This window comes from Streptosporangium sp. NPDC000239 (assembly GCF_040300765.1).
Classification (GTDB): Bacteria; Actinomycetota; Actinomycetes; order Streptosporangiales; family Streptosporangiaceae; genus Streptosporangium.
The window spans coordinates 224,434-265,285 of the sequence record NZ_JBEPEI010000011.1 but is presented as its reverse complement, the minus strand read 5'-3'; the positions used below and the strand labels follow the sequence as shown (position 1 = coordinate 265,285).

Sequence of the window (40,852 nt, the reverse complement as noted above, 5' to 3'; positions counted from 1 at the left end):
TGCCAGGACGCGCCCGCCAAGGTCGCGCCGATCGCCTCGACCAGGCCAGGATGGGCGTCGGAGACGACCAGCTGCACCCCGCCCAGGCCGCGGGCCACCAAGCCCCGCAGGAACGTCAGCCAGCCGGCGCCGTTCTCGGCCGAGGTGACCTCCAGCCCGAGGATCTCCCGGTTGCCGCCTGCGTTCACGGCCGTGGCGACCAGGACGCGCACGTTTTCGAACTTGATCTTCGCTACTCGAAGGATCACGCGATGGCCGTCACCATTTCCCGGCGCCATGCCTGTGCCAGGTCAAACTCGTACACCACCTCCGTGGACGCAACCCCGACAGAATCCAGGTTCTGTCCGATGTGGCCAGCTCAGAACTGATGGCCGTGAGCTGGAGAAACGTCTCCGCCCTCAGCTCTACCGCCAAAATCTGTACCGATCCCCCGGCGGCCGGTCAGAGGTGTCCGGGGTGAAGAACTGCGGGGGGTGGCTCCTGGGTGGTATGGCCGGCCCCAAGTATTTCCATAACGTAGTCAATTAACTACGATAGGTAGCGACTGGTTGCCGTCGATCCCCACGACACCCCGGGCAGAGCGCCCGCTCATCAGCTGCGGAAACGTCCTTCGCCCAGAAAAGGAGCCCCCATGCGCCGCTTGCGGCCCCTGCCCGTCCTGGCCCTGGCCACCGCCTTGGCCACCCTGACCGGCGTGCCCGGCTTTCCGACACCTGCCCAGGCCGCTTCCTCCTTCGCCGAGGCGGCACCCGCTGCCGACTCCGCGGCCCGGGCGGTCGGCGAGGGCCCGGGTTGCGGCGGCCACCAGGCCGACTGGCGCTCGGCCACCCTTGCCGCGGGCTTCTCCGGCTCGGTGCGGGCCACCTTCTGGAACGGCCGCAGCGGCCCTTATGGCCAGCGCCGGATCGCCCTGGTGCCCGGCGGCGTGATCCCGAGCCTGCCCAACGGCGGCCTGGCGGTCATCAGCGGCAGCATCCAGGACGTTTTCGCCGGGCAGCCGGATGCCTTCAACGGCACCGCCGCCGTCGTCGGGCGCGGCTACACCTGGACGATCACTCCCCGCAGCGACTATCCCCGCCGCCCGGGAGGCACCGCCAGCCTGCTCAACCCCCAGTGCGCCGCCGGCAGCACCAAGGTCACCACCGCCACCTACCACTACCAGTCCAGCCCAGCCACCGGCTCGGTCTTCGTCCGCACCCTCGACGGAACCGTGACCCGAACTGGGTGAGGGCCTGCGCTACCGGACGTGTCCCCAGCCGCCTACGAGCGCCCGCAGCAGGAGCTGGACACGCTGCCCGCCGACCGCGCGCTACCCCGTTCGTCGCCGCGCTCGCCGAACTGGCCGAGCTCCAGGCCACTCGGCAAGCGGCCGGCCTCGACCGGGAAGCATCTGATCAGAGCCTGGATCGGGTGGGGTCGGCGCCCGTGCGGAGCTTGCTGAACGCCCGACACCCCTGCGGCCCCTGGGAAGGTAGCCCTTCGGAACGGGCGGCGCCATGAGGTGACGGTAACCGCCCGGCAGGTGCCTGCATCAGTGAAGCGAAGCGCGGGTCACCACATGAGCGAAGATCACTTCCTGGCCAACAGCTTCGGAGAAGAATGTGTTGAATGCGCAGCATCACCGATCTTGAAGCCATCATCGGGCCATCCCGTGTTCCGCCTCCACCCGTGAACTGGACCCTCATCGAAGAAGGCACCGGCCTGGTGTTCCCGGACGACTACAAGGACTGGGCTTCGAGATACTCCACCCTGGAGTTCGACGAGTTCCTCCTCGTGGGCCATCCCGGAACCAGCGAAACCCCGCAGGAGTATGTTCAAAGCTGGGCGGACGTGCTGGAAAACATGCGCCGGTGGGGGGAACGCTTCGACCAGATCGAACTGGTCGACGACCGCGATGTTCCCCGTCCGGCGCCGCCGTTCCCCGTTTACCCCGCCCCCCAGGGGCTGTTTCCCTGGGGTAACACCTCCAACGGAGACTACTGCTGCTGGCTCACCGACCCGGACCCGGGAAAGTGGACCGTCGTCATAACGACACTTCACCGGTGGTGGCACTATCCCGGAACCTTCACCGACGTGCTGGTCGGTCTGCTGAACGGGCACGTCCGGTGCCCCATGTTCGGGCCGGAAGGACTCGTAGGGGCGACCGTGGAGGAGGCTGGGTGGATTCGCGAATCTTGAGTGAGAGAGCCCGCCAGTAGTCAGACCCCGTACCCCTCAGGGCAGACACGGCCGCCGAGATCAGGCGATTTCTCCTGAAACCGCAGGCTGCGGGCGTAGGTGCTTCCCGTAACGATCAGACGGCATCAGGCCGGGGCCAGGCTGCGACGGCTGGAATGAAAGCAATGCCGTTACTTCCACGTCGCCGCTTCCGTCCTTCCCTTCGCCGAACCGTCACGGTGGCGCCTCCGCCGTTGCATACGCCCCGGTCGGCTCTGTGGTGGATCGTCTGCGTGACCGTGCTGGTGGCCGTCGTGGTCGCCGTCACGTTGTGGTGGCTTCTGGCCGACCCGGCCGCCTCCGTTCCCGCCCCGAGCCCTGGCGTCGGAGGTGGGGTGGGAAGCGTGCGGGGGGAGATGCTGCGCACCGCGCTGGCCGCCGGGGCCGCGGTCGGGGCGGCGGTCACGCTGATGCTGGCCTTCCGCCGTCAGCACCCCAGGAGGTCACCGCCGCGCACACCACCCACGACGCGACCGAGCGCCGGGTGACCGACCTGTACACGAAGGCGGTCGAGCAGCTCGGTCACGAGGCCGCCGCGGTACGGCTGGGCGGCCTGTACGCGCTGGAGCGCCTGGCCCAAGACAACCCCGGGCACCGGCAGACCATCGTCAACGTCATCTGCGCGTATCTGAGGATGCCGTGGGCGTCGCCCGGCGGTGTCCGGCAGGACCTGGCGCCCGCCGTCCCGCGCGCCGCCATCGCCGGAGCCTCCGCCCCCGCCACCGGACGCGACCCGCACGAGGAACTTCAGGTTCGCCTCACTGCCCAGCGCATCCTGGAAGACCACCTCCACGATGACCGCGCACCGGGTGAGCGCATCGCCGAACCGGCCGGCCCCCGGTTCTGGGAAGGCATGTGCGTCGACCTGACCGGCGCCATCCTCACCAACCTGAACTTCACCCGCTGCCACTCCGCAGGGGCGATCTTTGTCGGGGCGACCTTCACCGGGGGCGCCAGGTTCTATAGGGCGTCCTTCAGCGGGAACGCATGGTTCGACGAGGCGACCTTCACCGGCGGTGCCCGATTGTTCGGCGCGACAGCTGTTCCTCTAGAGGGTCATAGGTGGCCGGATGGATGGCGTTTGGAGGTGAGGTCCGGCGGCGAGGGCCGTCTGGTCGAAGACAGCGCGGCTGATGATCCGGGGCCGGTCGACGACGCCTCAGAGGAGAAGGCACGATCGAGCAACGCCTGACTGCGGCTGGTGGATCAGGCAGGGGTGTTCCCTCCGTCTGCAGGTGTGGCCTGCTCGTCGGCGCCGAACAGCGTCAGCTGCTCGGCAAGCGGCTCGGCACTGGTGAGTTTCAGGCACCGGCGACAGGTGACCGGCCCGCAGTCTGGGTGGGCGGCGCCCAGGCCCCAGCCGCTGACACCGACCGTGCACGCCGGGCCAGCCACCCGGATCGTTCCGGTGACGGCGTGGTAGGCGCCGCGTTCGCGTTCGGCCGTTACAGGTGGAGAGGGCCGAGGTCGGTGATGACGTCGAGGAACGCGCGGATGACGTCGGATTCGGCGTCGGCGCGCCACACCGGTGCCCAGCGCGAGTCGGGCACGCCCGTGATGGGGATGTAGGCGATGTCGGGGCGGGTGTGGTAGCGCACGGCGTGCGCGTGGACCGGAGCGACGATCTCGCCGTTGGCGACGATGGCGACCAGCTCCATCCAGTCGGCGACCGTCGGTCCGACACGGATGGGATGCCCGCTCGGGGTTCTGAACGGGACCACCGCGGCGCGCCAGTAGTCGGGGACGTCGGCGGCCAGGGTGGTCTCGGCGGCCAGATCCTCGTACGTGACGGACTCGCGTTGCGCCAGCCGGTGCCGGATCCCGACGGCGAGCACGAACGGCTCGGTGAACATGAGTGGGCCGACGGCCAGGTCGGGTTCGCGGACCGGCAGCCACAGCACCGCGAGGTCGAGGTCGCCACGGCGCAGACCGGCGAACGGCCTGCCGAACGGGATCGAGCGGAGCTGGATCGGATGCTCGGGGTGGCGGGAGGTGAACTCGTCGAAGACCGGGCGCAGGTCGTCGAGCGGGCCTCCGCCGACGATCCCGAGCCGGAGCGGGGTGTCGGCCGCCGCCGTCCCGGTGCTGGCCGTAAGGCGGGCGTTGTCCAGGCCCTTGCGCAGAGCCTGGTAGGCCGGCTGCAGGTCGTCGCGCAGGCGGCGGCCGAGCGCGGTCAGCGCCACGTGGTGCGATGAGCGGTCGAACAGCAGCGCCCCGATCTGCCGCTCCTGCTTCTTGACCGACTGGCTGACCCGGGCCGGCGTCAGCCGCAGCCGCTGGGCCGTACGACCGAAATGCAGCTCTTCGGCGAGGGTCAGGAAGATCTCGATGTCGCGCAGTTCCACGGACGTATCTTCCCCGATGGCGGTAAGCATCGCTTAACGCCGGTTGCCGAGTTGAGCGTTGCCGCTGCTGAGCGGGCCGATGATGCTGGCTCTCGCGAAAAGAAGGCGCGCGAGAGGAAAGGCGTGACGATGAGCGACGTCGGTAACGGATTCACCACAGCGGGGATGGCCAGACTGCGCGGCCTGCTGAACCGGTATGTCGAGTCCGGGCAGATTCCCGGCTTGGTGGCCTTGGTGAGCCGGGGTGAGGAGGTCCACGTCGAGGCGGCCGGGACGATGCGGCACGACGGCGGCCCGGCGATGCGCCGGGACACGATCTTCCGGATGGCCTCGACCACGAAGCCGGTGACGATGGCCGCGGCGATGGTGCTGCTGGACGAGTGCCGTATCCGGCTGGATGATCCGGTGCAGGAATGGCTGCCGGAACTGGCCGATCGGCAGGTGCTCGTCCGCCCGGACGGCCCCCTCGACGACACCGTCCCGGCCCATCGCCCGATCACGGTGCGGGACGTGCTGAGCTCGACCTTCGGGCTCGGGATCGACCTGCCGCTGATGGCCGCGCCGATCGGCGCGAAGATTATGGAGGTCGCCTACTACAGTCCGGCGGCCGGGTCCGCGGTCGACCCCGACGCATGGCTCCGGCTCCTCGGCGGGATTCCGCTGTCCTACCAGCCGGGACAGCGCTGGCAGTACGAACTCAGCCACGACGTGCTGAGCATGCTCGTCGCCCGGGTGACGGGTCAGACGCTGGGCGATTTCCTGGACGAGCGGGTCTTCGAGCCGCTGGGCATGCGCGACACCGGATTCTGGGTCGGCGAAGCCGCGATCGACCGGCTGCCGCCCTGCTACATGCCCGACCCGGGCACCGGGGAGTTCCACGTGTGGGACGAAGCCGCCGGCGGCAGTTTCAGCAAGCCGCCGATGTTCCATCGTGGCGGTGGAGGGCTGGTGTCCACCGTGGACGACTACCACACCTACTTCCGGATGCTGCTGGCCGGCGGAGTCCATCACGGCCGACGGATCCTGTCGCGTCCCGCGGTGGAGCTGATGACCACCAACCGGCTGGGGGCCGAGGTGCAGGCCCTACGCCATCAGATGGCTGTCAGCAACGTGCACCTGTCGTACGGGCAGGGGCAGCACGGTGGCTGGGGGTTCGGCATGGCCGTCAGGACGCACCGCGGCGATTACTCGCCGATCGGGCAGTTCGGGTGGGATGGCGGCACCGGGACGTCGGTCTACGCCGACCCGCGCCACGGGGTCACCGGCATCCTGCTGACGCAGGTCGGACTGTCCGTGCCCGCTCCCGCGCGGCTCATCCATGACTTCTGGACCACCGTCTACCAGGCCGTCGACGCATAGCCGCGATGCCCGCTTGCGGGCTTCTTCTTGTTGATCATCCCCGTTACGGTTGTGGTGATGTCGACGAGGTTCATTCGCCTCCCGTGACGACGATCCCGCGCAGACCGGGTCCTGCCGCATCCATGCCCGGCTCGCAGGCGTCGGGATGGGGCAGGTGCTCCTGGGCCGCTCCCCACACGATTCACAAGTCCGCCGCGAAGGTATGAGGGGCCCTTCGCTCGCTGGTACGCAGGGCCCCGCGTCGGGCGCCGTGCCTCGGAAGGTGGGAAACCTCATCGAGGGTGGGATCGGGCCACGGCACCCGGTCCAGAAGCCGGAGACCCGTCGGCGCCGGCCGAGGACTGTGCGGACGTAGCCCCAATTGGCCTGGCGGCGCGTCGGTGGATGCACAGTCGCTGGGCCCGTGACGGCTCAGGCTGGTCAGGTAGGTCTGCGATGTGGGCGACGGAGTCGGCCCAGGACTCCTAAAGCCACGCCCAGGGGCGAAGTAGCGGTCTAACCACAGGTCAGCGGGCTCCCGAAGCTGCGACGAACTGCAAAGCAGGCGGGCCGGTCCAGCTCAGCACGGGTTTCCGTACCGCTCGCCAGGGCCGAGTCTCGGCGGCCCGTCCCGGGTCGGCATCGGGGACCGGATTGGCGGGGCGATCGGAGTCAGAGCCGTGACCTGGAACAATGCGGTTCCGGTGACCGGGCACAGAGTCGTAGTTCTGTCCGGTCGGCCTCCTGCTTTGCCCTTGGCCGTAGCTTCGGGAGTCCTGGGCCATGCCGTCTGACCCGCCCTCGCCGACCGGCAGGGATCTCGCAATGGTCGGGCGTTGACTTTGTCGCAAGTTATGACGCATCATCTTGATACAAAGCTTGCGACAAAGGAGGCGCTGTGACCCCCGAACCGTTACCGGACGCCGGCCCGCAGACGCGTGCGACCGATCTGCGACTGGCAGGCGAGTGGCTGGCCATGCACGACCTGGCCGGCACCCGCCCGACCCCACTGCTGGCCAGCCGGCTCGCGGTCCGCAGACGCGCCCGCCTGGCCGCTCAGATCATCCCGGCCGTGCTGATCATCGCGAGCGCGCTCGCCGCCGCTTCCGCCTTCGGCGGCTCCCCGCCGCATCGCCCACTGCCTCTGCTGGCCCTGACCGCGCTGGTGGCCGGGCTGCTGCTGGCACAATCACTGCTCGACCGGTGGGTGCGACGCGTCGACCAGCGGGCGGGCGCGACACTGTCCCGCAGGGCCACCCACCTGATCCAGCCCGGCTGGCGGGCCGTGCTCGGCAGGCCGTACGCCGCCTTCGCGGCCGCCACGTTCGCCGGAACGATGGCGCTGGCCGCAAGCGCCCTGGCCGTTCCCGACCCCACCCTGCGGCAGCCGGCCGTCGTCCTGCTGATCGCCCTGCTCGGCGCGACGGCCATCACCGCCATGCAGTTGCGCCACCTGCTCAGGCACCCGGTCGTGGCGCAGGATGAGGAGTCGCTGACCGCCGACGTCATCATGCGCGTCGAAGACGCCCGCGAGCTCACCACGCCGAGCGTGCAGTGGTCGCTGCCCATGGTGCTGCTGTTCGGCACCGCGCCCGGCTGGTGGGGCGCCGCCGCGGTCGCCAACGTGGTCCTGGGCATGGTCGCGTGCATCGCCCTCCGCGTCAGGACGCCGTCGAGCGCGACGGTGGCCCGGCGGGCCATGAGCACCCGATGATCGTCATCGACGCGGCCTCGCCGGTGCCGCCGTTCGAGCAGCTGCGGGCCCAGCTCGCCCGGCAGATCCAGGACCGCACGCTGGCCGTGGGCGCCCGGCTGCCGACCATCCGCCACCTGGCGGCCGATCTCGGCCTGGCCGTCAACACGGTCGGCCGGGCCTACCGGGAGCTGGAGGAGGCGGGGCTGATCGAGACGCGCGGGCGGGCGGGCTCGTTCGTGTCGGCGGCCGGTGAGGAGGGCCGGGAGCGGGCCCGCCGGGCCGCCGCCGAGTACGCGGCCGTGATCGCCAGCGTCGGCCTCGACGCGGGCGAGGCGATCCGCATCGTACAGGCGGCTCTGACGTCCGGCGCGGCGGCACCGGCCTCGTCATGACCGCGACCCGGCCGCAGAGGTCACGTCGCCAGGCACACGACGCCGACGTGGCCCAGGACTCCCGAAGCTACGGCCAGGGGCAAAGCAGGAGGCCGACCGGACAGGACTACGACTCTGTCGGTCAGCGGAATCGCGTCGCCCCAGGTCACGGCTCTGACTCCGGTCGCTCCGCTGATCCGGTCCTCGACGCCGGCCCGGGACGGGTCGCCGAAGTCCGGCTCTGACGAGCGGTACGGAAACCCGCGCCGAGCTGGATCAGCCCGTCTACTTTGCGGCTCACCGCAGCTTCGGGAGTCCTGAGCCGTGTGAGCCGTAGGGCAGCGGCAGCACGGTCTCAACGAAAGTGTCATCAGCCCAAAAGTCTGGAGTTCAGTCTCCGACCTGTCCGGTCGGATCCGGGCCGTCGAGTCCGGCGAGCAGTTCACGCAGCAGGTCGGCGAGGAGCTCACGGCGTTCGGGGGCGAGATGGCCGACGAGACGGTCCTCTGTGAGAAGCAGATCGGCGACGACGCGGTCGAGCAGGGCTCCGCCCGCCTCGGTGAGGGTGACCGCGCGCGCGTGGTAGCCCGACCCCACAGCGGTCCGTTCGACCAGCCCGGCCCTGACCGCCCGCTCCACACGCTGGGTGATCGCGCCGCGCGTCACCATGCACGCCCCGGCCAGCTCCCCCGGGCTCATCCGGTACGGCGGGCCGGAGCGCCGCAACGTGGACAGCAGGTCCAGCGTCGCGACGTCCACCCCCAGCGCCGCGAGGGTGCGGCGGCGCTGGTCGCCGAAAACCTTGGCGGCCCACCAGACGCGGGTGACGATCCCGATCGACTCCACCGGAACACCCGGTAGTTCGCGCCGCCAGGCGTCCTGGATGGCATCGGCGCCGTCGCGTGGCGGCTCAGCGGCCACGCTCGGCGCCGCCGTTCACCTGGATGATCTGCGCGGTGACGTGCCCGCTGCCGGGCGAGGCGAGCCAGTGCACGGTCTCGGCGATGTCCCCCGGTGTCCCGGCCCTGCCGGTGTGGGTCTGCGTGACGAGCGCCGCGCGGCGTTCCTCGCTCAGGGTGTCGCCGAAGAACTCGGTGTCCTCGACCAGTCCCGGGGCGACCGCGTTCACCGTGACGCCACGCGGCCCCAGGGCGGCGGCGAGGTCGAATACATACGGGTGCAGGGCCGCCTTCATCGGGCCGTAGGAGGTGCCACCCGAGCCTCGGAAGGCCGCGATCGAGGTGATGAACACGATCCGGCCCGACGGGTTCAGCAGATCGCGGAACGCCTCGGTCGGCAGCACCGCCGTCAGCACGTTGGCCCGGAAGTTGCTCGTCCACCGTTCCGCGACTCCGCCGGACCCGCCGTGCCGTTCGATGTTGCCGCCCGCGTTGTTGACCAGCACGTCGATCACGCCGAAGCGCTCGGCCAGGGCGGCGCGCACCCGTGCGACCTCGGCCGGATCGCTCAGGTCGGCCGCCAGCGCTGTGCCGCCGATCTCCTCCGCGGTCTTCTCCAGTACGCCGGCGCGGCGGCCGATGATCAGCACCTGGTCTCCGTCCGCCGCGAAGCGCGCCGCGATCGCCTTGCCGATGCCGGTGCCCCCGCCGGTGACCACGATCACACGTGTCATGCCATCCTCCTCAAGTTTAGGCCTAAAGTCAGGTTAGCGGAGGAGGGGCAGTCCGTCGCTGGGTTGCTGTTGCGATTGGACCAAGCCGCCCAGCAGTACCCCGCCCGCCATCACCGATAGCTCTCGGACCGCCGCGCTGTGGCGTCTTCCTGCGCGTATTGGCGCTACTAGGAAGTCGCGCCCGGTGTGGAGGTCACGCGCTCGAGCTTGGTCCAGCCCGTCCAGCCTCGCTGCTTCAGCAGTTCGATCAGCCGGCGCGCCGGCGGCACAGTGGCGAACGCCAGCGTGTCCATCAGCTTGACGAGCGGCAGCTCGATATCGATGTCGTCGACATAGTCCTCGCCCCGCTCGTCGGCCATACGCGTGAGATAGGCGGCCAGCTTGTCGGCCAGCTCGATCAGCCGCGGATCGTCGTCGGCCCGGTCAAGGGCCTGGCCCAGGATGAGATAGAAGTCGACCAGCCGCGGATCGTCGAGCTGCTTCCGCTTGCGTGCCATCCACTCCGGGACTCGCTCGGGTGAGTGCGCGGCCAGCGGGATCCAGCCATCACGCTCGGCCTGAACGATCCGCTCGTCGACCCCGAGCGCCCGCATCCGGTCGAGATACTCGACCACTTCCGGGGGCAGGACCAGGCTGTCCCCGGAGGCGAGCCGGGCGATTCGCTCTCGGTGCCGCTGCCTCTCCCGGATCTCCGCCTGCAGCTGCCTGTCGATGTCCGCGACCGCCGCGGCGAACTCCTCCTGCCCGGCCCGTAGCAGCTCCCGCACCCGCGCCAGCGGAACCCCGGCCTCGGCGAGGGTCCGGATCTTGATCAGTTCGATCACGGCGCCGGCGTCGTATCTGCGGTAACCGGAGTTATCCCGTTCAGGCTCCGGCAGCAGCCCCTTGGCGTGGTAGTGCCGCACCGCACGCACCGTCACCCCCGCGTACGACGCCAGCTCGCCGATGGTCACCATCAGACCAGTCTCCAGGAACCGCTCAAGAGATCGCCCGACCGGATGAGACCGGTGCATCAAGAATGATCTGCGCGATGTGCGAGGCATGGGTGAAGACCAGCTGGTGATCGGTGTCGATCCAGCTGGTGGCAATGTGCGGATACTCGCGGACAAGCCGCTCGACGCCGGCACGCCAGTTCTGGTTGAACCGCGGCGCAGGCCCTTCGCCGCTGTCGCCGGCCATCGAGGTCGACATGATCATACTGACGGGCCGGTCGATGTTCCTGTACCGGCCGAGGATCTCGGACCGGATCACGTCGATCTCGATGTTCAGGTCGAGAATCTCCTGGGCGCTGAGCAGCACCTGACGCGCGGTGCCCCGCTCGGCCTCCTGCTGAGTCGCCAGGTCCTCCCACATGGCGCGGAACGCCGGCCGGGCTGCCTCGGTGATGAACGGTTCGGGCACCGGGTTCGCCCCGTCGATGAGAACAAGCTCGGCGACGGTGTCAGGATGCTCGGAGGCATAGTGCACGGCCAGGTCGGCGCCCAGCGAGTAGCCCACCAGTACGGGCGCTGTCGGGAGGCCGAGGTTTCCCAGCTCCGCCATCACCGCGACGAGATCATTGAGGAAGTCCTCGAAGGAGTACCGGTCGGCGGCCGAGGCGAGGCCATGCCCCCGCAGGTCGAAGGTCACCACGTCGTGATCGCGTCTCAGCAGCTCGATCAGCTCGCGCAGGTGGGCCTGGGTCGAGCTTAGGCCAGGGCACAGGACCAGCGGTCGTCCCTGACCGCCGCGAGACACCGGGATTGTGACGCCGTCGTGGTGGATCGTGAAGCGCCGGATCGTCCTGTCGCCTCTCTCCGCCCGCCCTCCATCATTGTTGTGCTCGTCGTACAGCTCGGCGACCTCGATCGCCTTGGTTTCCGTGGTCATGCCACCATGCTGAAAGCTTGACCCTGCGTCAGGGTCAAGCGACGTGGCAACATGACGCCCATACATCCGCGATCGCCGGCTCGGCTCCTGCCGCAGCCCGCCAAGCCGCCGCCGACTTCCTTGGCTCCGAAACCGCGGTCCTCTCCAAAGCGCTTGTCGGCTATGCCCGGGTCTCTACCTGTGCTCAACGGCTGGACCGGCAGACCTACGCGCTCGAAGCCGCCAGCCGCATCCGCATCTTCGCCGACAAGCTGAGCGGCAAGAACACCGACCGCGAAGAGCTCACCAAGGCCCTGGACCCCCTGCGGTCCGGCGACACCCTGGTCGTTCCCTCACTCGACCGGCTCGCCCGCTCCCTGGCCGACCTCATCACGATCGTCACCGAGCCGCGCCGCCTTCCAGTCCCTGAAGGAAGCCCTCAACACCGCCACCCCCGGCGGCCGCCTCGTCTTCCACGTCTTCGCCGCGCTCGCCGAATTCATCCGCGAGCTCATCGTGGAAGGCACCCATGAGGGTCTGGCCGCCGCCAAGGCTCGCGGCGCCCGACTCGGCCGCCCGCCCGCGATGACCCCGAGCAGGTCCGGAACGCCCGCGCCTTGCTCACCCAGCCCGCCGTTGTTCAGCCGCGAGGACTACCGCGCTCGTCACGCCGTCGAATGCGGCATCAACCGGCTCAAACGCCATCGCGGCGCCGCCACCCGCTACGACAAACTCGCCGCCCGTTACGAGGCCAGCCTTCACATCGCCATCATCAACGACTGGCTGCTGACCTCACTTTGAGACAACTCCTAGTGGCGCATTGGTTGACGGCACCCCGCCTGGGCGGTCCGGCGATCGGGCAGGATCGCCGCCCCTGATCATCGCCGGAAGTTCACATGATCCTGATCCTTTGGACGCTGGCCCCGCCCGGGTGGTTCGGGAAGGTGAAGCTGGTCCACGGATTGATCCCGCCCTCGGGCTGCCACCTTCTGTCCCCGTGCCACTGGACACGGTTGTCGCCGGTCCAGATTTCACGGTGTCTCAGGATGTTGGTTCCACGACGTCCTCTGTGGTCAGCCGCTGGGGGAAGGTGTCGAGCGGCCCCGGCGGCTGCTCGAGCGTGACACGGTGGTGGCTGCCGGATGTCCGGCTGATCGGCGGTTTCCCGCTCAAGGCGGCGTGCGGCCGCCGTGGTCGTGCATGTACAACCGACCTTCCCGGTCACGTTTGGTGGCATGGGCGGCGCGGTGTTTCGGTACCCCCGCCGGTGGCTGTTCATTGGGATCTCAGGGCTCCCGGACGAGCGGCCATGCGTGGCGTCAACGTGCGAACTTTTCGATGGCCGCGGGGGTGACGGGGGTGAAGAAGTTGACGAGGTTGCCGTCGGGATCGCGGAACAGCAGCGACCGGTTGCCCCAGGGCATCGTGGTGGGCTCGGTGACGAAGTCGGTGACGAAGCCGGTCAGGTTCTGGTGAACGCGGTCCACGTCGTCGACGAGGAACTCGGTGATCACGCTGTGATTGTCCGCTGGGCGAGCAGAGCCCAGGGCGAACAGCGGAACGGTGCGGGTGCCGGCGATCGCGAGGGTGGCGGTGGGGGTCTTGAGTTCGGCGAAGTCCTCGGTGGCCCACATCGCCGGCACCTCGGTGGCTCGCTCGTAGAACTCGACGAGGCGCGCGACGTCGCCGGTGATGATGCGGATCGAGACGAAGTCCATGGGATCTCCTTGGCTGTGCTGGAGTCGTGCACTCCGCAGGCTAGGAGAAATAGTGGACAGAATCGGTCCTGTATTCGCATTAGGCTGAGAGCATGCCTCGACCCACCGGCCGCGTGCTGACACTCCTGGAGCTGTTGCAGTCAGGCGGCACCCGGACGGTGGCCGAACTCGCCGACCGGCTCGGCGTTGATGGGCGCACCGTACGGCGGTATGTGGACCAGCTGATCGACCTGGACGTGCCCGTGGAGTCGGTGCGCGGCCGCTACGGCGGGTACCGACTCGCCCCCGGGTGCCGTCTGCCTCCGCTCATGCTCAGCGACGACGAGGCGCTGGCCGTACTGCTCGGCTTGGTCGCCGGCCTCCGCACCGGGCTGACGACGACGGAGCGCACAGCAAGCGAGACGGCATCGGCCAAGATCCGGCGGGTCCTGCCCACGCACGTCGCCCGCCGGCTCGACACATTCCTGGAGGCTCTCGCCTTCACGGATCAGCCCGGTGACTTCGACGCCCCGGACGCCGGGGTCCTGCTGACCATCGCCGACGCGGTGCGCCACCGCCGACCGGTCTCGATCCGATACACCGATCGCGACGGACGGCGCAGCGAACGCACGCTGCACGCGTACGGGATCGTCGCCCATTCGGGCCGGTGGTACGTCACGGGCAAGGACGCCCGGATCGGTGAGGACCGAACCTTCAGGCTCGATCGCATCGTGGACGCGAGGACCCTGCCCGGCTCGTTCGAAGCGCCCGTGGGGCCCGGTCCTGCACAGCGTGTGTTGTCAGGGTTCGCCACGGCTGAGTACCGGTATGCGGTGACCTTGCGGATCCACGGGACAGTTGAGCAGATCCGCGCCCACCTTCCCGCCGGCGTGGCGCGCCTGGAGGAGTACGAGTCCGTGGCAGGCCAGGATCGGGTCACCGAGCGCTGGCTACGTGTCGAGCTACGGGCGGAGCGGCTGGACTGGTTGCCTCCGGTACTCGCTTCACTCGACCGGCCGTTCGTCATCGAGCGCCCCGATGAACTGCGCGACCTCGTCATCGGGCTCGCCGAGCGCCTCGCCTCCCACGCCCGCCAAGCCTGACAGCGAGGAACCGATGTCATGAGATGGCGCATCAGTCATCGATACACACGTTGACGGTTCGGGCCGCGACCGGCCTACCGGCCGAACGAAGCAGTCGGGGCGTGACGGCACCGACGCGGGCCGTAACTTACAGGGGTCTTTCCCCTTCGCCTTAGGGTCGCGCATCCAGTAGCGCGTCACGACGCCGAAGTTCCCGCCTCCGTCGCCCGTGTGCGCCCACCACAGGTCATGGTTGGGGGCGGACGGGCTCCTCGTGGCGACCACCGTTCGCGCCCGCCCCGAACGATCCACCACCACGACTTCCACGGCGTGCGGGTAGTCGACCACCGAGCCCAGACGGCGTGAGTGCCGGCTGTGGCCGCCGGCCGCCACCCCGCCGCACTGGCCTCCGGGGATCGTCACCCCCCAGCCCAGGTACAGCGTCCGGTACACCTGCATGAACGTCGTGCCCGCCTCGATCGCGAACGCGCCGTCCTTCTCCACCTGCTGGGCTGAGTCGACCACGTGGAAGTACTCCGGTCTGGTGTCGAACCGCTGGTTCGTCCGGCGCACGGCTAGATCCTCATAATGTGGGTCATTCGGGGCTATACGGACCGGCCCCAGTCGCTGAGCCCACGCCTTTAACGGCATGCCGAGGCCCAGCGCCGTCGTTCCGCCGAGACTGCCGCTCCGCCCACGAATCCGCAGCGGGTCACCTCACTCATGATCAGCCCCTCCTGCTCGCAACCGAAATCCGTGCGATGGCAACGCTAGAAGCGTGATCGCTGGGTGGAGAACCGCCTTGGCACCCGTCTGAGATGGGAGACAGCCCCAGTGAGCCGTCTTCCGGTCGCCGTGCAGGAGCGGCTCCAGTTGCGCGCGTCGCACCGTCCGCTCCTCGACGGCCGGGGTGAGGTACTCGTCGAAGGATCTGTCCCCGAACGCCTGGTCGATCTGCCTGGGGCAGCCGAGCCTGCCGGCGCTCAACAGCGCATCGACCGGCTGATCATTTCCCTGCCAGGGCCATGCTGTTCGTCGTCGGCCCAAATCGGTACCCGGGCGCCGTCGGCGGGCATTCGATGATCGCCGGGCGCAATCCGCTGGCCTCGCCCTATAAGGCGTTGTCCAGCGTCAGGGTGAGCTCGGCGATCCGCCACCTACCGCCGGATCGTCGCAGGCCGAACGTGTAGACCCCGGTCGAGATCATCTGGACGCTCTCGCCGGTGTTCCTCGTCTGCAGCAGATAGGCCCGCACCTCGGCGGTGGTGGCGTCCGTCGTCGTGACCACGACGTTACCCAGGTGGTGCCGCACCCTTCCGGTCTGGGCCGTATGCCCGTCACGGATGAAGTCGAGCACCGCCGCGCGTCCGGCGACCGGGCCGAGCACCCCCTGTCCGGGCATCGTGAAGGTCCAGGTGGTGTCCTCGGTCATGACCGCTTCCAGTTCGGCCGCATTCAGCTCGTCCAGGGCATGGGCGTAGCGCGCCACCGCCTGCTGGAGGTCGGCGATCACGAGAACGCCGTCAGCACGATCTTGCCCTGGATGTGGCCCTGCGCGGCTCGTGTGTGTGCGCTGCCCGCTTCGGAAAGCGGGTAGGTGCTGTCCACCCCGACCTGGAGCTTGCCCTCGTCGAACAGGCGCCCGATCTCGGCGAGCTGGGGGCCGTTGGAACGCACCTGAATGTTCGAGACGGTGATGCCAAGACGCGCTGTCTCTTCCGGATCGTACTGGGCGAAGAACACCGGAAGCATGGTGCCGCCGCGCTTGAGCACGGTCAGGAAACGTGAACTGTCCGGGCCGCCGACGGTGTCGATCACCAAGTCGACGCCGCTGACCACGTCCGCGACCTGCGTCGTGGTGTAGTCGATGAACTCATCGGCGCCGAGCTTGCGCAGGAACTGCTCGTGCCGTCCCGAGGCCACCGCGACGACGTGTGCCCCCTTCCACTTCGCCAGCTGCACCGCGAAATGACCCACTCCCCCAGCGGCCCCGTTGACCAGCACGGTCATCCCTGGCGTGATCGCCACCGGCTGGTGCACCTGGCCGGTGAAGGGAGACGGCACGTCGTGGCCGAGATCGACCAGGTACTGCCAGGCCGTCAGCAGGGCCATCGGCGCACCGGCCGCCTCAACGTAGTCGATACCGGCCGGCTTGTGAGCCAGGTCGGAAGCCGGAGCGGCCACGTACTCGGCGTACGTCCGGCCGTCGAATCCCGGGAACCGCAGCATGCCGAAGACCTCGTCACCGACGGCGAACCCGGACACGTCCGGAGCGACCGCCTGAACCACGCCCGACATGTCCGTTCCGGGGATGAGGGGGAACTCCAGCACCGGCCTCATCTCGGCCGGCATGACCTTCATCCCCTCACGCAGGTACCAGTCCGGCGGGTTGACGCCCGCCGCGCGCACCCGGACGAGCACCTCGCCCGGGCCGATCTCGGGAACCGGCACCTCGTCGTACCGCAGAACTTCCGGCCCGCCCGCCTCGTGGAACTGGATCGCCTTCATCGCGCCTATCGCTTTCTCAGGGAAACGTTGCTCCTTCAGTCAAAGCCGTGGACGGCATGGCCGTCCAAGACCCCTTCGGCAACCGGTCATTCCGAAACAGCATGACGCGTACCCTGTGACGGTGAACGATCTCGGGCAGGACCTGGAACTGCGGCTGGTGCGCTACTTCACCGTGGTGGCGGCGCACCAGCACTTCGGCCGGGCCGCCGCCGATCTGCACGTAGCCCAGCCGGCGCTGAGCCGCCAGATTCAGCGGCTTGAGAGATATCTCGGCACACGACTGCTGGACCGCACCTCCCAGGGCACCCGGCTCACTCCGGCCGGCCAGACATTCCTCCCCCGGGCCCACGCCCTGCTGCAGGCCGCCCGCCAGGCCGAACTGGCCGTGCGTGAACAAGCCCAGACCGAACGAATCACCATCGGTTACGTCGAAGACCTGGTGATCACCACCACCGTACGGGAACTGCGCCACCGTCACCCGGACGCCGAGATCGCCACCCGGCATCTGAGCTGCCGCGACGTCGGCGCACTGTCCGACAAGCGCGTCGACGCCCTGATCGCGCGGACCCCGTTGCCGCTCGCCGCCGACGACGTATTCACCACCCCGCTGTACGAGGAGCCCCGGATGCTCGTGGTCCCCCGCGGCCATCCCTTGGCCGACCGCGCGTCGGTGACCGCGGAAGAACTGGCCGACGAAGAGACGGCGCCGTGCGCGTTCGAGACCGCGGACTGGACGTCCTACCGGATCCTCGGGGCCGGCGTGCCGCCGATCGAGAGCTACGAGGACAAGCTCGAACTCGTCGCCGGTGGCAGGGCGATCGCCGTCCTACCGGTCGGCGATCGGCGCAGTTCACTGCGTCCCGACCTCGTCACCGTCCCGATCGAGGGTGCTCCCCCCAGCCAGGTTGTCCTGGTCAGCCGCAAGGGCGACCCGAATCCAATGATCAAGAATCTCCGGCTGGCCGCAAAGGCCGTCCTGGCCGCCCCGCCATCCTGACCGGACCAGGCCGGGCGATGGCCATGGGCGGCAGGTATATCACGGCCTCCGAGCGCAGGCCCGCCGGTCACGGTGTTCATCGACGCGGCCGGGTCCGAACAGGTAGGCACCTCCCACGCCAGCCGAGTGAGATCCGCCCGGGCGCCACCGCAGGGCCAAGGCGACGCCGCGCCCGCCGAAGAAGAAGCCAGACGCCTCGGCGGGCAACTGGCGCGGCCCTGGTGCTGCTCGGCTACGCCACCGCCGCCCGCTCCTCGGAACTGGCCGCGCTGAACATCGGCGACGTCGCCGAGACCGCCGAGGGACTGGTGGTCACCGTCTACCGGCGCAAGATCAAGAAGTACATCGAGACGGCCGTGCCGTACGGGTCCAACCCGGCCACCTGCCCGGTGCGAGCCACCCGCACCCTGGTCACCGCGCTCGCCGAGCACGACCGCACGACGGGGCCGTTGCTGGTGCGCATCGACCGGCACGACGGCTGGGCGGATGCTCCCGCGCCCTGCTGGGGTATCTGGAAGATGCCGATCAATGGACCGACAATCCGGTGGTGGGGCTGTAGATGAGTGACGAACCGGACCTGTACGCCGCCCTGGCGACGATCGCCGCAGCGGCGCGGGCCGCCTACGCCGACGGCTCGAACCTGCGGGTCCGGTCGTCAGGCATCGTGCACGAGGTCGCCATGACGAAGTGGTTCGCCGACGAACGCATGCCCGGCCCGGCCTGCATGGTCGGCGTCAGCGGCTGGGACCCCGGCGCGGCCCACCCCGACCGCGGGCCGGTCACCTGCCGCCGATGCCTGAAACTCACCAGCGCCGAGCCGGGCAGCGAGCAGTTGACGCTGTTCGGCGCCGACGAGCAGGACGCGCCTGCAGATGGGGGCGGTACGGCGGACGCCACAGCTTGATCTGCTGGTTACAGGCAGGGTCGCCCGGTCAAGCCTTCTCGTCTGGCGCGTCAACCGGTCCGGGCTCGTCAACCGCGTCTGCGACCAGATAATCCTCGCCATCGGACGTCATCTCCAGGCGCCATCCATCCGGCCACAGGTGACCGTTTACGGGAGCAGCCGTCGCGTCGAAGAATTCGACGCCTTGGGGAAAGGCCGCCATGTGGAACACGGCAACGTCGGTGAAGCCCAGTACGAGCAAGACAGTGCGGCCCGGTGCGAGGAAGACGACCCGCCCGGGCACCAGGTAAGGGTTGGGGCGTACAGGTGTCCCAGGCCGGCGTCGTAGCCCCAGGTGCTGTAGTGATCCCAGCCCGGCATGGTGAACGCCTGGATGGCGCCGATTGGCGCATCGGCGGGCTGCGCCGGGGCGGTGGGGGCGCGGTCGGTGTAGGAGTCTCCCATACGCCGTCGCTGTGTTCGAGCACGTCCATCCGGACCGTGTTCTTCATCGTGCGCGGCAGGTGCCGAAACTCTTGGGCGCTCATCTTCGCCTCGACGGCAGGCCTCGGGATGTCGGCGTCGCGCAACTCCAGTCCCATCACCGACGGCCGCTCCTGGTTCCAGGTGTTGGTGCGTTCGGCCAGCAGCAGTAACACGCGTTCGACGGTCGGATCGGCGAGCTGGAGTCCCTGAACGTAGGCGATGGCGTGTTGCTCACGTGCCCTTCCCTTCGGCCGGCGGACAAACAGGTGGCGCAAAGCGGCCTTCTCGGTGTCGAGATGCGCCTACGACACCACCCCCAACAGCAAACGCCCGCTGCCGACCGCGCAGAGGGGTTTTCCTGAGTTTCGCAGCGCTTTACGCACGGGCGCGCGCCCCTACCGGCCGACCGGCGTCTGCAGGGTGAGCAGCCCCTCGTCGAAGGCGAGCCGGAGCGCAGATCCCCGCGGATTGGCGTTCCGTGAGGCGTTTCAGTGAGAATGCGGGAATGGATCTTGCGCCCGATCTCTGCGCGCACGGCAGGAGACAACCACTCGCGCAAAACCGCGTGTCCGGCGCACCGGAAGGTGGTGGCGATGGCTGAGTTGATCGATCTGGTGTACACCACTGCCGGCGGCATCGTGGGCGCCGCGGTGACCACGTATCTGTCGCGTAACCATGAGCGGCGCCATCTGCGCGCCGAAGTGCAGCAGCGGCTGCAGCGCGTCGCCGCGGTACGGGCCGGCGTCCGCGACATCGCACCGAGGGGGGCCGGGAACGGGCGAGGGGGTCGGTACGTGGCGGGCAAACGCCTGCTCGTCTCAGACCACTTCAGGCTGTCGGTGCTCCTTGAGGACGGCATGGACGCCGAACGCGCGCTGCGCGAAGCACTCGATGGCCTCGTCGTGAGCGCGCTGTCGGCAGGTGTGCCCCGCAGAGTTCTGGATTTCGCGGGCGGCGGTGAGGAACAGGCATTCCAGGGCGAGGTCTTACGCCTCATCGATTCGCGCCTCGGCGGCGCCCTGGATGAGGCGAGCCTTGATGCGCTTGTCACTGCTGGCGATGACTACCTGGAGGCGACCACCCAGCTTCTCCTGCAGGCGCTCTGGCACCCATGGCGGAGCCGGCTGCGCATGCGCGCCCGGTTGCGCGCCCTGCGCGCTCAGGCAAAGGCCCTGCACCGGCGTCAGCAGGCTGCCATGGCCATCCTGGCCGGGCCCGAGCACACCCGCGCTCTCGACCAGGCCCTCACGCTCAGCCCTGACCGGGCTTGAGCCCACGACGGCCCCGGTCGCCTGCGGCCGCCGATGCGGTGCGGGCACCGCACGAGGGACTTGCCTGCGGGCAGCACCGACGGCTTGCCTGTGGTCCCCGGGCCGGGGCGAGCGCAGGAACGGCGGCGAACGGATGCGGCTACCGGTGAACCGGCGCCTGCACGGTGAGCAGGGCTTCATCGAAGGTGAGCTGGAACAGCTCCCCCAGCCGCACCGTCACCCAATCCTCGCCCGGCGGTGCGGCCGGTGTGGCGCTGGTCTCGGCGTTGGCGGCCGTCTCCAGCAGTCCCTGCAGCAGGGCGTGTGCGTGGCCGAGCAGATACCTGTTCACCCCTGCCCTGCGCGTCGTCTTGGTCCACCGGCCCGGCAACTGGAGCATCCCGTCCCGGACTGCTTGCGCCTGGGCGGCGATCGTTGCGCTGAAGGCCGGATCGACCGCCGTACGGGCGTAGACGCGCTGGCCGTGGCGACGATACAGCTCCTGCGCCGCGAAGGTCTGCGCCGGATCGGCCGGTGGGTCATCGTGGGGTGTGTCGTCTGCGTCGTCCTGTCTGGGTGTAACTGTTGCGCGCGGGATTGTTGGGCTCTGGCTCACCTTCGGTGATGAGTTACTCAGAGCGAGTTCAGAGCGTGCTGGACGTCCTGCCTGAGTGATCGCCGCAGTGCTCGACGAGGCGACGTGGATGCTTGCCATCAGCCGGACACCGGTGCTCGAATACGGGGGAACGATGCCACGCCATCCGTTCCAGGGCGGGAAGGGCCAGCTGTCACATCGACCTGGTTGGATTCCTGCATGACGGACTGGTCGCAACTCAGCCACGCCTATGGCTCTGCCGAGGACATCCCTAATCTGCTGGATCGGATTGAGAGGGACCCAAGCGCCGACTGGAACGATCTGTGGTCGGCTTTGTGCCACCAGGGCACCGTCTATTCGGCCAGCTTCGCAGCTCTGCCCTGGCTGACGGCGACCGCTGCCAGAGACGAGGGCACACGACTGAGTGCTCTGTATCTAGCGGGCGCGATCGTGGCAGAAGCCGACCAACCACATGGGGCTGGCGATGTTCGCCAGAAGTACGCGACCGAGATCGCAGAGCTGCTGTGGATGGCCACCGAGCACCGACGAGTGCTGCATGACCGCACCGATTATCTCTACATGCTCAAGGCCATTCTGGGATTCGAGGGCGTCCCAATATGGTGTGAAAACCTGGAAGGGCTCGTGATCGGAGAGTACGAGGTCTCCTGTCCTACCTGTGAAACCACCCTGTTCATCGTTATCAGTGGCGACGAACACTTCTCCACCAGCGGTGACCACGCCCTGGAAGACGACGTCGCCAAGACCCCCCTACACTCTGCGGACCCAAAGAGTCTGCGCGGCATCGGCAGACGCCTATACGAAGTTGCCCTGACCGACGGACGGCACGACGTCGCCGCCGCAATGACCTACCTGTTCGGCAACGCACGGTGCACCGACTGCGGAACGGGTTTCTGTGTAGCCGACCAAGTCGGACGTGCTTGAGGGACCTCCATAAGCGACCGCTGATCGCGATTTCATAACGGACCGCGTACACGAACGACCGCTCGTCAACGATCTGGTTTGTCGAGGCCCGATCACCAACGAGCGGCCGCGGGGTCAATTGTGCTGCATTCCCCGGTGGGCAACGATGCCTGCTGCCTCCATCTGTTCTGCCCCGTCGAGACTCGATGACGCTCGCCACATACGAGCTGATCGACGCGGAGAAGGCCGGCCGCGGCATCGTCCGGATGCGCCGATGACTGTAAATGTTCCGCTCGGGCCACCACGAATGGCGCCGGCGGCCCGCCCCGGCCACCGCCCAGCGACGCGAGCACCTCAACAGGCTCATCCCCGGCATCTCCGCCGGCGGCCACCAGACCTACGGCTACCGCCGCGTGCACGCCGCACCGCCCCGAACCGGGTAGCACTACTCGGCGGAACCGGTCCAGGCGCTGACGCGCGCGCCGGAACCGACCCCGGCCCAGGCGCGGGCGCTCCGGCCGGCCACCACCCAGCAGGGCGACTTCCGCGGCATCCCCGATCCGGTCCGCCGGGACTTCACCGCACCCCGGCCCGGGACCAAACCGGTGGGCGACATCACCTATATCCGCACCGGGAAGGGTTCATCTACCCGGCCACCGTCATCGGCTGGGCGATGGCCGGCCACTACCGCACCGAACGGGTCAAAGACACCCCGCGCATGGCGATCGACACCGGCCTGGCCGAGCCGAACGCCGTCTTCCCCACCGATCACGGCTCGAACCACACCAGCGACGCCTCCGGCCGATTCTGCGCCAACCGGCGGATCCACCGCCCGGCCGGCCACACCGGCGTCCGCCACGACAACGCGATGGCCGAATCGTTCTTCACCGCACTCAAAACCGAGTAGCCGGACCGGTTCGTCCTCACCACCCGCGCCAAGGCCAGGCAGCAGGTCATCCGCTCCATCGAGGGCTTCTGCAACCAGCGGCTCCCGCACCCGGCACTCGGCTACCGCACACCCCTTGCGGCACTCGCCGAGCATTCCTCACACCCACGAGCCGCACAGGCTCAGCCCACAAGCCGACTGCCCGGAAAATCCTGGGCATCCCAGGGTCGTTATGGTCGATGAGCCTGCCGCCGATCATCAGCCATTCGGCGTAACCATGGAACGCCTCGGCCTTGTTCGTGATCGCCGTGATCTGCTCCCGTAAAACCGGTTCCGACAGGGACCTCAGCAGCGTGATCGTGCGGATCACCCGCCCCATCTTGTGAAACGCCCGATACAAGCCATTCTTGTGTGAGTTGATTGCCCAACCGGCGCAGCAGCGTCACCGAGGAGACCCGGCCCTCCCGGATCGAAGCTCCCCCGAAACGCTCGAAAGGCCGTCGGCGGTCAGGGCTTGAACCAGCCCTCGAACTCCTCGGATTCCTCATCTTTCTGCGCGGCCGGCACCTGTGCGGCGGCCGCGGCTTGTTGCCTACGGTGCCGGGTTCCCGGCCGGACGCCCCGTGCCGGCCACGATCAGGGGGTCGAGCAGCAATGGAACGGTCAGTGGCGTTAGTGAGGCCTCGGGGCGCGGCCTACCGCCACTCACCGTTCCGATCCGGGTGGTTGCCCGGGCGGCCTACGAATCCTTGGCGTCTGCGAGAGTCTCGTGAACGACGCCGACGGAGATGGTCCGGATGGATTCCCCGCGTTGGCGGTGGGCCAGGATCGGGGCGCGTTTGTCCTCGTCGACCCCGGGCCGGCGGACACCGGCCCGGCCGCGGCGACGGGCCGCCTCCAGGCTGTCTGCTCAGCGGTCGGTCAAAGAGCAGTGCCGCGCCCCGTCAAGCCTTAACCCCAGCGCAAGTCGACATCGGCTCCGTCGTATATGCCTCCCTGACATGTGACTCTGATGACGTTTCCTCCGACCGACTGCCAGTGGACGTGGCCGCCTCCAGCGCGGCACTCATCCCCGGTGACGACCACCGCCGACGCCGCTGGTGCAAAAGCTGTGAATGCTGCTGCGGCGGCCAGAAGGCCGCCGGCCAGTGCTGCGGAGATACGCATGGGATGTTCCTCCTGTCGGGTGGCCCCGGGATGCGGCGGGGCCGGGCGGATGGATCTCGGTAAAGAGCCTTGCCATCCACTTGACTACTGACCGTTACGAATAGTCACTCTTTGCTACCGAAGCGATCCAGAGGAACGCGCCGCCTCCCGCCCGCCAAGGATCGCGGCGGGTCGGCGCCCTGTCCAGCACGGGTATCGCACGGCGGCGTCTTTGAACTCCATCGGCGGGTGGGTGATCGCACACAGGAAAGGCGAACGCGGTTTCGGGTCAGGGTGTGGCCGGCCCGCCCATCCTTGCCCGGCCGTGGGGTCGTTCGCGACGTCTGCCCCTTTCGGCCCGAGTTCCGGCCTTCGTCAACGTCGGCCGCGGCGAGGGGAGCCATCCATTCCGACCGGCGACGACACGAAAGGGTTCAGGCTTGGGCGCGCACCCCCTCGTGGCGCCACAGCCAGAAGTCGATTACCGAACGTTGACGATCAACTACGCTCCGCTATCAATGGGGTGACTGGATCCACAGAAACAGCCCTCGCGGCAGCAAGGAGCGATCATGAGGAGGCTTCCTCCACGAGACCGTTCTCGCGCTGACCGTGGCGCGCGACACGGGGCCGACGCCCGAATCGTCGAAACCCAGCGCCAGGCCCTTCTCGACGTGGGGGGGGACGACGATGACCGCTCACCCCAGCCGTGGCGGCGACCCCGGCGAGGACATCAAGACCGTACAGGCCGACGCCACGGACCAGGTACACCCGGTCCTGGTTTGACCCCGCCCCGCACTGATCCCACCCCAACCCCCTTCGGAGCAGCGATGAGACCGAGCACACGATCGGCGGTGGCGCGTCTGATGGCCGCCGCCGTCACCCTCGGCGCCCTGATGGCGCTCGCAGCACCCCCGGCATCGGCCGGTGCTCTTGCCAAGCGTGGTGACTTCTCCCGCAGCGAGGACCTGGTGTTCTCCAACCCCTACAGCCTGCCCTGCGACGGCGTCGCCTACGCGGTTCGCAAACCGTTCAAGGCGGTCTACACCGAGCCCGGCGGAGACGCCGTGGTGATCAGCAAGGGCGACGCCAACCAGCACACCCTGACCGCGACCAACACCAGAACCACCACCAACACGGTCGCCGACACCTACAGCGTCAGCGCCAAGATCGCCGGGAAGCTGGTCCCGGTGGAGAAGATCTTCGAGGTCAGCGGCGAGACCGTCTACACTTCGACACACTCGGTGAGCACCGCCAAGACCGTCACCTTCGCCGTCGCCGACGCCGTCGTGATCAAGCCCACCGGCAACTCCCGGATCACCGCCACCCCCACCTTCTTCAAGACGCAGGTCTTCGCCGAGTACTGGACCCGCGGCGGCAGTCCGCCCGAGTGCGGCACCCCGAACAAGACCGCCCACCGCGCCCACATCGACGCGGTGGGAGGCATGGGCTGGGTTATCCAATGCGACGGCCGCCCCTGCCAGGCCGGCAAGGACTACATCCCCGTCAGCAGGAACCTGCGGTCGGATGTCATCGCCCAGCCCGACACCCTGCTGACCAAAAAGCACTCGCCGCTGACCTACAAGCTGGTGAAGAACTGCGGCCTGCCCAGTTCGAATGCGGACTACTGCCAGTTCCAGCTCCCCACCCAGTGCAGCGTCGACCTCAACAGCAGGGACACCCACCAGCTGTCGCGGGACTGGACCGCGTCGGTCACCTGCCCGTGGAGCATGCCCTTCGCCGAATACGACCTTGTCTCCAGCACCTACATCGAAACCAGGGACTTCGACGGTCTCGGCCCCTGGAAAGACGACCCCACCGAGTACCGAACCCACTGCAAGGTGGGGAAGGCCTGCGAGGTCAAGGTCACCCTCGACGGCACGCAGCGCGTCGCCTACAGCTTCAGCGGCGGCTCGTGGAAGTTCGGCTCCTCACGCACCCTGCTCATCCCCACACTGTGAGACCCCTTCTCATCCCCGGCCACCCCGTCCGTGAGGAATCTCAATGACCATGCCCCGCCCGCGATGGGCTCGCCGCGCGGCCGCCGCCATCGCCGCACCCCTGCTGCTGACCGTGCACGCCCCCGCGGCCGACGCCACCGCATCCGTCGACGAATGCTGGAACCAAAAGGCCGTCCCCGTGGACGGCTACGCACCCGACATGCCGACCGGCGACCAGCCCACCAACCTGCGCTACGCCTTCACCTACCCCGATGCCGCGCACGGCGGCACCAACCGCGCCTGCTCCCTGCGCGTCAACTTCTACGCCAAATATGGGCCCTCCGGCCAGACCGCCGACCTTGTGGCGGTAGCCATCAGCTTCACCTACAAAGCCGCGCCGAGCCGCCGCATCGTCGACAACATCACCAACAACGTCCCCAACAAGGCGCAGCTCATTCAAGTGCAGGATCTGGAGGTCGTGGTCATCCCACCAATCGGCACCGCGACAGACCCTGACCTCGCCTCCTGCTGGAGCAACGCCACCAAATGCAGCGACCAGAGCGACGACCTGCACTACACGTATCCGTGATCGATGGCAGGGCGGGGTCAGGTCGCGCCCGGACCCCGCCCCGGCGGCGCAGCACGGCCCAGGCGTTGAACACCGTGGCGTAACTCTTGGCCGCTGCGGCTCCGCCCGCCCAGCGCCGGTTGAAGATCTACACCGAGAAGTAGAGGAGCACCGGTCGCCCAGGACCAAAGCACATCCGAACCCCAACTGGAAAAGTCCCCGACGTGGGCAGTTACGCGCTCCTACTTCGCTGAATCTCATCTCGACCATGGAACACCGCAGGTTCTGCGAGTTTGCCGACGCTGTGCGCACTCACCGCTACATCGGCCTGTGCTACGACCAGCCCGGCGTCGGCAAGACCCTCTCGGCCGAGACCTACGCCTGCTGGACCGAACAGCGTCACCTGCTGGAGATGCCGCACGCGCTCGTCGACTGGTTCCACAGCGGCGCCAACCGGCCCGACTGGCACACCGTGTTGTATACGCCCCTGATCAACACCCTGCCCGGCCGGGCGCTCAAAGAGCTGACCGACATGACCAACCGTCACGCGGTGGTCCGCTCCCGCGACATCGACGACCCCAAACGCGAGACCAACCTGCATGACGCCTGCCCCTACACCGAACTGGTGATCATCGACGAGGCCGAACGCCTCACCACCCGGGCCATGGAACAAGTCCGCGACTTCTACGACCGCAGCGCCCTTGGGCCTGGTCCTCATCGGCATGCCCGGCATCGAAAAGCGGCTGGCCCGCTACCCGCAGCTCTACAGTCGCATCGGCTTCGTCCACCACTACCGAACCCTTGCCGCCGACGAACTCGCCACCGTCCTGGCCACCGCGTTCGGCCATCTCGGTCTCGGCATCCTCGACGCCACGACAACCGAGGCCATCGCCGCGATCGCCCGCACCACCGCGGGCAATTTCCGGCTCGTCACCCGGCTACTGGACCAGGCCGAACGTGTTATGAAGCTCAACGAGCTCGACCGGATCACCGCTGAGGTCATCGACGCTGCCCGCGATGCCCTCGTCATCGACACCATGTGACCGCTGAGCCAGATCACGTTAGTTGGCACCAGCAAGCCGTCGTGACCTGGTCTGCGGGATCCCTCGGATCAGGCTTGTTGGCACTGATAGGTCACGCTACCTGCAACCGAACGGGGAGGCCCCTGGGAGCGGCGGTCCAGGACGGCGGGGTGAAACACTCGGAAAGGGTGTCGGACATGTATCGAGATGTCCGACACCTTGGCACGAGGAGAGTCATCTGTGACCCATCCCCCGGGAGCGCGAGACCGCTTCGAAGCGATCTACAACGCGCACTACCCGGCCATCCACCAGTACGCCGCCCGCCGTACGGACTCGCCCGAGGACACAGCGGACGTGATGTCCGAGACGTTCCTCACCGCGTGGCGGCGCATCGCCGACGTGCCCGAGGGCGAGGCCGCCCGCCTGTGGCTGTACGGCGTGGCCCGTCGCGTCCTGGCCAACCAACGGCGCGGCCAGTCTCGTAGGGCCGGGCTGGCAGAACGGCTGAAGGACGAGTCGTCCGCCACACGGCTGTCCGGGCCAGACGGGCTTGACCATGTGCGGGGGGCGTTCGACGGCCTTCCCGCCCGTGATCGCGACGTGCTCGCGTTGGCCTGCTGGGAAGGCCTGACCGGCCCGGAGATCGGCAAGGTACTCGGCTGCACGGCGACGGCGGCCCGCATCAGGCTGCACCGCGCACGCAAGCGGCTGGCCAAGGCGCTGGGCCTGACGGAAGCAGACCAGGCGATCACGGAACTGAGAGGAGAGAGCCTGTGAGCAAGATCGACCGGCTGGTGACCGCCATCGACCCCGTACCCCACGCGCCAGAACAGGGGCAGGACGCGCGGGAGTTGTTCCACGAGATTGTCGCGACGCAGGTCAAGGCACGTCGCAGAGTGCGCTGGCCGGTGTTGATCCCCGTCGCCGCAGTGCTGGCGGCGGCGGCCGTCACGGGGGTGGCCTTCATGCCCACCGACGCGCCGAGCGGCATCACGCCGGCCGCCGCGCTGGCGTTCCAGCGTTCGGGCGATGACTGGATCGTCACCGTCAAGAACCTTTACGCCGGCCCCGAGCGCTTCGCGTCCGAGTTCAGAGCCCGCGGGTTCGACATCCGACTGTCGATCGCCCCAGGCTCGCCGAGCACAGTCGGCCATGTCACGGGCGGGGAAGTCACGGAGGGAACGACTCGCATCGAGGAGGAGTCGGTGGAATGCGAGTCTCCCGGCGGCCGGTGCGCGGTCTCGTTCCGCATTCCCGCGGAGTTCCAGGGCAGCGCACAGATCTGGCTTGCCCGTCCAGCCCGGCCCGGTGAACGGTACGAATCGGCCGGTGATGTCGATGCCACCGGTGAGCTGCTGCACTGCGTCCCGTTCCGCGGCATGACCGTGGGCGAGGTACGGGGAGTGCTGGCCAAGCGGGACGGCTCGATCGAGGAGTTCAGGGTCGGCAAGAGGTCGGAGCGCGCTCAGCAGGTGCCGGGCAACTGGTTCGTCAAGGACGCGGTGCCGACGGCCCCAGGGCGGGTGCTTGTCTGGGCGCAGCCGGACCGGGTGAAGTTCACTCCCGAGCTGACCACATACGTGGAGAAGAAGATGTCCGGATGTCCCAAGGGCTGACCGAGAAATGCCCACATGAGTATGGCGCCGCGGCAGAAGGTGCGGCGCCGTACGTGCGCTGACTGCCGGAACAGCACAACCGCGGTTAGGTTCCACCTAACGTGATCTGGCTCAACCGCGTCGCTGACGGTGACAGATCGGCCAAATAGCGTTGCCGATTTCCGGCCACGAAGCATTGCCCGTCACAGCCGCCGCCGGACTGGCTTCACGCGCGCACATGTAAGGCTCCCCCGAAACGCTCGAAACGCCGTTGCCCGTCGGTTACCGCCCCGGCGGCGGGGGGTCGAGCGGGCCGTACAACGGCGGCTCGTGGCGTGGGGAAAGGCCTTCCGGGCTCCGCGCCGCCGGGGCGGGTGCCGGTGGTGCGCAGCCGGGCGACCTCCGCCCTCACCGAAGCGCGGCCGGTCGAGGCGGGGCGTGCCCACTCGGCCAGCACTTCGGCCGGGGTGGCCGCCGGATCACCGTGGCGGGCAACGCGGGCCCTCGCAAGCCCGCCCCACCCGTGAACGCCGCACACCATAATCATTCCGCCTACCGCACCGGCGATGGAGGACACACGGGTAACGACGAGCCGCGTGAAATTCCCGCGCGGCGAGATCGTCGCCGACGACATCAACGCGACCGTACCGGCCCGCCAGGGGCTCTGCAGGCGCCACCCGAAACTGCCGCAAGGCGAGTCCTACAACGATGACGCGCGTCTGATCAACGCGATCGCCCTGGACGACCTACGCGCAGAATGGCGGAATGTGGCGCTGCGCGACGACGAACGAGCCAGCGCGGAAGACGTCACCGACGCGCTGACACTGCACCTTGCGGAACGCCGACGCGCCGAGGGCAACGAACGCCTGCTGATCGACATGGCGCGACGACGAGAAGTGGCCTGGGCGCACATCGCGCACCTGCTGGGCTACGCCGACGGCGACACCGCCCAGCAACGCTGGCCTTCCTCATCCAGCAGCGCACCGGCGACCACCGCATCACCCTGGTCGACGACGCCGCCGTGGCGCGGTTCCCACACATGAACGCGACCGACTGACCACGACGACGATCGGCCTCGGCCAGGAACCAGAGAACCTGGTCGGGGCCGCGTCGACTCCGGCACTCGTCAAGCCGTAGCGTGATCGGCCCCTCGTTAAGACCGTGTCCTATGTGGTGAGTCGGACGTTCATCTGCACCTGGGCCGAACGGGCAACCGCGACTGTCATTTCAGGGCGGAGCGCACGGATCCCCTGACCCGCTCGCCGGTGGCGAACAGGCGCGGTCTTCCGAACCGCGCCTGACATGGTGGGGTGGTGAATTGGGACACGCGAGCGCTCGATGTGCTGGCGGTGGGTGAACCCACCCCGCTGATCGACTTGCCGATATCGGCGCCCGGGATCAGGCTGCTGCTGAAGGACGAGTCCGCGCAACCGACGGGGAGCCTACGGTACCGGCACGCCAGGGCGCTGTTCCGCCGGGCCGTGCTCGACGGTTCGGTCACCGAGGGCGTGACCGTGGTGGAGGCGACCGGCGGCAACGCGGCCGTGGCCCAGGCGTGGTTCGCGCGGCGGCTCGGGCTGCCGTACATCGTGGTCATGCCGGGCGAGCGCAGCCAGGCGCGGGCGCGGGCGGTGGAGGAACTGGGCGGGGAATGCAGATTCGTGACGCCGCCGCCGGCGATCTACGAGGCCGCCCGGGAGATCGACGGGCACTTCCTGGACCAGTTCGGGCGGGCCGCGCCGCACGACCTGGCGGAGGAGCTGTTCGGACAGGTACGGCCGGACTGGGTGGTGACGGGCGCGAGCACCGGAGCGACCTCGGCCACCCTCGGCCAGTGGATCCGGGCCCACGGTGCGGACTGCCGGGTCGCGGTGGCGGATCCCGAGAATTCGGCCTACTTCCCAGGATGGACCCTCGACGTACCCGACTACGGCACCGGGATGCCCTCGCGGATCGAGGGCATCGGACGCCCACGCATCGAACCCGGCTTCCGGCCCGACCTCGTGGACCTGGTCGTCCCCGTGCCCGACGCGGCCGGTCTGGCAGCGGCCCGGCACATCCGCGAGGTGACCGGGCTGCCGGTTGGCGCCTCCTCGGGCACCGCGTTGTGGGCGGCGCTGGAACTGGTGGAGCGCATGCGGGCCAGGGGCGAGACCGGCACGGTGGTGTCGCTGATCGGCGACGCGGCCGATCGGCATCTGGCGACCTGCCATGACGACGGGTGGGCCGCCGGGAAAGGGCTGGACGTCGGACAGCACATGGGCACCCTGAGGCGGCGCACCAGCTTGTGACGCCTCGACGTACGGGGTCTACGGCCTGCTGCGTAGCCACCGGCGTCGCCCCGGGTGCCTGCTGTGACCGGAGGTGCGAGCTGAACTTGACCGATCGGCCTTGCGCTTGTCGAAGTTCCTCCGCACTCCGCCCAACCGATCAACCGGACGCCTCACGGCGTACGCCGAAATCCAGGTGCCCGACGAGTTGGCGATCCGGCACTCTGCCCGCTATGACCTTGAGAACGACGACCGAACCCCCCGCAGGCGTGCTCGCAGCCTTCCGTCTGGCGGGAGCACCCCGCCCGCTTGCTGGTGGCCAGGGGCAGAGCTTCCGCGTCGGGAACGCGGTCTTGAAGCCGGTGGACACCGCGGAGGAGGCCGAATGGTGCGCAGAGGTGTTCGCGGGCCTGACTTCCACGTCTGAGTTTCGAGTTCCCCGGCCCTGTCGTGCAGATGACGGAAGCCACGTCGTAGCCGGGTGGGCGGCCTTCGAGTTCGTGGACGGCCAAGCGGGGCCGGCCGGCGAGTGGGCGACGCTGATAACCGCCGGCAGGGCCTTTCACCGGGCCTTGCGTCATCTGCCCCGGCCCGGCCTGCTTGACCGGCGCCAGCATCCCTGGGCGGTAGCCGACCGCATCGCGTGGGGCGAGATCAGTTCGGTGACATCGGCTCACACCAACGGGCTGCTGGCGACGTTGCAGGATCTCCAGCGTCCCGTGGACGCGCCCAGCCAGCTCGTGCACGGGGACCTTACGGGGAATGTGCTGTTGATGTCCGGGCGACCGCCTGCTGTGATCGACTTCTCGCCGTATTGGCGGCCGGCTGGGTATGCCGAGGCCATCGTCGTCGCCGACGGCCTCCTCTATCACCGTGCGGAGCCTGAACTCGTCGACAGGGTGCTTCCCGGCCGCGATGGGCTCCAGATGCTTGTCAGGGCTCTGACCTTCCGGTTGGCCACCGCGGCCCTCTTCGAAGGCCCGAGCGGGACGCTCCCTCAAGAGGAATTGGCACGCTTCGCACGTGTGACCCGCCTGGTGGCGGAACGGATTCACACAGATCATCACTTCGGCATCGGTCTTCGGGAGCCTGAGTACAGAAATTAGCGGTAGAGGCTGCCACCTGCGGAAACGTGTGATCATGGCCAGACGGAACGTTAACTCTGTCCGGTCTTTCAAATCACATCCGCCCAGGTCAATGCTCTGGGACGTCCGAACGCCATGATTCGGCCACTGCCCCACCCTGGTCGTCCACAGCCGTAACCACTCCGGCGGCCACCCGCAGCCCGGGCCCTCTGACCAGCTCGGACGCTCTACTTTGCGTCTGGTGACACCGATCCGAGCGCCGGGCCTGGACGGGTGAGTCCGCGCCGGGGGAACCGACGAGGTACGGCCCGTCTCGGCGACCGCCCTGGGCGCCGGGGCCGAGTACGAGACCTGGCCCGGAGAAGTGTCCGCCCGGCATCCTGTGGCCGTCCGCGGAGGGAGAGAACGGCGTGCCCGGGACTCCGCACATCCGAGTCCCGGGCACGCCGTTTTCAGGGGGCTCAGCCGACGGCGTAGGCGCGGGTGATCGTCTGCGTGACGCCGTCGCCGGCGGAGTCTGTCACCGTGGCGCGCAGTGAGACGAATCCCGGCGTGCCGGGGTTCGTCAGAAGGGCCGTCCACCCTGCCCGGGAGGGGATCGCGGGAACCGGACGCCAGGTCGCGCCGTCGTCGAAGGACGCCTCCAGTTTGATCGACCTCACCTCGGCCCCGGGAGCTCCGGGGTTCCTCTCGACCCAGACGGGCAACCGGGTCAGCGACCGCGGCCTGGCCCGGTTGAGGTCGTCGAGGCCGGCCGGCGCGTAGCGTACGGCCATCAGGGGCAGCGGTCGCGGCGTGGCCGTACCGGCCGAGTGGAACGTCCAGACCGCGTCCACCGCGGTGGACAGCGTCGCGTTCGGCACCTGCCTGCGTGCCGCGGCGGTGAGGGTGTAGACGGCGGCGTCCGGGGGGAGCTTCGCCGTCAGGCAGTTCCTCACCCGAACCGCGCAGTCCGCCAGGTCGGCCCTGGCGACCACCTTGGTGTCCCGGGTCAGGGTGACGTCGCCGGTGATGGAGGCGTCGGTGCCGGTCCGCCCGGCCACGCCGTCGGTGAACAGACCGCCGGGGAAGAAGGTCAGCTCATCGCCCGTCCGGGCGCCGCCGGAGGTCGCGAACGCGGGACCGGTCACCGCGGGATTCCACAGCTCGCGGTGAGGTCCGCCCGCCGGGTACCGGTCGGTGCCCGTCGTCGAGAGGGTGCCGGACCGCAACTGAGAGTCCCAGACGAACCCGGGGGTGCGGTAGTGGGTCATGGTGCCGGGCAGGTTGACGTCACGCGTCGGATACACGATCGATGAGCCGGACTCGGGGAAGAGGGGGCCCAGGGCGATCTCTCCCTTGGCGGCCACACCGGACGCCCGGTAGGTCGCGGCCACCTTGACGAGGTCACTCGTGCGCGCGGTGTAGGAGGGATCGTCCGGGATGCCGCCGGTGCGATGGTCGACGAGGTCGTAGCGGTACGGACTGGGAACGGTGTCCTTCCTGTGCCATACGGTCCTGGTCCTGTAGCTCAGTCCGGCCTGGCGGCTCGGAAGCACGAAGAAGGACCGGTTGGGGTCGGCCCAGGCGATCCACGCGAAGTTCCAGGACCCGTTGGCCAGGGCGAACTCCAGGACCTGGTCGGGTACGGCCGTCGGCTCGTCCAGCGAGAACCGGACCTGCTTGCCCTGGCGCGCGTCCAGTGCGATCCGCCGGTCGCCGTCGACCTTCACCGGCACGTGCGCGGTCGTGATCGCGATCGTGGACTCGGTCACCACCTCCGCGTAGAGATTCCACTCCCCTTCGGGTAGCCGGACCTTGGCCGCCCCGTCTCTGAAGGGCAGATACTCCTGGGCGCCGGTCTTGAGGTTGTACATGTGCCCCTGGACGACGGCGGAGCCGCCGTCGAGACCGGTCGCGGTGATGGTCACGTCGTGGGACTTCGGCTCCACGTACGCGCCCGCCAGGGTGCGCAGGACGGTGCCGCCCGATGTGGCCGTGATGATTCCGGGGTAGTCTCCCGGCGCCTTCCCCTCGGCGTCGATTGTGAGGGTGAGCGAGGACTCTCCTCCGGCGGGCACCTCAAGCCGCTGGACCGGCAGCTTCAGTACGTCGACGTCCGTGGTGAGGTCCAGGGTGACCGGGACGTCGCCGGAGTTGGCGTAGGTGAGGGTCCTGGTCGTCTTCCGGCTGCCGGACTCCTGCCAGGGGAAGACCACCCAGAGATCGGCCGATGGCGACACGACCGGCTGCGCCAGCGCGCGGACCAGGTCCACCCGCCCGGTGCCCTGCTCATACGGCGTGGCGCCCGCGGTGGGCGCGGCGGTGCCGGTCAGTGCCGCCTTGAGCCGTTCGCCGTTCCAGTCGGGGTGGCGCTGGGCGAGGATCGCGGCGGCCCCCGCCACGTGCGGGGCGGCCATTGAGGTGCCGCTGTGCGCGGCGTAGGGGCCCTCGGCGGTGCCCTCGGCCGCCGCGGCCACGATGTCGACGCCGGGGGCGGTGAGGTCCGGCTTGATCGCGTGGTCGCCCACCCGGGGGCCGCGGCTGGAGAACTCGGCGATCTGGTCCGCCCGATCGACGGCCCCGACGGTCAGAGCCGCCTCAGCGCTGCCCGGGCTGCTCACCTTGCCGAGCCTGCCTTCGTTCCCCGCGGACATGACGAACAGCGCGCCGGTCCGGGCCGACAGCGTGTTCACCACCTCCTCCAGGACGTCGATGTCCGGTGTGTCCTGCCCGCCGATGCTCACGTTGATGATCTTGGCCTTGACCTCGGAGGCGGCCCATTCCATGCCCGCCAGCAGGGCGGAGTCGGTCACCCCGTTCTCGTCCCCCACCTTTCCGAGGGCGATCTTGGCATCCGGCGCCACACCCCGGTACTTCTCGCCGGCCCCCGCGATGATCGAGGCGACGTGCGTGCCGTGGCCCTCACCGTCTCGCATGTCGGGGGCGTCGCTGAAGTTCCGCGCCTGGGTGACCACGCCCTTCAGGTCCGGATGGTCGGTGTCGTAGCCGCTGTCGAGCACGGCCACCGTGACGCCCTTGCCGGTCAGGCCCTGCTTCCACGCCTCCGGGGCGCCGATCTGCTTGACGCTCCGGTCGAGGCTGAACGAGCGGCGGCCGTCGAGCCAGAGTCTGGTCCTGCCCGCGACCAGGGCCCGGGGGCCGCCGATCAGGTCCTTCCAGGTCTCGCCGGCGTGTGCCTTGGGGAGGCGCAGGGCCGTCATGCCGAGATCGGCCAGCTGCCTGGTCTGCCGCGCGGCTCGCGGGGCGGGCGCGAGTCCCTGGGCCGACTGCGCGATCACCGGGATGTCGGTCCTGTCCGCGTCGCCGTACCGCCATTCAAGAAGCTGGGTGACGTCGAACAGCCGTTCGTCCAGCACTCCCTCGGCCACCAGCGGCATCGCGTCTGAGGGGAGGACGAGGAGATGGCCGCCGCGGCGCTGTACGGCGTAGCGCACCTTCCTGCCGGGCCCCGGCTCCACCCGGTGACTCCTGCCGGTCACGACGACGCGGTCGCCGGTCACCAGGGTCACGCTGCCGGTCTGCTGTGCCGTCCCCCGCGCCTCCTGTGTCGTCCGCCCTTCTCCTACGACGTTCTCCCCTTGGGGAACGGGATCCTGGACAACCGTGACGCCGACCGCCACGGTCAGAATCGCGGCCATCAAGCCACTGCCCAAGCTCATGCGCACCTCTCGATTCAAAGGAAATGGATCATCCGCTTCCCTTGGGCAGTTGGCCGCATTTGGTTACAGGCCTCCCCAGCCGCCGCCGAGCACGTCCGCACCCGGCGCGCCCACGGCGCCGGATCCCGTGGTGGGACAGGGGGTCACGCGAGGTGCCGTTCCGCCGCTCACGCGTAGGAGCTGAGCGGCCGGATCAGACAGTCGGCTGCCAGTTGCTCGTCGATGTGGGCCATCACGAAGATCGGGGTGAACGTCGGGATATCGGCGTCCTCCAGATACCCCAGCAGGGCGCGGGAGCCATCCGCCCAGCCGCCGTGGCGGCTTGGGCGACGTCGTCGGCCTCACGCAGCGCCCCGTGCACGGCGGCCACGTCGCCGACGTGTCCGGCGCGGGTGGCCTCGACCATGAAGAACATGCCTTTGAGCAGCGTCCGCATCGCCTCGGTGTAGCCGTGGGCGTCGCGGGCCTTGCGGCTTTGGTTCATCGCCGGGCCCAGCGTCGTACGGGTCTGCTCCAGCAGCCGCTCCAGGTCGGGCAGCGCGGTCAAAAGCGCCGCGCTGGGGCGGGGGGGTAGTGGGGGGCACCGGTCGTCTCCTACGGCGGGGGGCGGATACTGGCGGGGGCTACCAGCGTCTGGGCGAAAGTCTCCACCAGGGCGATGCCCGCGGACGGGGAATCCGGGTTCACCACCAGATGGCGGAAACGCCAGCCGAGCGGCCAGGAGCATGTGCCGTTCAGCGAATCGGGTGCCGCGCCGGGGCGTCAGCGCGGCCCGCTGGGCGGGCGGGGCGGCAGACCACGGCGGGGTGACCGCGTCGGCGACCTGGCGTGCGAACGCCTCGACGGCAGCCGTACCCGGTCGCACGCCGAGCTGCGCGGCGCGTGGGCCGTGCTCGGCGACGGCGCGGAGGACGCCTTCGAGGTGGCCAGGCGTCGGTGGCTTTTGAGCCACACCATCAGGGCCAGCAGATGCGCGTCGGTCGAGGACTTGTCCCGCGCCCACTCGATCTCGTCGTCCGACGGGGTGAACGCGTCGGACAGATCACGCGACGCCCATCCGCTTGAACGTCGGGTAGGCGGTGTGATCGATCGACGTCACCCGCACCTCAAAGATACGACCGACAGGACCCCTATTCGCTCGCTCGGCGCCTCCACCACGGGATACTGCATGTCGATGATCGAATACGACAGTCCGGTCTCGTTCCGCGGTCAGCTCCAACGGGGACGCGGTGCCGCAGTGCATCGTACGTCGACCGCCCCCGGCGCCGCCGACACGGTGTATGAGTGCGTGATTACGGACACGCGCTGGGACCGACAAGTTGATCAACGCGACAGCTACCTCGCCGGCCTCATCGCTCGGCTCGACCTGCCGCTGGCACCGATCCAACAGCACCTGCTCACGTACGACGGCGAGGACGCTGAACCGGTTGAGCTTGCCTTGCAGGTCCTTGCCCTGCTTCCGATGGTCGGTCGACTCGACGCGGCGGCCGTGCTGCGCGGGTACGCGATCGACGGGCCGCATTGGTCCACGGCACTGGAGGCGATCGTCGACAGCGGGGCGATGAAGCTTCCCACCATCTGGGACGGGCTCGCTGACGACATCATCGCCAACCGCGACGATGCCCAGCTTGCACAGGCGATCTGGTGCGACACGGAGCCGTGGACAACGTTCGCGCAGTCCCAGCCACGGGTCCGGCGAATCATCGACGAACTCAGGGCCTCCCGTTCACCCGGACCGGCCAGGCGCGACACACGACCCGAAATCGTCGCCATCGACAACGAAGACCTGATCGGGCTTGTCGCTGCCGGCGGCTTCGAGCAGCCGCGGGCGCTGGAGGAACTGGGCAGGCGCGGCGATCGCATCGTCTTCGACTTCGCCGAAGACTCCGGCCTACGCAACGCGGCCGGGTGGCTGCCGGGTATCCCACAGGCGCTCCACCACCTTGGGCCAGACGCGCTGCCACGCGCCCGCACGTGGATCGGCAGCGGCGACGACACACTCGTCGCGTTCGGGGAGCGTGTGGTGGCAGAGGTCGGCGACCGGGGCGATGCGCCGGTGTTGCTGGCCGCGTTGCACCGCACAGTCGTCGCTGGGGAATGGTGCGCTGCCGAGGTTCCGGCACGAGGCCTGGGCCGGTTGGGGATCCATGAAGCCGCAAGCGAGCTCATGGCCGCATGGGAAGGCACAGTTCATTCACTTGCCCGAGAAGCGTTCCTGGACGGGCTTCGGGGATGTGCGCCGCATGAAGCCGAAGCCGTCATGGTCGAGGGACTTGACGATTGCGAGCCAACGGTTCAGCAGCGCGCGTGTGAGGCGGCGCCAGATACGGCCGCAGTCCGCTCGCGTCTGCGGGAGTTGACTGCCGATCCCCTGGCACCTGAGGTTCATGAGGCCGCGAACACGAAACTGCAGTTCCTGGCCATTGATCCCTGAGCTTCTCAACCGCGCGGCATCACCTGACCAGAAACCGGCGTCGACCTGCGGGGAAGCACTACCAAGATCGGGTCATGGCCCCTTTCCCACGTACTCGGTTCCCAGCCATCGAGAGGGCGAGATTCCTGGCCAGCTGCTGATTGTGCCAGCCGTCCACCATCACTTCGAACACCTGCTCCTGGGGGGTGCAGTAACGTCACCCCATCGGTCAGCTGCAGCCGAGCGGTACCTGGAAGCCGGTCGTTCGCCCTGGACACCGTCACTCTCCGTCGTTCGCATCCAATGCGAAGGCTGTATAGCGCCCCAGGTCAGCGTATGGATCCCTACCTTCTCGCCTGTCTCAAACCGCGCTCGGATAGGTAGAGTGCAGTCGGCCGAAACGGCGCGCACAGCAGCCCCTTCGTCGAGTCCGAGCCGTCGGGCGCGAGGGGTCGCCAATTCGCATCTGATGCGATACGCGGCGGTCCCGGAATACGGCGGAAACGGGCTGCGTCCGCCGGAGACCGCAGGTCAGGCGGTGGGAGCGTACACCGGGTTTCGGCTGTGGATGGCGGTGCCCGGTGTGGGGCCGGATTGGTTCCCGCTGCGGCCTCACCCCGCTGAGCTGGTCAGACGCCGTTTCAGGAACCGGACAGAACGCAGGTTCTGTCCGGTCAGCGTCCCGGAGTGACCCGTTTCCGCCGTATTCGGCCCAGGACTCCCGAAGCTACGGCCAGGGGCAAAGTAGGAGGCTGACCGGACAGGACTACGACTCTGTCCGGTCAGCGGAACCACATCGTCCCAGGTCACGGCTCTGACTCCGAGCGCCCCGCCAATCCGGTCCCCCATGCCGACCCGGGACGGGCCGCCGAAACCCGGCCCCGGCGGGCGGTAATGAAAACCCGCGCTGAGCTGGACTGATCCGCCTACTTTGCGGCTCGTCGCAGCTTCGGGAGTCCTGGGCCGGAAGGAACGGGGAGGAGGACGGTCAGTGGTGAGCGGGAACGGGAGCGGCGGTGACGGCGCCCTCCCGCACGGGGGCGCGGTGCTCCAGGACGGCGGACCAGACGGCCAGCAGGAGGGCGGACCCGGCGAGCAGCGCGCCGACCCAGTTTGGGGCGGTGTAGCCGAGGCCGGCGGCGATGACCTGGCCGCCGAGCCACGCGGCGAGGGCGTTGCCGAGGTTGAAGGCGCCGATGTTGACGGCGGAGGCCAGGGTGGGCGCGCCGTGCGCCTGGTCGAGCACGCGCTTCTGCAGCGGTGGGACGGTGGCGAAGCCGAGCCCCCCGACGAGCAGGATGGAGACCGCGGCGAGGATCTTGTTGTGTGCGGTGAGGGTGAACAGGGCCAGGACGACGGCGAGTCCGCCGAGGGAGGCGTAGAGCATCGGCATCAGCTTGCGGTCGGCGAATCTGCCGCCGAGCAGGTTGCCGAGGAACATCCCGACGCCGAACAGGACCAGCAGCCAGGTCACCGCGCCGTCGGAGTACCCGGCGACGTGGGTCATCATCGGGGCGATGTAGGTGATCGCCGCGAAGACACCGCCGAAGCCGAGGACGGTCATTGCCATGGCGAGCAGGACCTGGGGGTTGCGGAACGCCGTGAGCTCGCGGCGCAGGTGGGCGCCCTCGGGGCGGGGCAGAGCGGGAACGAGCTTGGCGATGCCGAACAGTCCGACCACGCCGAGCGCGGCGACGACGGCGAAGGTGACGCGCCAGCCGACGGCCTGGCCGATGAAGGTGCCCAGCGGAACGCCGGCGATGTTGGCGACGGTGAGGCCGGTGAACATCGTGGCGATGGCGCCGGCCTTCTTGTCCGGGGCCACAAGGTCGGCGGCGACCACCGAGCCGATGCCGAAGAACGCGCCATGGGCGAGGGAGGCCACAATGCGGCCGGCGAGCATCACGCCCATGATCGGTGCCACGGCGGAGAGCAGGTTCCCCACCACGAACAGGCCCATGAGGATCATGAGCATCGTCTTGCGGCCGATCCGGGTGCCGAGCGCCGTCATCAGCGGGGCGCCGATGACGACGCCGATCGCGTAACCGGTGACCAGGAGTCCGGCGGAGGGGATGGACACCCCGTAGTCGTCGGCGATCTCGGGCAGCAGGCCCATGACCACGAACTCGGTCGTACCGATCCCGAAGGCCCCGATGGCCAGGGCTAGGAGCGCGAGAGGCATGGTGTGCCGCCCTCCATACGATTGCTGTTGCGCCTTACACGCTTAGACAATAATTGCATACGCGGGCTAAGTGCAAATGCGGGTATTTGCTCGTCAACGACGGTGGGCGACGGCGGCGGCGGAACGCGCGGCCGGGCGCGATGAGGGTGATACTTGCATGAGCGGGATACACGTGTTAGCCGATATTGCGTGCAAGGGTTTATCTTGGAGAGCATGCAC

41 protein-coding genes and 2 pseudogenes are annotated in these 40,852 nt (G+C 68.7%); 27 read left to right on the top strand and 16 right to left on the bottom strand.

Annotated features, from left to right (window positions below; all coding sequences use genetic code 11):
• Positions 1-215: pseudogene (locus ABT340_RS26300) on the bottom strand (transposase); the annotation flags it as partial.
• Positions 216-631: 416 nt separating this feature from the next.
• Here ABT340_RS26300 and ABT340_RS26295 point away from each other — a divergent pair.
• The 4 genes from ABT340_RS26295 (at position 632) to ABT340_RS26280 (ending at position 3,409) form a co-directional block, all read left to right on the top strand.
• Complete coding sequence (locus ABT340_RS26295; protein ID WP_352013493.1) at positions 632-1,228, top strand: hypothetical protein; 597 nt, start codon at positions 632-634, stop codon at positions 1,226-1,228.
• Between the two features lie 380 nt (positions 1,229-1,608).
• Positions 1,609-2,178 (top strand): SMI1/KNR4 family protein, encoded by a 570-nt coding sequence (locus tag ABT340_RS26290; protein ID WP_352013492.1) that lies wholly within the window; start codon positions 1,609-1,611, stop codon positions 2,176-2,178.
• A 272-nt stretch (positions 2,179-2,450) separates the two neighbouring features.
• The gene (locus ABT340_RS26285) at positions 2,451-2,705 is read left to right on the top strand and encodes a hypothetical protein (protein WP_352013491.1); all 255 of its coding nucleotides are present in this window, start codon (positions 2,451-2,453) and stop codon (positions 2,703-2,705) included.
• The gene (locus ABT340_RS26280; protein ID WP_352013490.1) at positions 2,702-3,409 is read left to right on the top strand and encodes a pentapeptide repeat-containing protein; all 708 of its coding nucleotides are present in this window, start codon (positions 2,702-2,704) and stop codon (positions 3,407-3,409) included. Before ABT340_RS26285 ends, ABT340_RS26280 begins: the two co-directional genes overlap by 4 nt.
• Before the next feature lie 253 nt (positions 3,410-3,662).
• On the opposite strand, the gene ABT340_RS26275 is transcribed toward ABT340_RS26280, so the two are convergent.
• Positions 3,663-4,562, bottom strand: coding sequence for a LysR family transcriptional regulator (locus tag ABT340_RS26275; protein WP_352013489.1), 900 nt, complete (start codon positions 4,560-4,562; stop codon positions 3,663-3,665).
• Positions 4,563-4,691: 129 nt separating this feature from the next.
• Here ABT340_RS26275 and ABT340_RS26270 point away from each other — a divergent pair, with 129 nt between their 5' ends.
• From ABT340_RS26270 to ABT340_RS26260, 3 genes are all read left to right on the top strand, one after another.
• The gene (locus tag ABT340_RS26270) at positions 4,692-5,921 is read left to right on the top strand and encodes a serine hydrolase domain-containing protein (RefSeq protein WP_352013488.1); all 1,230 of its coding nucleotides are present in this window, start codon (positions 4,692-4,694) and stop codon (positions 5,919-5,921) included.
• 877 nt (positions 5,922-6,798) lie between these two features.
• The gene (locus ABT340_RS26265; protein WP_352013487.1) at positions 6,799-7,614 is read left to right on the top strand and encodes a hypothetical protein; all 816 of its coding nucleotides are present in this window, start codon (positions 6,799-6,801) and stop codon (positions 7,612-7,614) included.
• Positions 7,611-7,988, top strand: coding sequence for a GntR family transcriptional regulator (locus ABT340_RS26260; protein ID WP_352013486.1), 378 nt, complete (start codon positions 7,611-7,613; stop codon positions 7,986-7,988). Before ABT340_RS26265 ends, ABT340_RS26260 begins: the two co-directional genes overlap by 4 nt.
• A 369-nt stretch (positions 7,989-8,357) precedes the next feature.
• Here ABT340_RS26260 and ABT340_RS26255 read toward each other — a convergent pair whose 3' ends face one another.
• The 4 genes from ABT340_RS26255 to ABT340_RS26240 form a co-directional block, all read right to left on the bottom strand.
• A complete protein-coding gene (locus tag ABT340_RS26255; RefSeq protein WP_352013485.1) occupies positions 8,358-8,888 on the bottom strand; it encodes a MarR family winged helix-turn-helix transcriptional regulator in 531 nt (176 codons plus the stop codon).
• The gene (locus ABT340_RS26250) at positions 8,878-9,600 is read right to left on the bottom strand and encodes an SDR family NAD(P)-dependent oxidoreductase (RefSeq protein WP_352013484.1); all 723 of its coding nucleotides are present in this window, start codon (positions 9,598-9,600) and stop codon (positions 8,878-8,880) included. Before ABT340_RS26250 ends, ABT340_RS26255 begins: the two co-directional genes overlap by 11 nt.
• 167 nt (positions 9,601-9,767) lie before the next feature.
• Positions 9,768-10,556 carry a MerR family transcriptional regulator gene (locus ABT340_RS26245; RefSeq protein ID WP_352013483.1) on the bottom strand — a complete coding sequence of 263 codons (789 nt, stop codon included), beginning with the start codon at positions 10,554-10,556 and terminating at the stop codon, positions 9,768-9,770.
• A 22-nt stretch (positions 10,557-10,578) separates the two neighbouring features.
• On the bottom strand, positions 10,579-11,469 hold the full coding sequence (locus ABT340_RS26240; RefSeq protein WP_352013482.1) for an alpha/beta fold hydrolase: 891 nt from the start codon (positions 11,467-11,469) through the stop codon (positions 10,579-10,581).
• Positions 11,470-11,486: 17 nt separating this feature from the next.
• Between ABT340_RS26240 and ABT340_RS42505 the strand changes: the two genes are divergently transcribed.
• Positions 11,487-11,981 (top strand): recombinase family protein, encoded by a 495-nt coding sequence (locus ABT340_RS42505; RefSeq protein WP_502992532.1) that lies wholly within the window; start codon positions 11,487-11,489, stop codon positions 11,979-11,981.
• Positions 11,875-12,249 (top strand): recombinase family protein, encoded by a 375-nt coding sequence (locus ABT340_RS42500; RefSeq protein WP_502992533.1) that lies wholly within the window; start codon positions 11,875-11,877, stop codon positions 12,247-12,249. The genes ABT340_RS42505 and ABT340_RS42500 overlap by 107 nt, the downstream gene beginning before the upstream one ends.
• A 518-nt stretch (positions 12,250-12,767) precedes the next feature.
• On the opposite strand, the gene ABT340_RS26220 is transcribed toward ABT340_RS42500, so the two are convergent.
• The gene (locus ABT340_RS26220; RefSeq protein ID WP_352013481.1) at positions 12,768-13,166 is read right to left on the bottom strand and encodes a VOC family protein; all 399 of its coding nucleotides are present in this window, start codon (positions 13,164-13,166) and stop codon (positions 12,768-12,770) included.
• Positions 13,167-13,258: 92 nt separating this feature from the next.
• On the opposite strand from ABT340_RS26220, the gene ABT340_RS26215 reads away from it, so the two are divergent.
• Positions 13,259-14,248 (top strand): helix-turn-helix transcriptional regulator, encoded by a 990-nt coding sequence (locus ABT340_RS26215; RefSeq protein ID WP_352013480.1) that lies wholly within the window; start codon positions 13,259-13,261, stop codon positions 14,246-14,248.
• Here ABT340_RS26215 and ABT340_RS26210 read toward each other — a convergent pair.
• The 3 genes from ABT340_RS26210 to ABT340_RS26200 form a co-directional block, all read right to left on the bottom strand.
• Positions 14,150-14,800 (bottom strand): FAD-binding oxidoreductase, encoded by a 651-nt coding sequence (locus ABT340_RS26210; RefSeq protein ID WP_352013479.1) that lies wholly within the window; start codon positions 14,798-14,800, stop codon positions 14,150-14,152. The genes ABT340_RS26215 and ABT340_RS26210 overlap by 99 nt on opposite strands.
• A gap of 538 nt (positions 14,801-15,338) precedes the next feature.
• A complete protein-coding gene (locus tag ABT340_RS26205; RefSeq protein ID WP_352013478.1) occupies positions 15,339-15,740 on the bottom strand; it encodes a nuclear transport factor 2 family protein in 402 nt (133 codons plus the stop codon).
• Positions 15,737-16,735: an NADP-dependent oxidoreductase gene (locus ABT340_RS26200; protein ID WP_352013477.1), complete on the bottom strand. Its 999-nt coding sequence runs from the start codon at positions 16,733-16,735 to the stop codon at positions 15,737-15,739. Before ABT340_RS26200 ends, ABT340_RS26205 begins: the two co-directional genes overlap by 4 nt.
• A gap of 121 nt (positions 16,736-16,856) precedes the next feature.
• Between ABT340_RS26200 and ABT340_RS26195 the strand changes: the two genes are divergently transcribed.
• The 3 genes from ABT340_RS26195 to ABT340_RS26185 all read left to right on the top strand — a co-directional run bounded on the left by ABT340_RS26195 (position 16,857) and on the right by ABT340_RS26185 (position 18,636).
• On the top strand, positions 16,857-17,732 hold the full coding sequence (locus tag ABT340_RS26195; protein ID WP_352013476.1) for a LysR family transcriptional regulator: 876 nt from the start codon (positions 16,857-16,859) through the stop codon (positions 17,730-17,732).
• Positions 17,733-17,953: 221 nt separating this feature from the next.
• Positions 17,954-18,295 (top strand): site-specific integrase, encoded by a 342-nt coding sequence (locus tag ABT340_RS26190; RefSeq protein WP_352013475.1) that lies wholly within the window; start codon positions 17,954-17,956, stop codon positions 18,293-18,295.
• The gene (locus ABT340_RS26185) at positions 18,292-18,636 is read left to right on the top strand and encodes a hypothetical protein (RefSeq protein ID WP_352013474.1); all 345 of its coding nucleotides are present in this window, start codon (positions 18,292-18,294) and stop codon (positions 18,634-18,636) included. The genes ABT340_RS26190 and ABT340_RS26185 overlap by 4 nt, the downstream gene beginning before the upstream one ends.
• 28 nt (positions 18,637-18,664) lie before the next feature.
• Here the strand turns inward: ABT340_RS26185 and ABT340_RS26180 are convergent, their stop codons facing one another.
• Positions 18,665-18,919 (bottom strand): hypothetical protein, encoded by a 255-nt coding sequence (locus ABT340_RS26180; RefSeq protein ID WP_352013473.1) that lies wholly within the window; start codon positions 18,917-18,919, stop codon positions 18,665-18,667.
• A 775-nt stretch (positions 18,920-19,694) separates the two neighbouring features.
• Between ABT340_RS26180 and ABT340_RS26175 the strand changes: the two genes are divergently transcribed.
• Positions 19,695-20,372, top strand: coding sequence for a hypothetical protein (locus ABT340_RS26175; RefSeq protein WP_352013472.1), 678 nt, complete (start codon positions 19,695-19,697; stop codon positions 20,370-20,372).
• A gap of 139 nt (positions 20,373-20,511) precedes the next feature.
• On the opposite strand, the gene ABT340_RS26170 is transcribed toward ABT340_RS26175, so the two are convergent.
• The gene (locus tag ABT340_RS26170) at positions 20,512-21,066 is read right to left on the bottom strand and encodes a hypothetical protein (RefSeq protein WP_352013471.1); all 555 of its coding nucleotides are present in this window, start codon (positions 21,064-21,066) and stop codon (positions 20,512-20,514) included.
• A 99-nt stretch (positions 21,067-21,165) separates the two neighbouring features.
• Here ABT340_RS26170 and ABT340_RS26165 point away from each other — a divergent pair, with 99 nt between their 5' ends.
• The 3 genes from ABT340_RS26165 to ABT340_RS26155 all read left to right on the top strand — a co-directional run bounded on the left by ABT340_RS26165 (position 21,166) and on the right by ABT340_RS26155 (position 22,774).
• On the top strand, positions 21,166-21,888 hold the full coding sequence (locus tag ABT340_RS26165; RefSeq protein WP_352013470.1) for a hypothetical protein: 723 nt from the start codon (positions 21,166-21,168) through the stop codon (positions 21,886-21,888).
• A gap of 263 nt (positions 21,889-22,151) precedes the next feature.
• Positions 22,152-22,310, top strand: coding sequence for a hypothetical protein (locus tag ABT340_RS26160; RefSeq protein WP_352013469.1), 159 nt, complete (start codon positions 22,152-22,154; stop codon positions 22,308-22,310).
• A gap of 230 nt (positions 22,311-22,540) precedes the next feature.
• Positions 22,541-22,774, top strand: a complete 234-nt coding sequence (locus ABT340_RS26155) for a hypothetical protein (protein ID WP_352013468.1) — start codon at positions 22,541-22,543, stop codon at positions 22,772-22,774.
• 46 nt (positions 22,775-22,820) lie between these two features.
• On the opposite strand, the gene ABT340_RS26150 is transcribed toward ABT340_RS26155, so the two are convergent.
• Entirely contained in the window at positions 22,821-23,174 is a 354-nt protein-coding gene (locus ABT340_RS26150) for a Tn3 family transposase (RefSeq protein ID WP_352013497.1), read from the bottom strand.
• A gap of 1,552 nt (positions 23,175-24,726) precedes the next feature.
• Here ABT340_RS26150 and ABT340_RS26145 point away from each other — a divergent pair.
• The 9 genes and pseudogenes from ABT340_RS26145 (at position 24,727) to ABT340_RS26105 (ending at position 32,397) form a co-directional block, all read left to right on the top strand.
• On the top strand, positions 24,727-25,857 hold the full coding sequence (locus ABT340_RS26145; protein WP_352013467.1) for a hypothetical protein: 1,131 nt from the start codon (positions 24,727-24,729) through the stop codon (positions 25,855-25,857).
• A 43-nt stretch (positions 25,858-25,900) separates the two neighbouring features.
• Positions 25,901-26,425, top strand: coding sequence for a hypothetical protein (locus tag ABT340_RS26140; protein WP_352013466.1), 525 nt, complete (start codon positions 25,901-25,903; stop codon positions 26,423-26,425).
• A 247-nt stretch (positions 26,426-26,672) separates the two neighbouring features.
• Positions 26,673-27,038 (top strand): annotated as a pseudogene (locus tag ABT340_RS26135) (hypothetical protein); the annotation flags it as partial.
• An 88-nt stretch (positions 27,039-27,126) separates the two neighbouring features.
• Complete coding sequence (locus tag ABT340_RS26130; RefSeq protein ID WP_352013498.1) at positions 27,127-27,447, top strand: TniB family NTP-binding protein; 321 nt, start codon at positions 27,127-27,129, stop codon at positions 27,445-27,447.
• Between the two features lie 219 nt (positions 27,448-27,666).
• Complete coding sequence (locus ABT340_RS26125) at positions 27,667-28,203, top strand: RNA polymerase sigma factor (protein ID WP_352013465.1); 537 nt, start codon at positions 27,667-27,669, stop codon at positions 28,201-28,203.
• Positions 28,200-29,042, top strand: coding sequence for a hypothetical protein (locus ABT340_RS26120; protein WP_352013464.1), 843 nt, complete (start codon positions 28,200-28,202; stop codon positions 29,040-29,042). Before ABT340_RS26125 ends, ABT340_RS26120 begins: the two co-directional genes overlap by 4 nt.
• A gap of 545 nt (positions 29,043-29,587) precedes the next feature.
• On the top strand, positions 29,588-30,064 hold the full coding sequence (locus tag ABT340_RS26115; RefSeq protein WP_352013463.1) for a hypothetical protein: 477 nt from the start codon (positions 29,588-29,590) through the stop codon (positions 30,062-30,064).
• Positions 30,065-30,370: 306 nt separating this feature from the next.
• Entirely contained in the window at positions 30,371-31,312 is a 942-nt protein-coding gene (locus tag ABT340_RS26110; RefSeq protein ID WP_352013462.1) for a PLP-dependent cysteine synthase family protein, read from the top strand.
• A 212-nt stretch (positions 31,313-31,524) separates the two neighbouring features.
• Positions 31,525-32,397: a TIGR02569 family protein gene (locus ABT340_RS26105; RefSeq protein ID WP_352013461.1), complete on the top strand. Its 873-nt coding sequence runs from the start codon at positions 31,525-31,527 to the stop codon at positions 32,395-32,397.
• Between the two features lie 440 nt (positions 32,398-32,837).
• On the opposite strand, the gene ABT340_RS26100 is transcribed toward ABT340_RS26105, so the two are convergent.
• Positions 32,838-36,017: a S8 family serine peptidase gene (locus ABT340_RS26100; protein WP_352013460.1), complete on the bottom strand. Its 3,180-nt coding sequence runs from the start codon at positions 36,015-36,017 to the stop codon at positions 32,838-32,840.
• A gap of 253 nt (positions 36,018-36,270) precedes the next feature.
• Positions 36,271-36,585, bottom strand: coding sequence for a hypothetical protein (locus ABT340_RS26095; RefSeq protein ID WP_352013459.1), 315 nt, complete (start codon positions 36,583-36,585; stop codon positions 36,271-36,273).
• 180 nt (positions 36,586-36,765) lie between these two features.
• Here ABT340_RS26095 and ABT340_RS26090 point away from each other — a divergent pair, with 180 nt between their 5' ends.
• Positions 36,766-38,472, top strand: coding sequence for a hypothetical protein (locus tag ABT340_RS26090; protein WP_352013458.1), 1,707 nt, complete (start codon positions 36,766-36,768; stop codon positions 38,470-38,472).
• 967 nt (positions 38,473-39,439) lie between these two features.
• Here the strand turns inward: ABT340_RS26090 and ABT340_RS26085 are convergent.
• Entirely contained in the window at positions 39,440-40,633 is a 1,194-nt protein-coding gene (locus ABT340_RS26085) for an MFS transporter (protein WP_352013457.1), read from the bottom strand.
• Positions 40,634-40,852: the final 219 nt, after the last annotated feature.

Excerpts from the sequence above, each read along its gene's own strand:
- ABT340_RS26200 (WP_352013477.1), bottom strand. The coding sequence starts at position 16,735 with ATGAAGGCGATCCAGTTCCACGAGGCGGGCGGGCCGGAAGTTCTGCGG.
- ABT340_RS26295 (WP_352013493.1), top strand. The coding sequence starts at position 632 with ATGCGCCGCTTGCGGCCCCTGCCCGTCCTGGCCCTGGCCACCGCCTTG.
- ABT340_RS26260 (WP_352013486.1), top strand. The coding sequence starts at position 7,611 with ATGATCGTCATCGACGCGGCCTCGCCGGTGCCGCCGTTCGAGCAGCTG.
- ABT340_RS26215 (WP_352013480.1), top strand. The coding sequence starts at position 13,259 with ATGCCTCGACCCACCGGCCGCGTGCTGACACTCCTGGAGCTGTTGCAG.
- ABT340_RS26250 (WP_352013484.1), bottom strand. The coding sequence starts at position 9,600 with ATGACACGTGTGATCGTGGTCACCGGCGGGGGCACCGGCATCGGCAAG.
- ABT340_RS26240 (WP_352013482.1), bottom strand. The coding sequence starts at position 11,469 with ATGACCACGGAAACCAAGGCGATCGAGGTCGCCGAGCTGTACGACGAG.
- ABT340_RS26220 (WP_352013481.1), bottom strand. The coding sequence starts at position 13,166 with ATGGACTTCGTCTCGATCCGCATCATCACCGGCGACGTCGCGCGCCTC.
- ABT340_RS26130 (WP_352013498.1), top strand. The coding sequence starts at position 27,127 with ATGCCCGGCATCGAAAAGCGGCTGGCCCGCTACCCGCAGCTCTACAGT.
- ABT340_RS26160 (WP_352013469.1), top strand. The coding sequence starts at position 22,152 with ATGTTCCGCTCGGGCCACCACGAATGGCGCCGGCGGCCCGCCCCGGCC.
- ABT340_RS26145 (WP_352013467.1), top strand. The coding sequence starts at position 24,727 with ATGAGACCGAGCACACGATCGGCGGTGGCGCGTCTGATGGCCGCCGCC.
- ABT340_RS26170 (WP_352013471.1), bottom strand. The coding sequence starts at position 21,066 with ATGGCAAGCATCCACGTCGCCTCGTCGAGCACTGCGGCGATCACTCAG.
- ABT340_RS26105 (WP_352013461.1), top strand. The coding sequence starts at position 31,525 with ATGACCTTGAGAACGACGACCGAACCCCCCGCAGGCGTGCTCGCAGCC.
- ABT340_RS26165 (WP_352013470.1), top strand. The coding sequence starts at position 21,166 with ATGACGGACTGGTCGCAACTCAGCCACGCCTATGGCTCTGCCGAGGAC.
- ABT340_RS26115 (WP_352013463.1), top strand. The coding sequence starts at position 29,588 with ATGGAGGACACACGGGTAACGACGAGCCGCGTGAAATTCCCGCGCGGC.
- ABT340_RS26155 (WP_352013468.1), top strand. The coding sequence starts at position 22,541 with ATGGCCGGCCACTACCGCACCGAACGGGTCAAAGACACCCCGCGCATG.
- ABT340_RS26290 (WP_352013492.1), top strand. The coding sequence starts at position 1,609 with ATGCGCAGCATCACCGATCTTGAAGCCATCATCGGGCCATCCCGTGTT.
- ABT340_RS26270 (WP_352013488.1), top strand. The coding sequence starts at position 4,692 with ATGAGCGACGTCGGTAACGGATTCACCACAGCGGGGATGGCCAGACTG.
- ABT340_RS26175 (WP_352013472.1), top strand. The coding sequence starts at position 19,695 with ATGGCTGAGTTGATCGATCTGGTGTACACCACTGCCGGCGGCATCGTG.
- ABT340_RS26245 (WP_352013483.1), bottom strand. The coding sequence starts at position 10,556 with ATGGTGACCATCGGCGAGCTGGCGTCGTACGCGGGGGTGACGGTGCGT.
- ABT340_RS26100 (WP_352013460.1), bottom strand. The coding sequence starts at position 36,017 with ATGGCCGCGATTCTGACCGTGGCGGTCGGCGTCACGGTTGTCCAGGAT.
- ABT340_RS26185 (WP_352013474.1), top strand. The coding sequence starts at position 18,292 with ATGAGTGACGAACCGGACCTGTACGCCGCCCTGGCGACGATCGCCGCA.
- ABT340_RS26140 (WP_352013466.1), top strand. The coding sequence starts at position 25,901 with ATGACCATGCCCCGCCCGCGATGGGCTCGCCGCGCGGCCGCCGCCATC.
- ABT340_RS26085 (WP_352013457.1), bottom strand. The coding sequence starts at position 40,633 with ATGCCTCTCGCGCTCCTAGCCCTGGCCATCGGGGCCTTCGGGATCGGT.